The organism is Pseudoalteromonas sp. SM9913, from assembly GCF_000184065.1.
In the GTDB taxonomy this organism is placed as follows: Bacteria; Pseudomonadota; Gammaproteobacteria; order Enterobacterales; family Alteromonadaceae; genus Pseudoalteromonas; species Pseudoalteromonas tetraodonis.
In genome coordinates this window covers 115,343-173,013 of sequence record NC_014800.1, presented here as the reverse complement: position 1 = coordinate 173,013, position 57,671 = coordinate 115,343, and the positions used below count along the sequence as shown (strand labels likewise).

Below are 57,671 nucleotides of genomic sequence, written 5' to 3'. Positions count from 1 at the left end.
TGAGCACAGTCATTTAACGCCTTGGCAATCGTAGTGGCAGAAAGGGCATTTAAAGTCGCTAAAACATCTTCGTGGTTTAGTCTTTGTGTCGTTGAATGCATTTGTGCCGCCCGTAAATAAGCTAAATTAAACACCTCAGGTCCGGTTGTTTTAGGCAGTGGTAATTTAAAAAACGCGTTATCGGTAAGCGCAGCAAGAAGCTTTGTATTCACTTTACCAGCTTTGGCAAGTTTAGCTCCCTCATCATAATGGAGCCCTTTAAAATAATGCTGTACATAAGCATCCATAATAGTATTGCCAGGGCCAATGTCAGAGCTAAAGACCGCTCCAGTATCGCCGTTTTTAGGTAAAAATGTTAAATTAGCAATGCCCCCCATGTTGAGTAAAATACGATTTTCATTTGGGCTGGCAAAAAACAAATAATCTCCATACACAGCTAATGGTGCGCCTTCACCACCAGCAGCAATATGCTTTTGCCTAAAGTCACCTATCGTGGTAATGCCTGTAGTAACCGCTATTTGATCGCTGTCGCCAATTTGTAGCGTGCCATTTTTAAAATCGTGGTGGTTATGTTGGGATTGCGGGCAGTGATAAATAGTTTGCCCGTGACTGGCTATTACATCAATATCGGCTGGATTTACTTGCCACAGTGCTAAACACTGATTAACCATAGCACCATGGAGTTTACCTACCCACGGATGTAACAAAGTCAGCACTTCTAAATCGCATTCGCGCTTAGCAAACACCTGTTTTATTTTAGTTTTATACTCATCGTTGTACTCAACCGTGGTGAATTTTAATACCTCTATTTGGGTATGCAAACCCGCTCCGGTTATTTTACATAGCGCCACATCTAAACCATCTAAAGAGGTGCCACTCATTAGGCCAATAATTAAACGACTAGGCTTTTTAGCGCTATTATAAAGGGCGGCAATGTGTGGGTGCATAGTGACTCTGTGTAGGTACTTTTTATTATATTTTAAAAGAGTTTAAAGCAAAGTTATAGCTGTATACACTTTAATTTTAAAAAGATAGTTTCATTGTTTAAACGCCTAAAGCTTGCTAGGTTATTGGTTGATAATAATAAACTTATTTACCATATGATGATTTTACGTGAGTTCAAGCAACACGATACCTTTCAAATCGTAACCATTTTGAACAATCAACAAGTAGCTCGCTATTTGTCCTCTAAAATTCCATTTCCGTATACGCAGGCAGATGCGAATTGGTGGATAAACGAGGGAGCAAAATGTGGCATCATTAAAGCCATCGAAGTTGATGGCCTGTGTGTTGGTTGTATTGGTGTTATTCCTGGTGAATTTGAGTATAGCCGCAGTGGCGAAATTGGCTATTGGCTTAGTCAGCAATATTGGGGGCAAGGTATTATCACCCAAGCCATTGGGTTGATTATTAGGGTCTGTTGACCTTTCAAGGTTAAATTTGCAACAGTCTGTTTGGTATTTAGGCAAGGCAGAGCCTATGAGGTGTGGTTATTCCAAATAAATAGGCGATAACGCAGTATTAATGCTAAACAGGCGCTGCCCTTCGGGTTCTGCCTAGGGGCTATTTACTCTTTGTTGCTCGGTTTTGACTTAGCCCACTAGGTTACAAACCTCGCGCCGCGATTAAACCCCCCCTAGTTTGAACAAATTGTAATCCGCAAAGGTCAACAGACCCTAAAGAAGTGTTTAAAAGTACTAATTTAAACCGTATTTATGCGGCTGTATTTGCTGGTAATGCGGGCTCAATAAAGGCGCTGCTTAAAAGTGGCTTTAATACCGAGGCTATTTTAAAACAAGCAATTTATAAAAATGGTCACTATTTTGATAGCCATATATTTAGCATGCTAAAAACAGAGTAATTATTCTAATTAAATGTTTGCAAAGGTTGAATTAACCCCCTCTCGCCCAAAGCTCGTGTATCAAGGTACAAATTTTATCTGCCTATCCGCGCATTATTGTTGAGCCGTGTATTGTTTTAAAGCTTAAACATTCGGTAATAGGTGGTTTTTTCACTTTATTTTGGAGATTTTTATGTCTACAACTAGCCGTCAATTTACTTTAGCCTCGCGCCCACATGGCGCCCCTACCAATGACAACTTTGAATTTAAAAGCAAAGAGCTTCCATCGTTAAAAGAGGGCGAAGTACTGTTGCGTACAATTTACTTATCATTAGACCCCTACATGCGTGGCCGTATGAGCGATGCTAAATCGTATGCCGACCCTGTCGAAATTGGTGATGTAATGGTTGGTGCAACGGTGTGCCAAGTAGAAACATCTAAAAACGATAAATTTAGCGAAGGCGAATGGGTATTAGCGTACACAGGTTGGCAAACTTACGCCATCTCAAATGGCGAAGGCTTAATGTCATTAGGTAAAGAACCAACAAACCCTTCATACGCATTGGGTATTATGGGTATGCCTGGCTTTACCGCCTACATGGGTTTACTCGATATTGGCGCCCCTAAAGCAGGTGAAACCGTGGTCGTTGCAGCAGCAACGGGACCTGTTGGTGCAACGGTTGGCCAAATTGCTAAAATTAAAGGCTGTAAAGTGGTTGGAGTTGCCGGTGGCAGCGAAAAATGTGCTCATGCCGTTGAAAAGCTAGGCTTTGATGCCTGTATTGATCACAAAGCCGATGACTTTGCCGAACAATTAGAAAAAGCATGTGACCAAGGCATTGATGTTTATTATGAAAATGTGGGCGGAAAAGTGTTTGACGCCGTATTACCTTTGCTTAATACCTCAGCGCGCGTGCCTATCTGTGGTTTGGTATCGCAATATAATGCGACCAGTTTGCCTGAGGGCCCAGACCGAATGGGCATGTTAATGGGACAATTACTAACTAAGCGCATCAAAATGCAAGGCTTTATTATTTTTGATGATTATGGCCACCGCTATGACGAATTTGCACAAGACATGCAAAAATGGCTACAAGACGGAAAAATTCAATACCGCGAACATCTGGTAGAAGGCATTGAAAACACCATCAGTGCATTTAACGACATGATCAGTGGGAAGAACTTTGGTAAAACCGTAGTAAAGATTAACAGCCCACTATAATAACATTCAGGCTGTGTTGTAATTCAACACAGCTCAATAAGGAAGAAAATGATTAAACTACACCATTTAAATAAATCTCGCTCTAAACGTATTATTTGGTTACTAGAAGAGCTTGAGGTCGATTACGAAATTGTTGCTTACCAACGTAACACTGAGACTTTTTTAGCCCCTGATGAGCTTAAAAATGTGCATCCGCTGGGTAAATCGCCAGTTATAGAAGATGATGGCTTAGTGATTGCCGAGTCTGGCGCTATCACAGATTACCTGATCACTAAATATGGCAAAGGTAAATTTGCCCCAAAAGCAGGCACCCCTGATTACGTTGACTACCAGCAATGGCTACATTTTGCAGAAAGCTCAGCAATTTTACCGCTTTTACTCAAAATGTTTGTGCAAAAAGATGGTGCTAAAACCCAGTTTTTAGAGGGCTATGCTGATGCAGAAACCGCTAAAGTGATTAGCTATTTTAACAGTCGTCTTGAAGGCAAGCATTATTTAGTGGGCGAGACCCTAACCGGTGCCGATTTTATGATGTCGTTTATTGTTGAAATCGTTAAAAATGCAGGCCAGTTAGAGCACTTTAAAAACCTGGTTAAATACGATGAGCAATTACAATCTCATGAAAAATTTCATACCGCTAACGAGTTAGAAGCCAAGTACGACTAACTTACCTTTCGCTTTGATTGTGGTTTCACAGTCAAAGCGATACCCGCTTTTCTACTCAGGCCTATCCAGGTAGATTTGTTTAAAATCATTAAAATGTGCTTCAAAAAGTGCAACTAAGTTTGGATCAAAATGATTACCTGCACCTTTAATTATTTCCGCTTTTGCGTCATCCATACTCCAAGGCTCTTTATAACAACGGCGACAACATAACGCATCAAACACATCAGCAATCGCAGTAATTCGTCCCTCTAAACTGATTTCTTGCTGTTTTTTTGCGTGCGGATAACCGGCTCCATCCCAACGCTCGTGATGATCAATCGCAATGTTTGCAGCCATATTAATAACAGGATTAGTTGTCCCTTTGAGAATTTCCCAGCCCTTAGTGGTATGCTGTTTCATAATTTCCCACTCGTCAGCATCTAATTTTGCCGGCTTGTTTAAAATGAGATCTGGTACACCTACCTTTCCTACATCATGTAACTGCGCAGCTAGACTAATTTTATCGCAGTACGCTTGATTTTGATTATGCAGCTGCGCGAGTAATTTTGCATATAAGCCAACCCTAATTACGTGAGATCCCGTTTCCTTGGAGCGCGACTCCATGGCACCTCCCATTAGTGAAATAGCCAGCTGCTGGGTTTCTTCAATTGAGTTAGCTAATAATAAACTTTCAAATGTGAGAACAACATTGCCCAAAAACAAGTCAACAAGCTGTTGCGCTTCTTTTTTAACCGGTTGCAATGATTGAAATGCGAGTATTGAATCTAGACCTTTTTGTGAATGATGAAAATAAACATAATGATCTTCTGCAATAAAATTCTGCTTGGTTTGTTTCGCCCTTAAAAAGTACTCTTGATGCTTTTTCGGAATACTATCAATACCACTTCCCGTGAACAGATGTATACCTGAGACCTCCCCTTCAATCATTTGCAACTTTTCATCTAACTGACAAATACCAAATACTTTAGGCGCATCAATATATAAATTGGCCGAGCTCATATTCAGTACAAGTTTTAACTCTTCCATGACAACAGAGGTAAACTCTACCAAGTCACCAATTTGAGTAATGGTAGAGATAGCTTTTATTAGTCTTTTTAAATTATAGCGGTGAGTTTGTAGCATACAAATATCGCGGTAGGCTCGTAAAGAGGTATAAAAAATCAATTCAAGATCTTGGCTTTGCAGTTGGCTCTTCGCTTTATAGCCATCAATATCATAATCGCGAATAACACTGCGCTCAGGCGCAACCCCAGGCTGACCTGTTCGCAAAATAATTCGACTATAACCATTTTGTAAGTCTTGGCGAATAAATCGCGCAAGATCTAATCCTGCATGTTCTGTTTCCATTACGACATCTAGTAAAATTAATGCGTAACGTTCTGAGCTTTGTAGTTTCTCTTTCGCCTCAGATGCACTGTAAACACTGTGTAGTTCAACAGGGCGTTGCTCAAATTCAAAGCGCTTCATTGCAAGTTGAGTTACCTGATGCACCGAGTCATCGTCATCAACAATTAAGATTTTCCATGGCTTAGCATTGCTGTTGGCAACCGCTTTATCTGACACTACATCATCTTGTAACCACTCCATAAACACACCCTGCTATTAATTAATTCGGTGGCGTTACCGGAAATTGAATGAAAAAATAAACGCCTGTGGATTCTTTTTGCTTTACTGCAATTTGCCCTTTCAGGCGGTGAACTACGAGGTTATAAACAATATTCATCCCCAAGCCACTGCCGCCACCCGCTCTATTTGTGGTGTAAAACGGGTCAAACACTTTTTTCTGAACTTCATCTGTCATGCCTTGACCACTGTCTTGATAATGAATACAGACAGAGTCTGAGTACTCAATATGAACACTTATCTGCCCTTTTTTGCTACCATTTTGAAAACCGTGAATAATTGAATTCATTACTAAATTAGTGAAAATTTGCGCTAAGGCACCGGGATCAGAATACACTTCTGGCTCAGGCTCCGTTGCACTAATGGTAATATCAACCGGTGTTGCTTTAAGGGTATGATAGAGGCTTTTTAGCACCTCATTAAAATAACTACTTACATACAAATTACGTAATTCTTCGGTTGTTTGATCAACCGCTACACGTTTAAAACTGCTTATTAAATCAGCGGCACGTTGCATGTTTTTTAGCAAAATGTCACAGCTTAAATCAACTTCACTAATAAACTCACTAAACTGCGTTTTACTTAAGGTGCCAGAAGCCACTTTGTTTTTAGTTTCGATTAACATTTCTCGCAAATGAGATGTCGCTGTCACACAAACACCTAACGGTGTATTCACCTCATGTGCCACACCACTGACTAAACTTCCAAGTGAAGACATTTTCTCTGCTTCAACAAGTTCCTGCTGAGTGCGACGAAGCTCTATGGTTTGCTCAAGTAGAGCCTGCTCTGCCTCATGGCGTTTACTCGACATTAAATTAATAGAATCACTTAAACTGTCATAAGGGCTGCGCTTAGAAACTGTTTGAGAAAAATCCCCAGCTGCAATCGCAGAGCAAACCTGATCAATATCTTTACTGGCTTTAATTAAACGCTCAAAGCTTCTAAACATGGTGCCAAGCTCATCCTTTTGAGTCATATACTTTTGAACATGAATAGATAAATCTCCATTAGCTAGCTGTTCAACAGATTTAATCGCAATATTAATACGCTTGGTTGTTCGGTTAATAAAATACCAAAAGAGTAAAAACACCAGTAATACACTTGCAAAAGCCGCTGCCAATAATGGGCTAAATTGCGCTTGAATAGGCCCAATAATATCGGTTTCAGAGCGACGCACTATCACTGTCCAATGCCCAGTGGCAACCTTGGCTTTATCAAAATAGAATATTCCAGAATCAAAAGGATCGTTAGCAGATAATATTTCTCTTGCTTGCCCCTGTGATTTTAGCTGTTTGGCTATACTTGCATAATCTGTGTCTAAAATGGCTTTCGTTTTTAGTCCTGAATGATTTAATGTCGTGGCAATCACGTTGTCACGTTGGCTGAGTAACAAAACATCAATTTTTAGTTGCTGCTTTATGGTTTGTAAGAATTCCGTTATATCAGCAAGTGCTCTATCTACACTTGCCATACCGACAAATTCGCCATTAATAATAATTGGCGAACTTTGTTCAACCAGCATTCTTCCCTCGTAAACATAGGGCTCAGTGATCATCGTCTCGGTATTACCATCACGTAAAAACTGTTGACGTACTCCCTCATAATAAAGACTTGATTCCATATCGACCAAGGGCTCAAGTAACAAACGTTCAGAGTCATTAAAATCACGATGCCAATAAGGTAAAAAACGGCCAGTTTGGTCTACATAAACGCCCTCTTTTAACGGTGGAGCATTAATATAGGCTTGATCTTGATTATCGGCATTAGGCTCATAACCAAACGAAGCCCCCACAAATGAAGGGGTCATTTTAAGCACTGCACGAACAAAATTAATACTTGCCTCTCTATCACCAAACAACCCATTTTGCTGTGCTAAGGCCATAATCTCTGTAGTGCGTACCGCTAATTGCGTTTCTTCATTTACCTTCGCGGCAATCGTATCTGCCGTCTGGCTTAAATTTAGTTTTGCTTGTATAACAGCCTGATTAAGGCTAGTTGAATACCAATAACTCAAGATACTGGCAATAATGAGCATGACGGGCAATGCCAAATACAGCAGCATCTTTCCTTGCAAAGAGTGTATGAGTGGTAGTCGCATAATTTTAGGCTTAAACAAGCAAGCCAACATCCTGAGGATCTGAAGTATTAAGCTTAAAAATTAGACTATAAAAACTTTCTAGGCAAATCAATTGTGTAGAAATTAATGCAAAAGCGGGGTATTAAAATACCCGCTATATAACGGACAAGGTTGTTAAATAGAGTATCGCTTGGAAACAAAAGCGTTATTTATATAATTTATCAGACTCGCTGAGTTGTAGAGCAGACTGTAAAGTTCTTATTGTTTAATCGACCAACCGATAACCCACAGCGGGTTCAGTTAATATGTATTTTGGACTAGCAGGGTTAGCTTCTAGTTTTTGTCTGAGCTGCGCTACATGTACCCGCACATATTCAGGACGGTCTATGTACTGCGCTCCCCAAATATGGCTTAAAATTGCATTATGAGTGAGTACTTTATCTTTATTTTGAAACAGCAATAATAATATTGCGTACTCTTTTTTAGTCAGTTTTATCTCATTCCCCGAGGTGGTTACTATGTGCTTTTGTGGATCTATTTTTATATTCCCACAGGTAAACGCCACACTCGGCTGACTTTGGGTGCGCAATAACACCCGAATTCTGGCGAGTAACTCATTCGCGCTAAACGGTTTGGTAATATAGTCATTTGCTCCATTATCAAGCGCGGTTACCTTTTCAACTTCGCCATCTCGCGCTGACAGCACCAAAACAGGTAAGGCACTCCATTGTCGAAACTCAATCAGCCAGTCTTGACCGTCCATATCTAACAAGCCTAAGTCTAATAACACAAGATCATAACTTTGCTCACTTAAACGTGCAAAACCATCTAAGCCTTTATCACAAATACTTAGCTCGTAACCACTGGCTTGCAACAAGGTTTTTAAAAAGCTTTGTAAAGGGGGAGAGTCTTCCAATATTAAGATTTTAGTCATTGTCTTTTTCCCAGATCAATTTTGCGTACGCCATCTGTGTCTCGTTGTTAATTGTTAATGTAAATGTACCTTGGTGAAATTTAGCCACCACATCACAAATAATACTGCCCAGCCCAACGCCTTCATCGCTACTTGTTTGCGCTTTAGTGATCACGTTATTAGTGAGAAGTAACTGATAACATACCTTTTGCTGATTGCTACTTTGAGTAAATTCAACGCTCACCTTCCCATCACCATAACGCCATGCATTTTCGAGCATATTAGCTAGCGCAATTTCTAATAAAGTCACATCCCCTATGCATTTTGACTGAGCGTCTATATTGGTATCTATAACAAAATGGGTGAGTTGCTGCTGTCTGCGAGCTTTGGCTTCACTGAGTAATGCTTGTAAGTTTATTGTTTGCCAACATAGATTTTCACCCATTTTATTAACTCGGCTTAACTCCATGACTTTATCAAAGTGTTGATTAAGTATTTTACTTTGCTCATAAATATTACTCGCTTGCTCTTTTATCACGCTGTCGCTGAGGGTAATTTCATCATCTGCAAGCATGCTGGATGCGCCCATAATAGTTGCCAATGGTGTGCGTAAATCATGTGACAAACTACGTAAAAGTGCATTTTTAGCGCGTTCTAATTCCGCTTGCACCGAAATAGCAGCCGACTGCTGGCGTAATAACGTTTTTTCATGTACTTGATAAAGCAGCGAGATAGCGGTATCAGCAAAAGCTTTTTGCCCTTGCGTTAACCGTTTAGTAAAATTAAACCCGCCCCTGCTCGGGTTAGCCTCACTAAGTAATATAAATTCACTGTTGCCTCGCGGTGCTGCAGGCATAAATGTGCAAGATGCATTTAAATGCTTACCGATCCGCTGTACAAAGTACTTTTTTTGTTCGTCCAGCGTATCTAGGCTATTTAGGTCTTTGGCCAGTTCATACAAGGTGCGGCTATTACTTGCGTGTAATTGCACATCTCTGACTTTAGTACTGAGCTCCCCCGCCAATTGACTGATCACAAAACCAACAATTAGCATAACAATAAAAGTTACTAAATATTCTATGTTTTCAATATGAAAAGTAAAATTAGGGGCAACAAAAAACCAATCTGTACATGCGACACTTACTAAGGTGGTCAGTATCGCAAGGCGACGGTTACTACGTACAGCAACCCAAGTCACCCACAATAACTGAAGCATTACAATATCGGTAGTAGTAAACCAGTTACGTACAGGGAAAATGGCCATAACCACAATTAATGGCATTATTAACGCCAAAAAAAATGCTTTATACCACCTTGGTTTGGCCTCGACCTGATTCATTAATTATTCCTCTAACATTTGAGCACTTAGGTTACTGCCTTTTCGATATTGCCTCTATAAAGTTTTTATAAAGTTTTTTATCTCGTTCGTTAAATCTTTATAAAGCTTTGCAGTGCAGCGCTGACTTTAGTATTTGATCCCGTATATTCAACTCAACTTTAGTGATTGCGTGTTACCTGCAATAGGTATTTGATAAGGCGTATTGATGATAAATTGGAAAATCACCTTAAGACTACTCGCCTTTCCTATTATTTGGATGGGAGTGGTGCAACTAGCATTCGCAGCGCTTTCATTATTTATTTTTAAAGATCGCGTTATTAGTGCGTTTCTTATTTCTGGCGCAACGATGATCTCAGTCGCTTTAGTGCTACTTATCAATTTACGTAAAACAGATTATACCGGCGCAACATTCAGAGATGCACTCATTTACGCCACAGTAACGTGGATTATAGCCGGTGTGTTAGGCGCTATTCCCATTTTGGTTATCACTGGCGTTAACTTTAGCGATGCAGTATTTGAGTCAATTAGCGCCTTAACTACTACTGGTGCAACCGTGCTATCAGGGCTCGATAACATGCCTGCTAGCTTTTTATTGTATCGACAATTTTTACAATGGATGGGCGGTTTAGGCATAGTAATTTTTGTAGTGGCTATTTTACCTATGCTGAATATTGGTGGCATGAAATTATTAAAAGCAGAAACCCCAGGCCCCATTAAAGACGAAAAATTAACTCCGCGCGTTGCCAGTACCGCGCATTATTTATGGGGTGTTTATTTTGCAATCACGGTACTTTGTATTTTAGCCTATTATGCTGGTGGAATGAGTTTATACGATGCGATTGCACATGCCTTTACCACAGTTTCAACTGGGGGGTTTTCAACGCATGATGCCAGTATGTGGTATTACCGCAGCCATTTACTGCTGTGGATAGCTAATGTCTTTATGCTTGCAGGTGCGATTAACTTTGCCTTGCACTTCAAAGTGGCGCACAAAAGAGCCATTACTAGTTATTATCACGATGAAGAAACACGTTATTTTATTTATATCGTCGTGTTTTTATCAGTTCTTTTAACCACTATGTTGCTGCTTAAAGACAGCTACTCAAATGTACTTGAAGCATTTAGTTTCTCCACATTCCATATTATTTCTTTTATTACCAGCACCGGTTATGGCGCAGCAGGCTTTACTGACTGGCCAGCTGAGGCTGGGTTTTTACTGGTAATTGCTGGCTATCTTGGTGGTTGCGCAGGTTCAACCGCTGGCGGAAATAAAATAATTCGTAACATTATTGTTGGCAGAATGATTAATAACAATATTAAACAGCTACTTCATCCAAGAGCGATATTTACACTTAAATATCAAGGTTCGCCCGTTAAAGAAGATGTACGCCATGCAATTATGGCATTTATGACCTTTGCTGTTGGTACAAGCTTACTGTTTACAATGTTACTTATGGCAACGGGTCTTGATTTTTGGAGTGCATTTACTGCGGTAGCTGCTTGCGTCAATGTACTTGGCCCTGGGTTTGGTGAAGTTGGCGCTAACTTTCAACCCGTTTCAGATACCGGTATTTGGATACTCTCGGTCGCTATGATCGTGGGCCGGTTAGAATATTTTACTGTTTTTGCACTTTTTACTCATAGCTTTTGGAAAAAATAACGAGGAATAATATGGCACATTTTACAGTGATTGGTTTAGGTCGCTTCGGCATTGCAGCAAGTCTTGAGTTAATTCATTTAGGACACACAGTGACTGGCGTAGATAGTAACCCAAAACTCGCCGAAAAGTATGTTGAGCATTTATCTGAAACCATCGTTTGCGACTCCACCGATGAAGCCGCACTTAAAGAGCTTGATTTAGCGAGTAGTCAGGCTGTTTTAGTGGCGATTGGGGAAGATATGCAATCGAGCATTCTGTGCACGCTTGCATTAAAAAACTTAGCTGTTGAGCAAATATGGGTAAAAGCGAGTACTAAAGCCCATCACACTATTATCTCTAAATTAGGTGTAACACGCATTATTCACCCTGAGGAAGAAATGGGGGTGCGCGTTGCACAAGCGCTTAATTACCCGATAGTGAACGACTATATTTCATTAGGCAATGGCTTATACGTTGTTGAAGTAAGTATAAAAGCTCACCTACATAAAACAAAACTAGGGCATCTACTCAGAGAAATAAAAGGCACTGTAGACCCTCTATTGGTAAAGCGCGCCAAGCAAACGTTTGTCAAACTTGATGACGACTTTGAGTTACATACCCACGACACCTTACTGCTATCAGGTAGCCGAGTCGAATTAAACTATCTAGCTCCAAGGCTCTTATAATCATGGTTTTATGGCACCCTCTCAAAACGCCTATTGAGCGCAAAGTCAGTGGGCATAAAAAAATCAATGCGGCTCCGCCTCTTATTTTATGTTGCAGTTTTTTAATATTAATAACGCTAGGAGCATTAGCATTAAAACTGCCTTTCGCAACCTATGAGCCTATTTCATGGATACAAAGTGCGTTTACGGCAACCTCTGCGGTGACTGTAACTGGACTGGTTGTAGTGGATACCGGTTCAGTGTTTACCCCTTTTGGACAAGGCGTTATTGCGTTATTAATTCAACTGGGTGGTCTGGGGTTAATGACCTTTGCGGTTGTAACTTTAATGGCACTGGGTAATAAAGTTGGCTTTATTCAAAAAACAGTCACCAAAGCTGCTTTTAATCAAACAGATACATCTACGTTGGTCAATACCGCTAAGTCTGTTTTACTGTTTGCACTAATCGTAGAATCTATAGGCGTTGTTATTTTAACGCTGTATTGGCTACCTGAAATGGGTTTACAGAAAAGCTTTTTTCATGCTCTTTTTTATACCATTAGCGCTTTCAACAATGCAGGGTTTGCATTGAGTCCTAACAGCTTAATGCAGTATGTTGAAGACCCCGTTGTGAATTTAACTATTACCGGTTTGTTTATTATTGGTGGGCTTGGCTTTACCGTATTAATGGATTTATATAAATCAAAGCGTTGGGCAAAGCTCAGTCCCTACAGTAAATTAATGTTGATCAGCACAGTTATTATTAACGTTATTGCATTATTGCTTATTTACGCGATTGAATACGATAATCCAAAAACACTGCAACCACTGTCTGAAGTAGGTAAATGGTTAGCTGCTTGGTTTCAAGCTGTCACACCCCGTACTGCGGGATTCAATACCATTGCTATTGAAGAATTAAAAAATGCCAGCACCGCTTTAACTATGATGCTTATGTTTATTGGTGGCGGCTCTTTAAGTACCGCAAGTGGCATTAAAGTCGTTACGTTTATCGTTTTAATTTTAGCAACCTATAGCTACCTAAGACGTGACAAAGGCGTCACTGTGTTACGCCGAGAAATAGACAAAGAATCTGTGTATAAAGCATTAGCTTTAACCATTATTTCAGCAGGAGTCACTTGGTTAGCTATTTTTACCTTACTAGTCGTCGAAGATGCGCCTTTTTTAGATGTTGCTTTTGAAGCGGTATCTGCACTGGGGACGGTAGGGCTTTCACGTGGTTTAACATCCTCGCTATCACCACTGGGAGAGTTTATTATTATGTTTTTAATGTTCATGGGCAGAATAGGTCCGCTCACTATCGCCTATTTTTTAGCAAGTCCACGCACTAAAAAGCTAAGATACCCAAGCGCGCAACTCTCTATTGGCTAACAAACATTCACGCGGGTTAATCAGCCCGCGTTTTAAATACCCGCTAGCTCCCGCTCAGTAATACACTCACCCGATGCCATTTCAAATTCTCGACACGTTAATGGGCGATTTTCGTAAATAGTACACATGAGGGTATTTCTATCAAGTGCTTCGCACCAGCCATCGTCGCCGCGCTTCATGACCTCACTGCCCCATTTGTCGTAATCAATATATCGAAAAGGAACACCGGTATCAGTGACAATACGCACTTCTAATTGGCAGCAACACGCTTGGCAGTTAGCGCAAGTGACTGGTTGGGTATTGATATTTTCAACAGCAATGATTGAGTTTGGCATACAGACTTTTGATAAATGATATACAAGCTATAGGATACACGAGCGAGGCAAGGGTGACAGTAAAATAACGTCAGATATTAAACATCGTTATATTGTAATTAACTAATCACTAAAAAAGCGTGCTGATTAACCAGCACGCTTATTTAAGATTAAAAATTGAAAACCACTTTAACGTTATCCGATACAGCTGATGAAGAGACAAAGCCAATGGTGTCAGGGTTAGCTGCGACCATTTTGATTACTTCACTGTCATTTTCTAACTCTTTAGGTGGTGTGCCCTTTCCTGTAAAAATTAGTTTTGACCAATATGCTTTTAACTGAGAAGACGTTTTATTAAGTAATTTACTATTAAATTGCTCGGTTGCAGCACTACTTGGTTCTTGAGATATTGGAATGATCTTATTGCCATTGCTAAATGACTTTTCTTTTCCTGTATAAATTCGGCTGATAACAGACTCATCAAAGCTACTTTCATTTGAAGGATGCACGATAATAGCAAAATCTGCATAGGCGAAGTTCGTAAACAGGAATATTACACTTAATATTAATTTTTTCATTTTACCTCTCCTTAAAATACAACATCGACACCAAGCGTGATAGCTTTACTATCACCGGCCACAGCTAAATCAAACGAGTCATCTTTGACTCTATCGTATTGCACTTTAAATGCAGCTGACGGATGAAAGTCCCACCTCACACCAACAGCAAATGTATTATGCTGTTCTGTATCACCTTCACCTTCTTGTTCGAAGTCTGAAAACATGACATAAGGTGTAATAGAGTCAAAACGATAGCCCGCACTGATCATATAAGTGTCGAGATTACCATCTAAGTCTAAGCGGTTAAGCTCACTTAAAACGAAAAAATCACCAAAATCAAGATTTGCAGCTAAACCATAAAATTTACCATCTCTGCTATCTTTGCCGTCCCACAAAACCGGTTCACCCGCACGAAAACGCTTATTGGTGTATTGCATGTGGGTCACTCTTAGTTCGAGCCAGTCACGATTTAGTAACAGTACGCCGCCTAACATATCTTCCCAAATTTCTCTTGTTGGCTCTTGAAAGAAGAAGTCTGATAATAGCTTGTTATCGTCATCGTCCTCTTTACCGGTATAAATATTCGCAGACACTCCCCAGTCACCTATAGAACCTGAGTAGAGTAAATTAACGCCCTCGTAGTTAAATACTTGCCATGTATAGTTATCTGCAGGGGCTCGCATCCATACATATGCATAACCTACATCGAAAAAGTCTGAGTAGTAAAATAGTGGTAAACGCTTTTTACCTGCTTGAATAGTCCAATTATCATTAATATCGTAAGAAATATAAGCCCATTCAAAGTTTGCCTCAAAGTCGTTGACTCCTCTGGCAACTAGCTGACCTGTTACAGAAAGACCTTCACCCAAATCGCCTGATACCTGTAATCCAATCAAAGACTCTGGCGAAAAGGATAAATCTTCAGTGTATGCACTAACATTTGGATAGTCCGCAAGAAATGTTGGTTCAACGCCATATTGCGGGACACCTGTACCGCTCAGTACCTTACCTGCATTAATACTTGCAAAACCCGAAATATTAATTTCAGCATAACTACTTGCTGATATAAATGCTCCCAATAGTATAATTTTTTGCAGTTTCATTGATCACCTCATTATTATAATGGCTGTCATAGCCAAATTGAGTATAGTAAAGCAAGAAAAAGAAACAAAAAATTAACACTCTTTTATTTTTATACTGATTTCTAATATTATTTAGCCATCGACCTTGATAGCAATGTCCCTTTAATTTCGCTGTAGCGCTGTTGCTCGCACAGTGCAAAACCACTTAGTTGACGTACTTTATTACGCGCAAACAGTGGCACGCTCATTCCCGCTAAAAACCGGCATTGGGTTTCAATACCTACATTGTGTACACCTTTAGTTGCCATGTGCGCTAAAAACTCATCGACCTTTTGATAAATAAGCGCTGTATCAATCGTTGCAGGGGGAATTGAATATTCAAGCTTAACTGAATGCCCACGACACACCGAGCAATGTCCACACTGCTGTGGCGCATTCGCATCATCAAAGTAACGGGCTAAGTTATAGCTTAAGCAAGATTGCAGCTCAAAAAAGCGTACTAAAGCAGCAATCCGTTTTATTTCCGCTTGCTCTTTATCAGTAAAATAATCGTGTAACTGCTGGGCAAGTGCAGGATTATTAATCACCTCGCTATGCACTTTGTACACGTGAGTAATACGTTTGGTTTCAAGGGTGATAAGGTTTTTTTCAGCCAAATAGTCAAGCGCGGCTACCACACGTTTACGGTCAACCTGCGCGGCTTGCGTTAGGGAGTCAAAATTAAGTGTGCCCCATATTTTTTTAAAGTCGGTATGACTAAATATTTGTTTTAAAAAAGCTTGGCGCTGCTCATCAAACTGGCTAAGTAACTCATTTTTATCAACCAAAAATTTATACTTAAAATCGGCATAATAAGCATACTGCGGGGTTATTGCGCCTTGCATTTCAAGCTGTACCAGCAAGGTTTTAAGGGCAAGTTGGCGAATATTACTCTCGCTTGAAAGGCTATATTCTTGCATTTCCCATTGCTGTTGAGCTTGGCGAATATCGTTAATAACATATTCAATACCGCTGAGCTCTGGAGTATCGCCGTAAATAAAGTTTTCTACTGTATTTAAGCCATCTAAATTAGCCAGGGTATAACAATTTGATGGGTTGCCGTCACGCCCTGCGCGGCCAATTTCTTGGCTGTAGTTTTCTATTGATTTAGGTAAATCGTAGTGAATTACAAAGCGTATGTCTGATTTATCAACCCCCATACCAAAGGCAATGGTAGCAACCACTACATTTATTTTGCCTGCCATAAAATCGTCTTGAATTTGCCCGCGTAGGGTGTCTTCAAGCCCTGCATGATACGCCACCGCGTGCAGGCCCTGCGCGCTTAACATATTGGCCACTTGCTCAGCACTTTGCTGCAGCGTGACATACACAATACCGGGGCCGGTTTGCGCACGGACAATTTTAGTAAGCTCATTGTTTTTATCCGCCGTTTTAACACTCAGCACATTTAAATCTAAATTAGCGCGATAAAACCCCGTTTGCACAATACATTGTGGCTCAATAGCAAAGCGCTCGGCCATATCGCGTTTTACTTTTTTAGTGGCGGTAGCGGTTAATAGTAGCACTAACGGAATATTTAGCTCTTCACGGTAACGAGGTAGTTTTAAGTAATCGGGTCTAAAGTTATGCCCCCATTCAGATATACAATGCGCTTCGTCAACAACCAACATAGAAAGCGCCACTTGGCTTATAAACTCCCTAAAGCGTTCGTTTTTAAAGCGCTCAACCGACACCATTAACACTTTAACTTTACCACTTCGTACGTCGTTCATTACAGTGCTACTTTGCATTTGGTCTTGGCTTGAGTCGAGGCTGGCGGCATAGATGCCTTTGCTATTTAAAAAGCTAATTTGATCTTTCATCAAGGCCAATAACGGCGATACCACCAGCGTTAAATGCGGTAAATGTAACGCGGTGAGTTGATAGCACAACGACTTACCCGATCCTGTAGGAAATATTGCCAATGATGATTGGCCATTTAGCAGCTGCTCTATGGTTTGTTGTTGCCCTGTTCTAAACTGATTAAAACCAAAATGTTGCTCAAGAGACTGAACTAGCGAGGTACTCATAAAAGCGTCCTTTTTATGTCGGTGCCCATAAATGCTGTAAATGCGCAGTAGATGAAATATTTGCATATCAGTATACATCAAATGACGTGATTTATTGCTGACATATCCTTTAATTAGGCGCACACTATAGCCCCATAAAAACGTGCTTTGCCAAAATAATTTTTTGATACCCAAGTCATTTTAAAAATCAACGTACAGAAATTGCTTCGGTATATTCTTTTTAAGGGCATAGTCATGGATATAACCATACCAAAAATCGTCATCATCGGCGGTGGCGCTGGTGGGCTGGAGCTAGCAACTCAATTAGGGCACAAACTAGGAAAGAAACAACACGCAAATATATTACTCATCGATAAAAATCGCACTCATATATGGAAACCGTTATTGCACGAGGTTGCAACTGGCTCTATTGATGCCGATTTAGATGGGGTTGTTTACTCCGCGCATGCTGCCAAACATCACTATAACTTTCAACTTGGTACCTTTTGCAACCTCGATAACAACAATAAAACCATCACCTTAAGCCCTCTATATGACGAGTTAGGGCATCAAATTTTACCTAAACGCACCGTTCACTATGATCATTTAGTTATTGCTATTGGCAGTGTGAGTAACGACTTTAATACGCCAGGCATTAAAGAGCATTGTTTTTACCTAGATTCAAATCAACAAGCAGAGCGCTTTCAACACGCGCTGCTGGATAACTTTACTCGCCTTCATCAAGACGATGACCCATTACACTCATTAAATATCGCCATTGTTGGCGGTGGAGCAACTGGGGTTGAGCTCTCGGCTGAGCTGTATCATGTTTCTGATTTACTAAAAATATACGGTTTAACCAATATGTCGGCTAAGCGTTTACATATTCATCTGATTGAAGCGGGCCCCAGGATTCTTCCGGCGCTGTCTGAGCGAATTGCCAGTTCGGCCAAGCGTGAGTTATTAAGATTAGGCGTCACCGTTCGGGAAAATACCCAAGTTAAACAAGCAACCGAACATGGCTTTATCACCAATGATGATGAGCAAATAAATGCGGATATTATGGTGTGGGCGGCGGGCGTAAAAGCACCTGACTTTATTAAAGAGCTGGGTATTTTTGAGCTGACTCGTAATAACCAAATAAAAGTAAACGAGTACTTACAAAGCAACCTTGACCCACAAATATATGTGCTCGGTGATTGCTGCGCGTTTACGCAAGATGATGGTACGCAAGTGCCGCCACGCGCACAATCGGCACATCAAATGGCACAATGCGTTGAAAAAAACTTAATCGCCACATTACGTGAGCAGCCCCTTAAAAAATTCGAGTATAACGACCATGGCTCACTGGTTAATTTATCGCGCTACAGCACAGTAGGCAGCTTAATGGGTAACCTAACCAGTAATAGCTTTTTTATTGAAGGTAAAATTGCCCGCTTTATGTATATTTCATTATATAGAATGCATCAGCGCGCTATTCATGGCAGTGCCAAAACCTTTGCTTTGTGGATCAGCGAAAAAGTGCTGCGTGTTGTGCGTCCTAAAATGAAGCTGCACTAGCCAAAATTAAAGACAGTGGTAATTTAAATTACCACTGTCTTTAATTTTTAATATTAGCTATATAAAGTACACAAAAATTTTAAGGAAACAGGCTATGTCGGATAAAACGCTTATTTTTAATTTTGATGGTACCGGCAGTGAACCCCGAGACGCAGATCAGTTTAGTACAGAGCATTTTAAAGAAGACGCCAGTATTTCTAATATTTTAAAACTACACTTATTGCTCGGTGGTAAACTTGATGATTCTCCCACCACCCCATTTTCCAAACAGTTAAGTTTTTATTACCAAGGCATAGGCACTAAAGGCAGTCGTTTAAAACGAATTTTAAATCAAGCACTCGCCCCACGTTCAGACGATGTAGCCAGCATTTTAAATCAAGCTATTAATGATTTTAAACAGCATTACCAAAGCGGCGATACCCTACTACTCACCGGCTTTAGCAGAGGCGCTGCATTAGCGCGGCGATTTGCAAAGTGCTTAGAGCCACTCATACATGAAAAGGTGTATTTATGTGTGTTTGATACAGTGGCCTCAATTGGCATGTCAAAAGTGAGTAAAGCCACTTGGGGTGCAGAGCATGTTATTTTTGAAAATCACACCATTGCCAGTAATGTCTTTGAGGCGCTGCACTGTGTAGCGCTTGATGAAAAACGTCGCGCGTTTGAACCGACGTTAATGAACCAGCAAGCTAACATTACCGAGCTGTGGTTTGCAGGAGCCCATTCCGATGTGGGAGGCGGCTACTATCGCGATGGACTTGCCGATATTTGCTTGCGTTATGCACTTGAGTGGCTCATTGCTCAGCCACTGTCAGTTTCATTGCTAACCAGTCATGACATCGATTACGAAAACCTTTTACCTGAGAGTAACTTGGTTGCCCAAGACGATGTGACTGTTATTCCCGATCCACTGGCGTTAAGTCATCAGCAAAATTACTTTTGGCTAAACCCATTTTTTAAACTTGTTGATAGGCAGTGCTGTGTATTAATTGACGATGAAATCAGCCACGTCGCCCCATTAATACATCACAGTGTTGCACAGCGAATTAATAAACTAACCAGCTATCGCCCCGAATCGTTAAAAAACTTACATTATAAAATGATTTACAGCGACGACAGCACGTTAAACTTTATGGGACTCAGTGCCCATATAATGCTAGCCAACCAAAATATGAGTTTACTTAGCATAAACCAAAGCCAAGATGTGATGGCATATGCCAGTGAAGCCTACAACGCCACCGGCTTAATGCTTGCCCAAGGTGCGACCTACCGTTTTACACCTTATCCTAATCAATATTGGTATGACGATGGTATAAAGTGCTCTCCTTCTGGGTGGCATCGCGATAACGTGCAACTCGGCGTTAAAGAAATCCCCATGGCATTACTTGAGCCATTTAGACGTTTAGCTACAGCGCAGTGGTTTAGCTTGATCGGCACGATTGGTCAAAGCGATGAACATGCCTTTGAAATTGCTGAAGGCGTTGAAATAACCATTAAAAAATCGGGAGAATTTTGCCCATTTGCTAATGATTTAAGTCGTTTTTATGGTGCGAATGCCGGTAGGATAAAACTTAAAGTAACGCGATTAAGCTGATAATCAGTGCACTTTATACTGCAAAGTGCACTGAGCTAGGGATAGCTGGTGGAGGTTATTGCTTTTTCATTTTATGGCCTTTCACGGCATAAAATAATATGAATAGATAACAAGGTAACAACACCGAGTAGCCTGTTTGTAACGAGGTAAAGCCACTCAGTAGCCCCCATAAAACGGGACCAAATGCACCTCCGGCAATCCCCATGATTAAAAGCGCAGAACCAGTACTAGTAAGTTTACCCAATCCTGATAATGCTAGTGGGAACACCGCAGGCCAAACAATCGCGTTTGCTAAGCCTAAAAAGGCAATCAGCAGTAAAACATCAGGCAAATTAGCGCCGCCTAAAGGCACCAATAACGCATTGGCAATAACAAACGACTGTGCATCGAGCAGTAAAATACATAATGTAATAACAATCCCTAATACAGACGATGCGGTTAAAGCGCTCTGCTGAGAAATAAATTTAGGGATAAGTAAAATACCTAAAATATAACCAAACACCATAAACATCATAGTGTATGAGGTCATTACCCCATATTTTTCGACTCCCAGCGATAGTGCAAAAGTACCTATGGTATCGCCTGCAATAACCTCAACCGCCACGTACAAGAATATCGCAATAGCGCCTAACACTAAGTTTGGATGAGAGAGTGTTTCACGAATTTCACCCTTATCGTTTATTGCGTCAACTTCATCATTAATAAGTTCAGGTAGCGGCGACTTTTTAACCGCAAAAGCTAATAAACCAATAAATATGGCCATGCCTAAGTAAGGTAAAATAAGGCCGTTGGCCATATCATCAACTTGCTCTTGGCTAAGCTCTGTGCCTACCGTACCGGTAAAGTTGCTTAAAATTAAGGCCGTAAATACCATCGGAGAAATAACCCCTGCGCCTTTATTTAAAATACCCATAATACTAATACGCACAGCAGCCGACTCTTCTGGCCCTAAACGCACTACGTACGGGTTAACCGCAGTTTGTAATAGAGTTTGACCTGCCCCCATCACTAACTGGGCTAATAAAAACAGAGGAAAAAACTGTGACATAGCGGCAGGAATAAACAGTAAACCCGCTAACATCATACACCCCATGCCAAGCGCCATCCCGTTCTTATAGCCAACTTTTTTAATTAACACGGCCGAGGGAAGCGCAGTAAAGGTGACGGCAATATAAAAGGAAAATAAAATTAACGACCCTTGAAACGGAGTTAACTGTAAAATTTGACTTAAATACGGCATTAATGAGCCATTTAGCCAAGTAGCAAAGCCCAGTATAAAAAATAATACCGCAACAATGGCCATTGGAACCACGCTACTATTTTTGGACGTATCCATAACATTGGTTGTCATGTTATTTTCCTTTATTTATATTTATTATGTTGTTAACAAACCTGAGCGCCGCCAATCCACGTGCTAATGACTTGTTGTTGTGTGTTTAATTGTACAAAATCTGCTGGACTGCCCGGTATTAATCGCCCGTGTGTGGCGGGCAACTGTAAATACTGAGCAGGATATAAACTTGCCATATTAAGCGCTTGCGCTAATGGCTGCTTTAAATGGGTTACTGTATTTCTTACTGCGGTTGCCATATCAAGCGCAGATCCTGCCAGTTCACCCGTGGTAGAGGTGAGCTTACCATTATCTAAGGTGACGGTACGGTCAAAAAAAGCAAATTCGGTGTCATTCGTACCCACTGGTGGCATCGCATCAGTGACTAAAAAAACACGACCCATTGGCTTTGCTTTTAACGCAAGCTGACATGCAGCGTAATCAACATGATGCCCATCAACAATTAGGCCGCAATAGGTGTCATCGTTTAATAATGCACAGCCTACAACACCTGGCTCACGCCCCTGTAATGGCGACATAGCATTATATAAATGCGTAAATCCGGTTGCGCCAGCATCAACCGCGCGCTGAGCTTGAGCAAAGCTTGCATTGGTATGACCTAAACAAACGTGTATGCCTACCTCACGCATTTTAGCGATATCACTTGGCAGAACATTTTCAGGTGCAACTGTTACCACCACTTTACCTAAATCTTGGCGAGATAATACCTGCCATTCTTGTTCAGAAATAGGGCGAATATAATCAGCACTATGAGCGCCTTTTTTTGCAACAGATAAGTGCGGGCCTTCAAAGTGAATGCCAATAATACCGGGAGTCTGCAAAGCAATAGCATCAGCAATGACATCGGCTGCTTGGTGCATCACTTCAACCGTGTCAGTAATTAAAGTCGGCAACATGGCAGTTGTGCCATACTTGGCATGTGCCAGCAGCATTTGTTTAACCCCAGCAACACTGCTAGTACGATTAAACAATACACCACCGCCACCATTCACTTGCAAGTCAATAAAGCCTGGCGCAACTAACCCCGTTAGGTGCTCATCTGCCTGTTGCACGTTATCATCTATTGCCGTAATAATACCCGCATCAATGCTCAACACTTTGTCGTTAACAAATTGCTCGCCATCAAAAAACTCTGCTACATGAATACGTTTTACTGACATTTATAATGTCCTTGTTACTTTTTTAAGCCCCTTAGGCTCATCAGGGTTAAAACCACGGCTTAACGCTACTTTTGCCACATCAAGATAAAAACGCTGCAATACTAAAAATGGCGCTAATCGAGGGTGTACGTTAATACCGTTTTGATTAAGGCTAATCACGTGTGCACCGCGTTTTTTAACCTCAGCAATTTGCTGCTGATGTGACTCTTTAGTTTCATCATCAACCGAGCAATCTAAAATCACTAACCCTTGCTCAACTAAGGTTACCGGACCATGTAAAAATTCTGCACTACTGAATGACTCAGCATGAATAGCACACACTTCTTTAAGCTTAAGTGCCATTTCTTTTGAGATAGAAAACCCTAAACCACGGGCTAATACCACCATGTTCTTAATGTTTGCAAACTCACTAGGCTGTAACTGAGTTGGCGAGTCTATCATTGCATCAAGCGCGCTAGGCAGCTCTTTAAGCCCTTGTAATAATGACTCATTTTGCGTCCAATTAGCAACAATATGTACCAATGCCGATAACGTGGCTAAGTAACTTTTTGTTGCCGCCACCGAAATTTCATCACCGGCTTTAAGGGGGACAAAATCATCTACTATGTCTTGCAATGGTGACGCTTCATCGTTAACCAGTGCAATACAATAAGCGCCCGCCTCTTTCGCCATTTTTGCTTGAGCGAGAATATCTGGGCTGCGTCCTGATTGAGAAATTACAATCACCACAGCGCCTTCAAGCTTTAATGTTTTACCATATACACTCGCCACTGATGGCGCTGCTGAACTGACCGGTACACCGGCTTCAATTTCAATTAAGTACTTACCAAAAACGCCAGCATGATCTGATGAACCGCGACCAATCATCATCACCACCTTAGGGGCCATATCGCGAAGCTTATGACCAATTTTTTCCACTAAAGGTTGGTTGGCAATAATTTGCTTTTCAATAACATTTGGCGTTTGCGCCGCTTCTTTTTCCATTAGGGTGTTAAACATCATAACTCCTGGCTGCTGTAATTAACGTGCTGTTGTTTAGCGTAAAGTACAGACCCCATTTCTGGTGACGATAATGGGGCTGATAAAATAGCTTGAATGTCTGGATCTAACCATGTTGTCATCACGGCTAATAAGCCACCGATAAACGAAAGCCTTGGTGGGTTTTTATCTAATAGTTGACGTGCAATATCGCTTAAGTACGCGCCACCTTCTTTTAAAATGGCAATCGCAATGGCATCGTTTGCTTGTGCTGATTGAAAAACACAACCTGCAAGTTGCGCAAAAAAGGCGGCGGGTTTATTCGCAATTACTTCAACAAGTTGCATTGCATCACGCACTTCTAAATACTTCATAATCAAATTAGTAAGCGCACCACTTGGGATTAACTTGTCTAGGCTTAACAACACCTGCTGACAAGCAGTAAAGCCTATCCATGCACCGCTGCCTTTATCGCCATGCGGGAAACCATGACCACCAATCATAAACGATTGACCATTAACGTATGAAAATCCACACGAGCCAGTACCTGCAATCATCACTGCGCCATCACTACCTTGATGAGCGCCCATACAAGCAATGAGTAAATCAGTCGTTAAATGCATAGTTTTAAATGGGTGTTGCCACTGGGTCATTTGATTATGCAAACTTGGTAAGTTAACTCCCGCCAGGCCAACCCCTGCGATTAATGCAGATAAAGGCGTCTCTTTGAGTCCTGCATCTTGCAAGGCTAAACGCGCTGATTGCTCAATGGAATGCGTTGCTTGGCTAAATCCATGTAACGGGTTACCAGGGCCTGCCACACCGGTGCCTACTATTTCATTACAGCTATTGACGATAATTGCTTTACATTTAGTGCCACCGCCATCGATCCCCACAAAGAGTTGATTGTTATTAATATTGTTGGTGATCATTTTTGCCTCTTAATTTGTTCGACCGTTTTGCAAAACACTGAAAATAAAACCGGACTGTCATACTGTATGAATCTTATACTAGCACAAATGACAGCGTTGTCATTATTTTTATTTACAAATAAATAACTTCTTTCATCTTCAATAATTTAAAGGAAAACGCACTTTATCGGTGCGTTACTTTGAGCTTTCTGCTTACACGACTTGCTGATGGAGTCTTAGAGCGAATCCATACATCTTGTGTTACTTTGACGGGTTGTTTATAGGTTTGCCATTGGCCGCTTCCTTGTTTGTATTCAATTACCAAACCAGGGTAGGCAATATTGGCGTACAACATGCCGTTCTCAATTTTTGCGCCCGCATTTGCAAGACGATAATGCACATCAGCCATTTCTAGCTTAGGAAATTCTTTTAATCCCATTGTGGCTGCAAAAGTCTGCCATTGCTGATCGCGCTGCTGTTTTAATGCTGAGCTAAAGCGATTTGTTTGTTGGCTATAAACAAAGCCATTGTGATCATACGGAACCGCCCAATCTGCCTTATGCCATGCTCTTTGTGCCAACGATAATAACCGTGGGAAGAGCTTATATTCGGCCATATTATTGGTGCGCGTATTTTCACTCCATAACTGCCCTTGAATACCAATAAAGCGTTTATCTTTTGCCAAAGGCGCTGATACTACCTTGCCTTGCTCATCATGCTTTAACGTGTCATCAGCTACATAAGGCTTATCTTCTCTATCGAGCCAAAATTCAGCATGAATAGGTAAATTATCTGGCATAAACTGAAATATTTTTTCGGTATTTATATGCCTTGAAGCCCAGTAATAGCCGTGCTCTTGTGGGTCTGCTTCATACGGAAAGTCAAAATACAGCACATCTGGCGACGAGAGTACCACTTGCCAATTTCTATTAGCAAATTCATGGGCACGTTGATGGCCGTTCCACATTAATAAATCCCAGCTATTACCTTGTACAACCTCTGGCATATTCTCTGGATTAGTATGCGATAAACCATCGCTCCATGCAGCGGTTTCAATATTCATATCAGCCAACATATTCGCAATACGTTCAATAAAATAGCTGCCCAGCTGACTCGCTTCAGTAATTTCTAACTTATTTTGTTTAATAAAATCAGCACAAGCTGGTGAGTCAACCCACGCTCCGGCGGTTTCATCGGCGCCTATGTGATAACGGGTTAACGGATGCTGTGCATCACTGTGTATGCCTTTTACCTGTTCCATTACTTCACGAATAAACGCATACGATGAGTCTAAACACACATTAATGGTATTGTCGTTATAGTGCTGTACCGACGAATACACGGTTGTATCAAGCGGATCATAAAGTAAAAACTGCTCGGCTTTTTGTTTATCGCCTTGTTTTATGTATTTATTATAACGCGCTTGCATGGCTTTAATTGCAGCGCGAGAATGCCCTGGCATATCAAGTGATGGGATCACTTGAATATGACGCGCACTCGCCGCTTTAAGTATTTCTTGATAATCAGCCACCGAATAATAGCCGTTTGCTGCACTTGAAGTATCAAGCCCTGCGCCCAACTGTGGCATTAAACATTGTTGCTCGCTTTGATCAAAACAACGCTTCGCCCCTATATCCGTAAGTTCAGGAAGTGATGGGATTTCTATACGCCAACCTTCATCATCACTTAAATGTAAATGCAGCTTATTAAGTTTATAAGCCGCCATTTGATCAAGCAGCTTTAAAATAAAGCCTTTGTCGCGAAAGTTCCGTGCTACATCCACCAACACACCTCTAAACTGATAATGCGGTGCATCAATTACTTCTCCCACAGGTAACATATTACTGTTAACCTGATACAAACTCGCTAAGCTTTGCAAAGCATAAAAAATGCCCGCTTCATCAGCGGCATTAATCACAATTTCATCAGCTTTAATCGCTAACTTATAGCTGCCTTCAAATTCATCATTTTTAGTTACTGTATTAAGTGTGACCTTAATGGCCGCTGCATCATCGCTTATATTAATACCTAGTAGTGCTAACCTTTGTGTTGCGGCAGATAAGTGTGTTTTATCTATTCCTGAGTAGTTAATATTAAGCCCTTGGCTTATATCTAGCGTTTGAGTTTGGCTAAATTCGCTAAAACGTGGGGACGGAATAATTTGTTGAGCAATCACATTGCTCACTTGATTTTGCGACGTTAAATAAGCAGAAAAGTCATATTTTTCATTGCGCTCAAACAAGCGCTCAGCGCTAAGCCACTGCGTTTTATCATTCGCGGTACGTTTAAACTGACGTTCATAATCGGTGTAAGGCATAACATGTGGCAACACCTCTAACCCTGTCTCTGGGTCAATTTTAGGTTTTGTGCTTTCAATCACTTTAGCGGTGTCATTATTATTAACAACTATATAATTAGGAATTGCGTCGCTTTGCGATAATGACCAAAAGTGCGCATAAAAAGTAATCGTTTTAGTCTCACCCGCTTTAAAGCCAGTAAACCCGTCTTTAAGCTCAATGACATGAATATCGCCATTAACACGTTTAATAGTAAATTCATCGCTAACCGCCGTTTGAATAGGTGTAATTTGACTAAAGTAAATTTTCCATTGGTCAAAGTTAATCGCCGAGTTGGCGGTTAAATGTAAATACGCTTTAAAACAGTGACCGTTTTCTATATCTGGATCGCACTGTGCTGATGGACGGTTATCAACCTGCTGATATTTTATTTGTAAGGTTTTAGCAAGTAACTCTACGGCGCTATCGTTTGCAGGGCTTAGCTGAACCGATACCGTATTTTGTTCATCAACATTGCCCTGACACGCACTCAAACCCAGTGCTAAGCAGCATGCTGTCAGTAATGATTTAATCTTCATTCGCTACTTTCCCTCTATTGTTATTAACTTAGTCACTCAAGTATCTCTTTCAGATACTTAAATTAATCCCGCTTTTAAATCAATCACTATTCACATCTAGCAATTGCCACCTTAGCGCACACAATCCGCTACCCTAGGGTTTAAATAATAATTAACAGCGCGCACCAATTTATGACAACGCTGTCATTAAGTTGTTAATGTATCCTTTTTTTTCTTTTATAGCTACACAGAAGGGCAAAAAAGATACAAAAAATTTACATGTATGTGCTTAATATTCTTTTAAACTATTGTATTTAAATTAAATTTAAATATGACTAAATTATTACCTAAAACTTTATCTACCATTCTCACAAGAAAGGCGTATAAATTAACTGTTAATATTCAATGATGTCTTTATAATTTAGCCGTCAAATAATAAAAACCGAGCACTGTTAACTGCTTTTGCTGTAGTTGTTAACCGATAAAGATAAATTAGTACCCAAAATGATATGTAAAGGTCTATTAAGCCTATGAGAACAACAATAAACGACGTGGCAAAAGATGCCGGGGTATCAATAAAAACGGTATCACGAGTAATAAATAACGAAACCTCGGTGCGTGACAACACCCGTGAGAAAGTCATGGCGTCGGTTAAAAAGTTGAACTTTCAGCCTAACCTTGCTGCAAGAAGTCTCGCAGGAACAAAAGCTTACAGCATTGCTTACATTTACGACAATCCAAATGCCTACTATATTATAGATATGCAAAACGGCATTTTAGATACGTGTAAAAAGCAAGGGTTTGAACTACTTATCCACCCATGCGATGCCAAAGAAGCACATATTATTGACGAAATAACCAGCATGATAAAACGCACCCGAATTGCCGGTATTTTACTCACGCCGCCATTTTCAGAGATGCCACATTTTGTTGAAAAGCTGACACAGCTTGACCTAAAAGTTGTGCGTATTTTATCGGGGCACGACGCCCCCGATACATTAACGCCCTGTATTATGATTGACGATAACCTCGCCTCTAAATCAATTACCGAACACCTTATAAATAATGGCCACACACGCATCGGCTTTTTAGCTGGGGGCAGCGAACATAACTCCACCAAAGAGCGCTTAGAGGGCTACAAAGCGGCTTTAAAACAATACGACATTACTATAGACCCTAGCTTAATTATTGATGGCGAATACTCATTTGAATCCGGGGTTGAGGGTGCTAAAACACTCATTAATCAACAAAACAGGCCAACCGCTATCGTCTCATGTAACGATGAAATAGCCGCCGGTGCGTTATTTGCAGCCAGATTAATGAACATTGATATACCCAGCGAGCTTTCTATTACAGGGTTTGAGGATAGCCCATTCTCACGCCAAACATGGCCAAAGCTCACTACAGCGCATCAGCCAAATAATAAAATTGCTGAAGATGCAGCCAGCTTACTGATAGCGCAAATTCGTAATGGCAATGACCGCGATATTATTAAACTATACACACCAGAACTGGTTGTCAGAGATTCAACAGCCCCTCCCATAGCTTTATAATTAATTAGCTGGCACGCGCTGCAAGTCCCCCTTCAGCGCTTAAAGCATTAAAAGCGGCTTGATTTTTGAACGTATAGCCTGTACCACTGAGTTTATTAACAATAAAACGGCACATGTTGTAAATTTTACACTTAGGGCCTGTTGATCTTTCAAGGTTATATAACTCAGTTAACCTTTCCAATACCAATTCGCTTAATTAACTGAGCTATTTTGAGGGAGGAAAATCGTGTCGATAGCAAGGCAAAAAATTTCGTTATTTAGTTGTTCTAAATGAGACGTTTTTAACGTCTGTGAGCGTCTGGTTTGCCCCCTCAAAATGATTAAGTATTATTGCAAATTGGTATAAATATACAGGAGTAAAATATGGCCAAGTCAGCCCAATTGTATAGAATGGCAACCGATGAACATATTTGCCCATTTGGTTTAAAATCTAAAGATTTACTTGAACGTCAAGGCTTTGAAGTAAACGATCACTTACTCACCTCAAGAGCGCAAACCGATGCGTTTAAACAGCAACACGACGTAGAAACAACACCACAAACGTTTATAGATGATAAGCGCATCGGTGGCTACGATGAGCTTAGAAGTTTCTTTAATAAATCGCCTGCCGGTCAGCAAGGTACAACCTATACCCCTGTGATAGCGATTTTTGCGGTTACCTTGTTGCTCAGTTTAGCTTTTTCGTTAAGTGGTGCAGGGCTAAGCATGTATACACTTGAGCTTTTCGTGGCATTAACCATGGCGGTACTGGCCATTCAAAAGCTGCAAGATTTAAACAGTTTTTCAAATTCCTTTATCACTTACGACTTACTTGCCATGAAAGTGATTCCTTACGCTTATGTATATCCATTTTTAGAAGCCTTTGTTGGCGTGGCCATGATTGCAGCACTTCCGGTTTACTTGGTTGCACCTATCTCTTTGTTGATTGGTAGTGTCGGCGCAATATCCGTGATTAAAGCCGTGTATATAGACAAACGCGAACTTAAATGTGCCTGTGTTGGCGGCGATAGCAATGTACCGCTTGGCTTTATTTCACTAACCGAAAACCTATTTATGATAGCAGCCGGTATCTGGATGCTAGTTAAATAATAAAAAGGCGCGATAGGTTTAAAACCTACCGCGCCCTTCATGTTTTGATAGCGAGCTAAGAGCTACGGGAAGAGCATTCCTGTTTTTATATTTTCACATTAACCCTCACTCACTTTTCTTTGTGCAAACATGTTTTAAGTGATTTATTTACAAAGAGGTTATGAGACGCTGCGCTGAAAGAGGAAATATAAAGCCATATATAAAGCGGTAACAGCGATTTTATATCGCGTCAGAATTAAAATTATTAAGTATAATTAGATGCATACAATCAAAAGTCCGTATTTTTTGTCTGCTCATTTTCTCCTCATTCTCTTCTCTTTGTGCAAACATCTTCTAACTGATTTATTCACAAAGAGGTTATGAGGCGCTGCGCTTTAGAGGAAGTAAAAAGCCAAACATAGGCCGATAGCAGCGATTTTACATCGCCCCAGGATTAAAATTATGAAGCATAGCTCTATGCTCGAAGCCCGAAGCCCGAAGCCCGAAGCCCGCCTTATTTCAGCAAACACTTAGCTAACTCGCAACAAAATCCCTATTTGATCGGTGCTATTTAAGCCGCGATTAAATAGGACTCTTGTCCTGCATGTTTGTTACTGCGTTTAAACGAGCCTTTGCCTTTTTTGGCTTTAACCACTTGCGGTTTAAATACTTTAGAGGTTACCAGTGCTGCCAATGCGTTGTGTTTTATCACACCGCGCCCAGTGTCTACTGCGGATTTGTTAACCGCTTTTGCTTTGCTTTTTTTCGCCATTTATTTTTTCCTATTAATAAAATGAGTATAACGAGGGATATATATCCCACTGTGTTATTGATGGCGATTGTATGCTTAATTTTCAAACATGCAATCATTTTTAATGCTGTTTTAAATATATTTTAGCCATAAAAAAAGCGCCGTTTATAACGGCGCCTATTTAGCTTATAAAATTAAAAACTAAAGCTTACTTTTGCGTAGTAAGTACGACCATCAAAGCCATAGGGTACGGCACGTAACGGGTATTTAAATGCCCCATTTGAAATAGCGTTTAATACTTCATCATCGCCTAACTCATCCGGTGTTTCATCAAATACATTGTCTGCACCTACCGATAGAGCAAACATATCGTTAATTTGATAACTTACATTTAAATCCACTAATACGGCTGATTCTACCGTACTGGTTGCTTTAAATGAGCCATCTGTTGCAAGTTCAATATGGTCATTACCAAAGTACTTCACATCGGTTTCGCCAAAGTAATTAAAGCGGATCATTGAGCTATACGCGTCACGCTCATAATCAAACGTAAGCGTTGCACGTTCGCCCGGCTGCCCATCAGTTAAAAAACTACTTTGGATATCATCAAGTGCTACATTTTCAGGAATACCCGGTGCTGCATTAACACTGTCAATTTTAGTTTCGTTTAAATTACCGGCAAACGTAGCAGAGAAATTACCCTCATATAAATCAGTGCGATAGGACGCAATAATGTCAACACCCTGCGTTGTCGAATTCACTGAGTTTGAAAAGTAATTCGCTTGTACTGCCCCCGTTGCCTGTAGCGCGGCAACTGCATCAGGACTAAATGCCACATCATCAGCCGATAACAAGCTGCCCAGTGTAATACGGTCTTCAATTTCTACACGGTAAAAATCCACCGTTAACGATAAATCACTCGTCACATCATAAACAAAGCCTGCACTGTAGTTCGTTGATGTTTCAAGCTTTAAGTTATCAACGCCTAATGCAGCTGGAAATGCTGAGCCCGTTGTTGCTGTAAACGACTGGCTTAACGTGCCGTCAGAACCTAAGTTAGTGGTAAACGCAGTGTAACCGCTTTGCTGTAATGATGGCGCTCTAAAACCCGTTGATAACGCACCACGTACCGCAAAATCATCGTTAAATTCATAACGCGTGGCTACTTTACCAATTATGTCGTCACCCGCATTAGAGAAATCTTCGTAACGAAGTGCACCGCTAACATTCCACGCATCGGTAACCATAGTTTCTGCGTCAATATAAACGGCGTAGCTATCGCGATCACTTTTATTTGATGCTTCAGGGCGAAGGCCGTTGTAGGCTTGAAAACCACATTGTGCAAATTGATTCGGATCGTTCACTGATGGGTATGAAGTATCTGTGTTAGCAGTGCCACACGCGTATGAGGCTTCTTCACCGGGTACAATTTCATAGTTTTCTTTACGGTATTCAGCACCAATTGACACGTACACAGGCTCACTGCGGCCAATATCAACAATCCCGTTCACATCCGCGTTGAATGTTGTTTGGTCAAACCTAAAGCCACCCGAATACCCCTCAATTGGCCCTGCATTAGCAGCAATATCGGCATCACTTGCACCTGGGTTATTAAATAAGTACTCAGCAGCATAAGAGGCATTTAATGTATTGCGTGAGGTAAAGTCGTATTGGTTTTCACCATATACCGCCGATACATCGTAATTCCAATCAGAGTTAATATCACCTCTAAAACCGATTGAAACAGAGATATCCTGTGCTTCATTGTCTATTTGCGGTAAAAATCCATCGCTATAGACTTGAATCACGTTTTTAGATGCTTCGTTAAAGTTACGATAAAAGCCGTTACCTAGTGCAGTACGCTCAGAATAACCACCAAATGAGTAAAGCTCGCCCTCACTCATTGGCAATGCCATATTGTAAAATACCGAAGTAAATTCACTCTCTGCATTACCTTGTCCCCAACGAACTTCGTCCGATAAAGTACCTGGTGCGACATTAAGTGAACCACCGGTATCTCGCTCGGCACGATTGGTTTTATCTGCATCGCGATACTCAAGCGATAAATTAATAAATCCACCTTCGTTGCCTAGTTCAAAACCACGATTTAAACCTGCAGAAATTGTTTCCCCATCGCCTTCTGCCGTTTCACCGTATTGCACATAACCTGTGGTTAAATCTGTTGAGTTATTAAGTGATAAATTGATAACCCCCGCAATCGCATCTGAGCCGTACTGCGCCGCCGCACCATCACGTAAAACCTCAACCCCTTTTAAGGCAATAAGCGGGATCGCATTCATATCAGTCCCCGCAGAGCCACCGCCCACGGTACTAGTTAAACCAAAAATAGATTGATTATGGCGGCGCTTACCGTTGACTAAAACCAGCGTTTGATCTGGCTGTAAACCGCGTAATGTTGCTGGGCGAAATAAATCGGAACCGTCAGAAACTTGTGTACGAGAAAAGTTAAACGATGGCGCTGTCGCTTGTAAGCTTTGCCCAAGCTCGGTAAAGCCGCCTTTGTTTAAATCATCCGCGTCAATTAAATCAATAGGTGATGACGACTCTGTTGCTGTTCGGTTAGAAACTCGCGACCCTAACACAGATATTTGTTCGATATTTTTTTCAGCTTTAGCAGGCGCTTCTTGTGCATTAACCATACTTGGCGCACTGAAAGCAAAAGCAACCGCTACAGCCAAGGTGTTTAAACGATATGTTGACATAATGATGACCCTGTTTTGTGTATTCTTATAATGTGTGTGGGGTATATTCCTGTATCCCATTGCCAACATCCTAGCAACATACACAAACAAAAAGAAACAAAAAATTTGATAAAATTAGCATAAGAATGCAAATAACTTTAAAAACAGGAAAATAACACCTATAAAAGCTCAAAATTGATACGACTCTATAAAAGTGGACACTTATTTAAGGAATAAGTGTTATGAAAATCAAAACTAGGCGTAGTCATTCAATTGAATTTAAAACAAAAGCAGTTGAACAATCGTTAGACTCTCCAGATACTGGTTAATGTAATAGCTCATCGGCTGGGCATTAACCCTGTCTTATTATCTAAATGGAGACGAAAAATGACGTCAAAAAGTACATCTAACCCAATTAAAAACCAAGGCCCTGATAAGTCATATAAAGATTTGGAGCGCCAAGTGCGTAAGCTTGAAAAGCAATTGGAAGATGCGCAGTTGGAGAACGATGTGTTAAAAAAGGCGAAGGCCTACTTGGACAGCCGAAAAGAATAAGATTTGAGTATATTCACCAAGCTGCGACAGCTAAGAAAACGATAAAAAAATTATGCACATGGTTGTCAGTATCAAAAGCTGGATATTATAAATGGCTAAAGCAATCATTAAGTCAACGTGCGTCAGAAAACGACTCATTGCTTGAGTTTTTGAAAAAAGTAAGTAGTGATGAGCACTGTATTCCGGGCTACAGAAAGTTGTGGAAAGCCGCTATAGATAATGGGTATGAGTGTAGTAAAGGCCGTGTGCAGCGATTACTGCAGAGTATGGGTTACCGCTCAGCCGCGGGTAAACGCCGATATACCGGTAGCGGAAAAAAGCAGGGGCATATCACTGCAGAAAACTTATTGGGTCGTGAGTTTAGTGTTGATGAACCCAATACGGTATGGGTGTCAGACATAACGCAAGTTCGTTGCAGAGAGGGTTGGCAGTATTTATGTGTAATTTTAGATTTATACTCACGCAAAGTCGTTGGTTGGGCAACAAGTCGAGTTAACAGCGCAGACTTGGTGATTAGAGCGTTAAAAAAAACATGGGATGCACGTAAACCTGATGGAAGTCGCTTATTATTTCACTCAGACCAAGGCAGCCAGTATCGTGCAAAAGAAACAATATCGTGGTTGAACAACCGACAGGTAACAATTAGCATGTCGAGAAAAGGGAATTGCTGGGATAATGCCTGCTCAGAAAGCTTTTTTGCCCAGTATAAAAAAGAATGGATGAACAATTTAAATGAACTGAGTCGTAGTGAAATGACAGTACAAAGTCGCTTTTATATCGAAAACTACTACAACTCAGTAAGAATGCATGGCACGCTAGGAAATGTGAGTCCCATGCAATACGAGTTAATGAATTAAAAACCCGTGTCTACTTTATCGGGGTCGTATCAAAATACAACCAAAGTAGCAATTTAATATCACACCGCCCAAAGTTAATACAATGTTAATATTGAGGTTTTATTCATAATTAGTGAAAATAACGGTTTTGTATATTTTTCACTCTGAAATGAGCAAAAAACACACCCCAAATGAGGTTTTATGCGGTTTTTATAAGACTAAAGTAGATACTAAAGGTAAGAAAGGGTACTCAGAAAAAACTATACATAGGTAGTTATGTAGTACTGTCCATTTTTAAACAATATTTTATACAGGCCTATTTAAGAGGTATAACTATGCCAATCAAATTCACTAATTAGATGGCAAAGTATAGGGTCTACACCTTTTGAGTCACAGTATGCGCGTAACTGCATGGGGGAGTGTTTATCAAAAAGAATTTGCCTAACAATAAATAACGTATGATTAAGCGGAATTAACTCATTATCATCAGTGGCGGCTAAATCATGGCAACTCATTAATAAGCTACACATTTTCGTGTCGTATCCCCATAACTTTAAAACATAGGCCGAAATAAAGTTAGAACTAGCATATTCTTCACTCACGGCTTTTTCATGCTCAAAAGACGCTTCACTTTCCCCTTGAGACAGCAAAATAATTTTGCCAACAAAACTCAATAACGCCACTGAAAATAATAGTTCTTGATCATGTAAGTTAAAACCTGCCTGCTTAGCAAAACGCTTAACACAACTAGCGTAATTCGCCGCTATATCCAATTGTTTCTCATGGATAGCCGAAGGAATAGACGATTCAAAATTTTTGGCAACTAATAAAGAAGTGGTGATAGCCATTAATATCGTTGTTCCGAGCCTCGACACAGCTTCATCAATTGACGATGTTGGCCTTACAAACCCAAGATAAGATGAGTTTGCAAGTTGCAACAATTTAGCAGTTATTATTGGCTCTTGAGAAACAACATGGGCAATATCATGCAAATCAAATTCATCGCTTTGTACTAACTCCCTGAGTTCTTTCAAAATAAGAGGATAAACAGGAAAGCTGATCATAGCCCCTAACTGCCTGCGCACATTAAAAGCAAAGGGTAACGACTTTAACGCCGCCACATTGTTAAAAAGTGCGGTTATGTCTGCCTCATTAAACGGTTTAGCAAGGTAAGCATGCACAACATTAGGTTGTCGCATCATGGTACTCAGTGTCATATCACCAGTAAGTAATGCTCTGACTGGGTAGGGGTTTTGTGAAGAGCATTGCTCTAAAACATCCAATCCATTCATTTGCGGCATTAAATAATCACTTAATACTAAATCTAAGTCTTGCTTAGTGTTTAGCAGCTGCCAAAATTCATCAATATCAGAGGTTGTCATTATATCAACCTCTGGAAAGGCTCGATGAATAGTTCTTTGTAATACTTTTAATAAAAAAGCATCGTCATCTAGTATGACTACCGCTATTGAACTCATTGCGCACCTTGAGAATTGAAATGGCTTAAGTAATTACAAAAATCATCCTGCTCTAAAGGCTCACTATAGTAATAGCCTTGTATGTAGTCACACCCTAACTTTTTAATTAATTCACATTGATAGGCTGTTTCTACCCCCTCAGCAACAACTTTAAGATTTAGATCATGTGACATACGCGTAATATTACGAATCATACTTTGCATCGCTAAAGACGACTCTATATCAGCAATAAGGGCTCTATCTAGTTTAACACCATCTACTGGCAGCTTAGAAAGGTAGCCAAGTGATGAGTAACCCACACCAAAGTCATCAATCAATAACTTAAATCCCAACGTTCTTAACCTTATTAACTGTTGTTCGCAAATAGCAAAATCTTCTATTAAATAGGTTTCTGTTAACTCAAAAACCAACTGTGATGACTCTAAATTATTGCGACTTAAACACTCGAGCATAAAGTCAATCCAATCGGGATCATCTTTTAATTGTCTAGCAGATAAGTTAATTGCCAATACACGCACGCCTGTATTATTCTCTGTCCAATATTTTAACGTTTTACAACTTTGAGAAATAACCCAGCGTCCTATTGATATAATTTGGCCATCACATTCAGCAATCGGGATAAAATGAGCTGGCGGTACCCAGCCATGTTTACTCGGCTCATACCAGCGAATAAGCGTCTCAGCAATCAATATTTGCCCTGTTTTAGTGTCAACTTTTGGCTGAAAACGCAACGATAGTTCATCATTACTTACCGCTGTTAATAATAAACGGCTTAACTCAAAGTTCTTTTTATAATCGGCTACCAGCTGAGGATCAAACCGAGAACAAATACGCTGTTGTTCACTTACTTGGTAATTCATCGTCAACTGCATTTGATTAACGAGTTCTTTTCCTTCCAAACTATCCTCAGGAAACAACCCATACACGCCATAAAGCTGCACATGGGCATCGTTATATTTACTAGGGAGTAGTTTTTTCAGATCATTCATCGCCTTATTTAAATCGGTTAAAATTTCACTATCAGATTTAATTTCAGGAACAAATAATACAAACCGATCGGCGCTCTTATGAAGAACTTTCACCGGTTGCTTTGATACGCCTTTTAGCACCTCCAAAACCAATTTTATAAGGTGGCTGCCATCTTCTGCGCCTAACAGATCATTGATTAATTGAAACTGCGCAATACCTATATAAACGAGGGCATAACATTCTTTATTCGCTTCACACAGGGCTAAATGATGATAAAAATCAGACTCGTTAGTCACCACTGATGGTGTTCTGGTAAGTTGAAAAATATTACTCATACTATTTGAGTTAATTGATAACTTTAAAAGCTGGCAAAAACCGTCATGTAAACAACGCTCAATCATAACTTCTTCGCTTTTAGCTAGATCAGAAGTGCAAGTATAATTAATAAAAAGTGTACTGCTTTGCTTATCAACAAACGACTGACTTACCGCTTTGTTTTGAGCTGTATCTAAATTGGCGAGGTGTTTGTTTTCGTATAAATGAATATCTGAAATGATTTCAGCGGCAGGTGCATTAAAACGATTAATAATGCCGTCATTGTCTATTTCTATTAATGCCGACATACTGCCCATTAATAACTGATCTCTTACTCTTTTAGCTCGGCGCTGTTCATATTTTACTTTCGCCTCGCTAATGTTTTCAAGTAGCTCACTATCAACCCATGGCTTTTCTAAAAAACGAAATACCAATCCCTGATTTAATAACTCAACCACAGACTTAAAATCAGCATACCCGCTGAGCACTAAATTTACGCAATCGGGCCAATTAATTTTAACTTGGCGTAATAAATCAGCTCCGTTCATTTCTGGCATTCTAAAGTCAGTAATGATTATCTCAACTTGATTAGCCGCTAATATTTCAAGTGCCTCAAAACCACTGGATGCCGTCATTACATCATAACCTGAACGAACAAGTACTCGTTTTAAAGATTTCAATACATTAAGTTCATCGTCTACCAATAAAATTCGCAAAGCCACTATTTACACCCCAAGAAGAGTTCTATTTTTACCAAATAAAATATTTACACTGTTTATCAATGTATCGTTACTAAATGGCTTACAAATATACCCATCAGCACCGGCATTAACTGCATCGATTAGTTGAGTTTCAGGCATCCCTGAAATCACTAACACCTTAATATCTTTAAACTCTTCACAAGAGCGAATAAAACGAATTACCTCTATACCACTAAGCCCTGGCATAGATAAATCCACAGTGATCAGCTCTGGCTTTCGTTGATGCATTAACGTACCCGCCTCAAACCCGCCTGCGGCTTCTACGACATCAAAACCGCTTCGTTTTAAAACACGCTTAATTACAGAACGGACATTAGCCTCATCATCAATAATTAAGACCTGTGGCTTGTGCGACAAACTTTGTGGAACTGGCATTTTATGTCTGACTAAAAAATCAATAAAGTCAATTACCTGCACTCTATAATTACCACGACCAGTCAGCTTATGCCCTTTCAGGTCACCCGCGTTAATCCAACGGCTTACCGTGCGTTGATGAACATCGCAGTAACGAGCAATCTCACTTGGCTTTAATGTTTTTAGCATGTTAATAATATTCAGCTTGATTTTAAATTTACATTAACATAAATTTAATAACAAGACGACAAATAAGACACTCAAGACATAAGTGACATTTACTAATCGTAAATTCAGTAACACACCTTATTCAAGAATAGTCTAGAATAAATCCTAAGCGATTATTAATAATTAAAACATCCACGGTTGTGGCTATTGTTATCACCAAGGGGCATCTATGTTCGCCATTGATACTTTTCACACTCACGGCAGCGATATAGATAAATTTATCCAACCTGTTAGTCAGTTTACGAACAACAGCCCAGATTTACTGCTTGGGTTTGCTACAACCGATACCATTAAATACCTTTTTAATAACCAGCCACGCTCTTTAAAAAACACTCACAATTGTTTAATCATCTCTTCGTGTCTTGGGTCATCAACCGACCAAACCCTATCATTAAATGAGCAAAGTATTAGTTTATTCTCGATTAAAGACTCAAATGGGCATTATGGTGTTGCAAGTTGTAATGCAACCGATAATCTAAGAGAAAATGCTGCTCAAACCGTACTTAAAGCCATTGCTAATGCAGGCCAAGCAGGCCTCGCCCCAAAAATGGTCTGGTGCTTTCAAGTCCCAGGTAATGAGGAGCTGGTTTTGCAGGGAATTCAAGATGCTATCGGGCAGCGTATACCTGTTTTTGGAGGAAGTTGCGCCGACAACGATATTTCAGCAAAATGGTGTTTTAGCGATACTGAAAATGTATACCAACAAGGTTTTATTATTGCGGTGTTATACCCCAGTGTAGAAACATTCGGCTTTTATAGTTCAGGCTACGATAAAACTGACCAGCAAGGTACAGTGACAGACGTGGATGGTCGTTTATTAAAAACAATTGATAACCAGCCCGCGTTTGATGTTTATAATCAGTGGCGAAAAAACATAGGTTTAAACGCCTTAACTTCAGGAAATATCCTTGCTCAATCAACAATGACCCCATTGGCAAGCGCCCTTTCTTTAAATGATGAAATCCCTCGATTACTGTTAAGTCATCCAGCGGTAGCTGAAAATGGCACGCTAGAATTATTTTCAAATTTAAGCGTTGGCGATACTATTTATTTAGCTTCGGGAAGCCCAGAGCAACTAATTAAACGAGGTGATGTGGTTGTCACCTCATTAACTAAATTGGCAGAACTCCATGCCATAAAAAATATTACCGGCGCTATTATTATTTTTTGCGGAGGCTGTATGCTGTCAATTAAAGACGCCATGCAAGAAGTAAAAGAGTCTATTGCAGCACAACTACCCAACACCCCATTTATTATGGGCTTTACTTTTGGGGAGCTCGGCACATTCAGCGATTCAACAAGTAAACATGGTAATTTAATGATTTCATGCGAAATCTTTGGTGGCCCTGAATGAGTAGCAATGAAATACTGTTAGAAAAGCTACACTTATTACAAGTTCATAATTTAGCACTTGAAGAAAACCGTGCCTTTAATAGCCTGATCTTAAATGGCTTAGATGCCATTTTAAAGAACGACAAAACTGAAACCTTACTCACTGAGTTTTTTGATATTTTGCAGCAAGCCATTGCTTTTTCTGCGGCTATTTTAATTAAAATAAACCCCAGCAATGAAACCACGACGTTAATTACAGCATCGCACCCACAAAGTGATGAAATAATTACCCAACTCAAAGCACTAAATAAACCCAATAGAGACATTAAAAATGTATTTAACTTACACCAACTTCCTGATTGGCAAGTAACTGATCCTTTTTGGCATTCGCAGCATGCAATGCTCACCACCCCAGTAAGTACCAGTACAGAAAGCTACCAGCTCTATATTTTTTCAGAAACAATTGGCGCATTTAATCAGCACGATATTACTTTAATGCAACGCTTTGTCAGCTTTGCAGGGAATACAATTTCACAATTTGAAAAACGAAATTTACTTGTTAAACAAAAAGAAATGGAAGAAAAACAAAGTAACATTGAACAAGTGTTAATCAACTCTGAAAAAATGGCTTCGTTAGGGCAAATGGCGGCAGGCGTTGCACACGAAATAAACAACCCTTTAAGCTACATTGTCAGTAATATCCAAAATTTGGCTTACAACCTTGAGCAATTTAGTCATTTAATTAACGCACTCAAAGCTGAAAAAGCCATAGCGCAGCAACCATTAGCAGATACGCTGCAACATTATCAATTTGATGAATTAGAAACAGACTCAAGCGATATCATTGCTGAAATGACTGAAGGGGCTGATCGTGTTAAGGAGATTGTTCAAGGATTAAGGCAATTTGCTCATCCGGATCAAACCCAAATTGGCGATATTGATATAACCGAGCTCATTGATAATACATTACGTGTTGCTTGGAATGAAATTAAATACAACGCCAACGTTGAAAAACACTACGACACAGAACCCGTTATCATCACAGGACGTTCGACCCAGCTCTCTCAGGTATTTTTAAATTTATTTTTTAACGCCGCTCAAGCCATTTGCGACAAAGTCGGTGTCATCAGTATTACCACTAAAGCCGATAAAAAAAATGCCTATATAACTATTGCCGATAATGGCAGTGGAATTGATGAGGACAAATTAAATAAAATTTTTGACCCTTTCTATACTACAAAACCAATAGGCCAAGGCACAGGGTTAGGGCTAGCTATAAGTAAAGCAATTATAGAGCAACATAGTGGCCAAATTCGAGTTGAAAGCCAGTTAAACCAAGGCACTGCTTTTTATATTACGTTACCTAAAAAGCCCACATTAACTGACGACGTACTGACCATATTACATGCCAACAAACAAATTGAGTAAGCTATGTCACACTCTCGATTTTGCTTAGATTCGATTTTATTTAAATAAGTACTCATCTAAATTACAGAGAATTACAGTAAAAATAGATGCAAACTACAACACAGCGTTACCTTATTTAATCCTAACAACAATGATTTGCGTATTGTTCAAATAGTATACTTGGAAACGGCTTAAATAAATCAGTTGTTTACAACCAAAGCTTAGACTAAATTTAGCTATAAAACTCACTTTCTTATTGGTAAAAAAATGACGGACATTGATGTATTAGAGCAATTAAATGAACAGCCGCCGAGCATTTTATGCCTGGATGATGAGGCTAATGTACTCAAATCTTTAGTACGACTTTTACGCCAGTATAAATTTGATGTGAGTGTTTCAACCAGTGGCCATGATGCACTTGAAAAAATGCAAAAAAAACAGTTTGATGTCGTAATTAGCGACATGCGTATGCCACTAATGAGCGGTGCTGAGTTTTTAGCTAAAGCAAGAAAAGTTGCCCCCGATAGCCAGCGTATTTTGTTAACTGGTTTTTCTGATTTAGAGTCAACAATTAGTGCGGTTAATGAAGGAGGCATTCACGCCTACGTGCAAAAGCCTTGGCAAAACGATCACTTAATTAGCGTTATCCAATCAGGCGTCGAAAAGTTTAGACTCAAAAAGCAAAATGAGATTTTACAGCGCCATGTAAATCAGCAAAATGAACAATTAAAAGAGCTGAATACTAACCTAGAGCAACTCGTCGAAAAGCGGACAAAACAAATTAGAAGCGTATTAAAAAAACTTGAAGTCGCTAATGAAAGTGAAAAACGAGAGCACCAATCTACTGTTGAACTGCTTTATAATTTTATCAATGCGAATCCTTATCTCGATGGTAAAAGAGCAGAAAATATAGCCGGTACATGTACTCAAATAGCGCGTTACCTTAACGTATCGCAAAAAAGCATTGAACTTGCGCCTATTGCGGGGTATTTGGCTCAAATTGGTTTACTTGCTATGGACCCTGAGCTTTACAACAAACCCATTAACGAGCTTAATGAAGTTCAAAGAAAAACGTTTTACACCCACCCAAGTATTTCACAATTAATGCTCATGCCTGCGACTCATTTAAGCGATGTGTCTGATGCAATTTACCACCAATTCGAACGCTACAATGGCCAAGGTATTCCCAAAGGACTTGCTAAAAACGATATTCCCATTGGAGCTATGGTGCTCAGTGTTGCTCGTGACTATTGGGAGGGTTACGAGCAAAGTGAGCCGTTACTTACAACAAAACAACGCCATCAATTTGCGCTCAATAGTATTAAATCAAACAGTGGCAGCTTATACCACCCGCGTATTGTTGATGCACTTGAAGCCAGCCACGCTAAACTCATTGCCTCTGACAGCTCTATTGGTTCAATAAAGGTGATGAGCGCACAAGAACTCGAAGAAAATATGATATTGGCAAACTCACTGCACAGCCATACAGGTATTATGCTTTTGCCTAAAGGACATATTTTCAATACGAAATCGATTGTTAAGCTACAACAACTCGAAGCTAAAAAGCCGACCCCATTTAGAATTATGGTTAAAATGGCTAAATGATTGATCTAAAATACTCTTTTATTCGTTATACTAAGCCTAAATAGATACCTCTAAATCCATTGCTTGAAGGAGCACAACGTGTCGCGATTTTCTGCCGTTACCGACAATCCCCACGACGGGCGTTTTAACCAAAAAACGGGAATACTTCTGACCAACTTAGGTAGCCCCGATGCCCCAACAGCAAGTGCATTGCGTATTTACTTACGTGAGTTTTTGTCAGACCCTCGTATCGTAGAAATACCGCGTATTGTGTGGATGCTTATTCTGCATGGCATCATTTTGCGTATACGCCCAAAGCGCTCAGCTAAATTGTATAAAAGCATATGGACTGAAAATGGCTCACCACTGACCCACATTACACGTCAACAAAGCATTAAATTAAATGCCTTATTAAAACAGCACGGCTATACCAACACCGAAGTGGTTATGGCGATGCGCTATGGTAACCCATCAATCGAAGCGGGCCTTGAAGAGCTCAGAGATAAAGGCTTAACCCGCATTATTGTGTTACCACTTTACCCACAATATTCAAGTCCAACCACAGGCTCAACATTTGATGCCGTGGCAAATGTATTAAAAAAATGGCGCTGGGTGCCAGAGCTACACTTTGTAAATGGGTATCACAAAAACCCAACCTACCTAGAGTCGCTTGCTAACAGCATTAGCGAAGATTTAGAAAAACACGGCATGCCACAAAAAATGGTGTTTTCATATCATGGTATGCCTAAACAGTTTTTAGATAATGGCGACCCCTATCACTGCCTATGCCAACAAACCACCCGTTTAGTGGTAGAAAAGCTAGGCCTAGATAAAAACAAAGTGATCACCACCTTCCAAAGCCGTTTTGGTAAAGCTGAATGGTTAAAACCTTACACAGATGCAACTCTTGAGAGCTTACCTGGCGAAGGAATTAAAGATGTGGCTATTATCAGCCCAGCCTTTAGCGCCGACTGCCTAGAAACACTTGAAGAATTAGAAGGTGAAAACCGAGAGATTTTTGAAGAAGCCGGCGGCGAAAAATACCGTTATATAGCAGCGCTTAACGACCGTGACGATCACATAGACGCCATGTTTGATGTGTTAAAACCAATGCTATAAAAACGGGAAGAGCAGCGGTTAGGTTTTAGCTGTCAGCGATCAGCAAGAGATTAGCCAAGTGCGGTGATCGACTGTAGGCGTGAGTTTACCTCGCGCGCACAGTACCAAACCCGTTGCTCGACACCCGATCCCCGCACCTAACACCTAAAATCTGCTCTTAGCTCTTACGTGTCACCATTAACGTGAGTGCTCCTGCTATTATCCCCCAGCATGCAGAGCCGACTGACCATAATGTTAAATCAGAAGCCGTAACTAAAAAGGTAATAATGGCCGCCTCAGTATATTCGGGGCTGTGCAAAGACTGCTGCAAACTATTAGCGATGGTCCCAAACAGTGCAATACCCGCTAACGCCAATACCAGTGCTTGCGGCAGGCTTGCTACAATCGCCACTAGCATTGCAGCACACAGCGCCATAATAATGTAAAACATCCCACCAGCAATGCTCGCCCAGTAGCGTTTATCGGGGTTTTTATCGGCCTCTTCGCTCATACAAATAGCAGCCGTAATGGCCGCTAAATTAATTGAATAAGTGCCAAATGGCGCGGTTACTAAATTTATTAACCCGGTCACAGTTAATGACGATGATATTGGCGCTTTATAGTTATGCGCTTTTAAAATTGCAAACCCAGGTAAGTTTTGTGAAGTCATAGTTACTATATACAAAGGAATACTAATACTTATAAATGCCTGCAAACTAAAGCTTGGTGCAATATAAGCAAAGCTGCTTGCCTGCCACTGCACGGTGCTGGTATCGATATTTCCCATATACCAGGCTAAAAATATACCCGCTAACAATACACTTAGCATTGCAAACCGAGCAAAAAAGCGCTTGCCAATAAAGTACACCACCACCATTAAACCAATCACCAATGGCAAGTCGTTCATAAAGTTAAACACATCAATACCAAATGTGACTAATACCCCCGCTAACATAGCACAGGCCAGTTCACTGGGAATACGGTTCATGATTTTTTCAAACCAACCGGTAATGCCAGACACCAATACCAATAAGGCTGATAGCATAAATGCGCCTATCGCTTCATGTAAGCTGTAGCCCTGGGCACTTGAGATCAGTAATGCTGCACCGGTAGTCGACCATGCAATTAAAATGGGCACCTTATAATAAAACGACAGCACAATAGACGTACCGCCCATTACTAGCCCCAGCATTAATATCCAGCTTGCCACAAGTTCAGGTGTACCACCTAAGGTGATCACCACTTGATAAATCAATGCAATAGAACTTGAAAAACCAATAATGACCGCAACAAGTCCTGCCATAATTCGACTAAGTAACTGATCAGTCCCTGCCATAATTCCCTCTTTTAATAGGTGTTTAACGATACAACATACTTTGCCTATTTATACTTTGCAATTAGCCCTTTGAATAATGAAAAATGATCACGTTACTAAAAAATTTTATTGGTCAGTTTTGCTTGTCAAAATCGGTGTGATTTAAAAAACACACACGTACCCAAAAACATGCCACAGGGTGCGCCATTACTACAAAAAAGCCATCCTATTAAACCAAAAAAGCATACCTAAAAAAGGTAAAGCAAATACTTACAATAAGTTATAAAAAAATCAATTACCACTTTATGATTACAATTTAAATTTGATCTAATTCTTTTTTTAAGATAAAACTTAACAATTAGTTCACCATTTAACCTAAAAGAGAAACAGATGAAACGTTACATTGTTTTAACTATCGCTATTCCTTTATCTGTATTTGCCTTGTATACGCTGCTTAATGATCAGAAAAAAACCGATGAGGTAGAAGCGCCCATTGCTATTGATATCGTTCCTGTTGATTCTGAGTTTGCAAAAAAAACACATAACCCATCGCCCATTGATATGAGTAAAGACCCTATTGCAGCAAAACCCGCTAACATTGAATCAAACGTACCTTCAAACTCATTTGACGCAATTAATAAACCTTCAGCAAAGGCTAAAGAAATACTTAAAGCGGCAAAAGTACTGCCAACCGATTTACAAAATGAAGCCTACATAGAATTTGATCTAGCGGCGCTAAAAACCCTCAAAACGGGTGATAATTTTGACCTTGCAATACCGCAAACCGCAGAAACCTACAGCGCTGAAATAACCAATGTAACCCATGCCAGTAACGGCGATAAAAGCATTGTTGGTCAGGTTATTGGGGCCAATGGCGCAATGCACACCACCATATTAACCGTTGGCAATGATGCGGTTTACGGTCAATTTACAGCCCCAAGTGGTAATTATGTTTTTGAAAGTAAAGGTCAATATGGCTGGATTGCAGCTAAGCGTGACCTATATAAAACACATATAGAGCATCAGGTTGGTGAACCTGCACCAAAAAATGCGGATGACACAGACCCATTTGCACCTCGTGCTGAAAACACGCCCTCTTTTTAAACAAACCTGTCAACGCAGGCAACAAGACCTAGCAGTAAACACTGCAATCGTAAAAAGTAAGGAAATACAACAATGAAAAAAGTAATTTCAACAGCCGCTATTGCAACGGCGCTATGTGCGGCCAGCACAGTGTCAGCAGAAACCATTGATATCGGTATTTTATATACCGATCAATCTGCAGCAGCTACCAGTAATATCAATACCAAAATTAATCAGCTTATTGCTTTTAGTAACCAGGTATACAGCCAAAATGGCGTTGACATTACGCTACGTTTAGCTGGGACTCAAAATTTAGGTGACTATGCAGTAACCCCTTCTGAAGATTGGTTAAATGCAGTCACAAATAGTAGTTACGTAGATGGTTTACGCAATGATTGGAAAGCCGACATGGTTGCCGTACTGGGTACAGGCCAAAGTGCAGGTAACGGTTTAATTTCATGTGGCTTAGCATGGGTTGGCCAAGGCACAAATGGTAATTTATACAGCTCAATGAGCAGCCGCATGTACTCAATCACCGCAATCGATTGTGGAGCCACAACCTTTGTTCATGAGCTTGGTCATAACCAAGGTTTAGCGCATTCACGTAAGCAAGGCGATACAGCCGGTGGTGTATACGTTGATGGTATGGGGCACGGTGTACAAAATGAATTTGCCAGTATTATGGCCTACCCATTTGTATTTGGCAGTGCAACGCAGTACGACTATTTCTCAAACCCTAACTGGAGCGTAAACGGTATTCCATTTGGGGTGACCAATCAGTCGTACGCCATTCGTACCGTTACCGACACAAAAACCAGTATCGCTAACTTTAAATAAGCTCAATGCTGAATAATAAATTTATTCTCAAAATTCAGCTTAAATAACAATGTAAACATGGGTTAATAACCCATGCTGACCAATTAAGTTTCCCTTGCGGAGCGCCTCGGCGCTCTTTTTTAATGATTAATCATTTTCTGTTTTATGGCAGGGAGTAAGGTTTCACCATCGCTATCCACTTTACTCATTAGCTTTAAACCCATCACCTTAGCAAGCACAGGGTAAATATCTAAATTATTCACTCGCTCAATGCTCACCCCTTTTTTAAACGCTGGCCCGGTAGCAATAAATGTTGCTGCCATATCATCGGTATAGGCATAGCCATGCGTTCCTAAGTAAGGCACTTTAGCACTATTGCTAAATACCGCAGGCGCTGTCGTTTGTACCACAATATCGCCCACACGAGTGCCTTTATTATAGTGATATCCTGCAAGCTGCTCCTCTGTTAGTACCGTGTAGCGTCCTTTTGCTGCATGTTGTAAACGGGCTTTATAAGCCTCAACATCTGCATTTTTAGCATCGCTTTTAGTATAAATAAGTAATCGAGGACCGGTATTAACAACCATAAAATTATCATCTTTAGGTAAGCTGCTCACAACAATGCTCTGCTCAGGCTCAACTTGTGCCATACCATGATCAGACACAATCACCAGATTTACCTCTTGCTCTAACTTACTCAAGCGGGTTTTTAATTGCCCCATCAGCGCATCTAGCTGTTTAACGGCATCACGCGTTTGCACCGCATCAGGGCCATATTCATGCCCCATGCTATCCACTAACGAAAAATAACTCGCCACAAAACGTGGGCGCTGTGCTTTAGGTAAGCTTAACCATTGAATGATTTGATCAATTCGGTCTTGGTAGTCACCTTGTTTAGAGTAGTGAAAGTAATAGTCAGGCGTCATACCATTAAAGCGCGCATCCGACTCAGGCCAAAAGTATACCGCCGATTTAAGCCCATGCATTTTAACTAAATTCCACAGTGGTGTGCCGCGTACCCAGGTACTGTCTTTTTGTCCTTTCCCCATGCTGTAGCATTCATTATTGCGCGCTTTGTCACAAAACTTATTATCTACAATGCCATGGTTAACTGGCAGTAAACCGGTGATCACCGAAATATGATTTGGAAACGTTTTAGTAGGATAAACAGGCTGCATTTTTTGCGCTCTTACGCCTTGCTCACCCATTGCTTTTAAATTAGGCGCACCGTGCTTTTCAATGTAATCCCAACGTAAGCCATCAATAGAGATCATAACAACCGTTTGCTCTTTAGCAGCAAACGCACTATTCACACCCAATAAAAGGCAAAAACACATTACCTTAGTGATCCACAACTTCATTTTAAATACCTAGATGTATGTTAATTTTATAAAAAATAATACTAAAGCAAGTTGTTACTTTATGATACATGCTGATAAATTAAAGCAAACTATTAAAAATAAATAATCGTGCGTTTAATAAGTGCTTAATTCACATAAAAAAGGATTACCATGATCAACTTCAGTAGCAAAGTAACCCCTGCACGTATGCAGCGCACCACTGCCAATTTACAAATGGCGCTTGAGAGCGATCGTGGCCGAATTATTAATAGTGCAGCCATTCGTCGGCTGCAACAAAAAACCCAAGTATTTCCGCTGGAGCGCAACGCGGCTGTGCGTTCGCGCCTAACTCACTCATTAGAAGTTCAGCAAGTTGGCCGCTTTATTGTGCAGCGCATCTTTGCCAATTTAAATTACCAGCAACAAAAAGAATATGGTTTATCGGGTTTAGAGCGCCCACTAGAAACCCTAGTAGAAATGGCCTGCCTAATGCACGATATAGGTAACCCGCCGTTTGGTCACTTTGGCGAAGCGGCTATTAATAATTGGTTTAATGCTAATTTAGCCAGCATTACGCCTGAGCGTTGCCAAACCACAAACAGCAGCATTGGCGTTATTTTTAAACATTTAGCCCAAGATATTTGTAGCTTTGAAGGCAACGCTCAAGGCATACGCATTATTCACTCTTTGCTGAGCCTAAATTTAACCTATAGCCAAACTGCCGCTATTTTAAAGTACACCTGTCCAGCTAGTTTAGCGAAGCAAGATATTCCTCAAAATAAAAACTACATTATGAAAAAAGTGGGGTATTACTACAGTGAAAAAAGCTTTGTTGAAGCACTGCAAACTGAGCTGAAAATGGAGCCCTATTGCCGTCACCCTGCCAGTTATATTATGGAAGCCGCTGACGATATTTCTTATTGCCTTGCCGACATAGAAGACGCCGTAGAAAAAGACATTATCACCACACAGTTATTATGCGAGCAACTAAAAAAGCAGTATCAAAAAGCATTAATTAACCTCGCTCTCAACGACACTCAACACCAAAGCTTTGTGGACGACGCCATAAACTACGCCATAGAACGGGCACAAGCACAGCCCTTTAATTTTAATAGTGAGTTTTTTATTTATTTACGCGTGTCATTACTGCACCCGCTAGTAAACCATGCCGCAAAACGCTTTATTGAAAACATAGAGCCAATTTATCATGGCGACTTTAACCATGCATTATTAGAAGATCGTAGCTACCTGCATGCAGCAACCCAAGCGCTCAAACAAGTCGCGCTTGAGCATGTATTTTCGCACAAAGAAGTCGAAAAACTCGAACTGCAAGGCTACCGTATTATTAATGGCCTACTCGATTGTTATAAACCTTTGCTGCTTTTGAGTAGCGATGACTTTAAACGTGCATTGCATGGCGACAACCGCTTATTAATAGAATCGAGACTCGTTAAAAAGCTCTCTAAAAAGCATTTAAGTAGCTATCAGCATGCTATAAATGCGATGCAAGAAGAGCCCGATCATTTTGCCGCCTATGAATTTTATTATCGCTGTCGGTTAATTCAAGACTACATTAGCGGTATGACCGACCAATTTGCTTACGACGAGTACCGAAGCTTAATGGTAATTGACTAGGGTCTGTTGACCTTTCAAGGTTAAATTTGCAGCAGTCTGTTTGGTATTTAGGCAAGGCAGAGCCTATGTGGTGTGGTTTTTCCCCATAAATAGGCGATAACGCAGCATCAATGCCAAACAGGCGCTGCCCTTCGGGTTCTGCCTAGGAGCGATTTACTCTTTGTTGCTCGGTTTTTACTTAGTCCACTAGGTTACAAACCTCGCGCCGCGATTAAACCGCCCCTAGTTTGAACAAATTGTAATCCGCAAAGGTCAACAGACCCTAATTAACGCTAGGCGCTTCTAGATAATTTTTCACTTTACGCTTAAGATTAGGGCATTGATGCTTAACCACTTTTGAGTTTTATGAAACCGTTACTGAGTTGCTTACTTTTTTGTTTTGCTTTGTTTTATAGTGCCAGCAGTGCCGCTTATAACGAAGCTATGTGTATTCTTATAAAACAAGAAATGCAGCAACACAGCAATAATAAAGCCAGCCGTAAATACCGTAATGCTGCGCGAGACTTTGAAAAAAACTGCAGTGATCCGCAAGCGGCACGCACTTTGCCAGTACCAAAGCCTAAACCGCAGCCGGTTATTGAACAATCGACCCCGGAGGTTGTAAAACCACAACAAACAGAACCCACTTTACAGCCAACGTTGCCAGACGCTGCAACTGAGCAAAGTGCAACTGGACCTCAAAATAATGTAATCGAAAAAAGCGCCACTCAAACTATAGAGCAAGCTAAAAACAATGCCCCAGTAGCATCAACCACAACAGCACCTAATGAGTCACAAGTCAATGTAACAGCAGCGGCTGAACAAAGCGGCGCTTCTGAAAAAAATGCACAGCCCAGCAAAATACCGGCCAGTGAATTATCAAACACTGAGGAAAATACGCAACCAGAGGTAAAAAAAGCCACCGTTGAGCCTGCACAAACCGCCGTACCTATCACTATAAAAGCCAGCGAGCAAACAGCCGTTATTGCCTCTTCAATGCCCAAAGGGGCTAATATAATCTCGCTAGTATTACCAAGTGTGGCACTATTGTTAATTGTGGTAATTACGGTTGTGGTATTAATGCGCCTGCGCAATATTAAGCAAAATAAACAAGTGGCTGATACTGGCATACCATTGCAAATGCCCGCAAGTCACGACAATGATCAAACTCACAGTGTTGTTACTGAGCCGATGGTGACTGGCTCTGATCTGCAAAACCCAGCCGTCGAAAGCAAGGGTAAAGAGCCTGATTCTAGTCGAGTTAATACCGTGAAAATAAAGCCGGAGCCTAACACGGCAGAGTTTGAAGCAGCTGCTAAAGCAACCTTAGAGCGGATAAAAAATGCAACAGAGTTTGCCGAGCCACAAGTAAGAGATTTTGACCCCGAAGCCAAACAAACCAAAATTCAGCGTAATCCTATAAATCAGCCAATCAAAAAGGTACAACAAGAAGCGCCTATAAAGCCTTCACACAGCGCACCTGAACCCATTGTACCCCATCAGCCACAAGCTGATTTCCATCCTGCAAAAACGCAGCGTTCATCATTAAGCTCAACCACTGAACACGACTTTAAAGAGCCAGAAGTACGCACTTTCGATCCCGACGCGCCACTACCAACTAAAAAAATAAAAGTAATGCCTGAGCAAGTAAAGGTTGTCCCTGAAGAGCCAAGTAAGCCCGATAACTCACCACAAAGCAGCAATCCATTTGCTAATTTATCGCTTGATGAAAGCTGGGATCCAAATTCACCACAAAAACCAAAAATAGAAGAAAAAAAACGCGCACCTAAATCACAAGCACTCATCGATGCAGAAGAACGCGCAAAAAACATGCAAACAAAAGAATAACGCGGTAACATAAAAATACTTAAAATAAGTCTGTAAAGCGACGGTATAGCCCTTAAGCCTACATTCAGTTAACGCCTTTAAAATAGCCTGTTTTTTAAGCAACGCTCAAAGCCGCTTTATATCCCAAAAGGGTATATTTAATAGAAGGAGAGACTTATACACATGCATGTTATGTTATCAGCTAAATTAAGATACCGTATTTATATCGCATCTTTTTTGCTGATGGCTTTTACCAGTCATTACACGCACGCAATTGAAGCAATACAACCCTCAAGCAAAGCGCCTAATCACCATGCTACTTTAAATATAAGTACAGGCGAATGGCCGCCTTTTTTAAGTGAATCGCTGCCTCACAAAGGCGTGGTTGCGCATTTAATTACCGATATATTTGCACAAGCTAACATTAAAGTTAACTTTACCTTTTTACCGTGGCCGCGTGCTTACCACGACACCATTAATGATAAATACGCAGCCACTGCCGTATGGATGTTTGAACAACAACGTACTGAGGATTATTTTTACAGTGAGCCAGTGTTAAACGAGCGTTTTGTATTTTTTTATCATAAACAACGCCCTTTTGATTGGCAAAATCTAAACGATTTAAAAGGCTTATTACTCGGTGGTGGGCTTGCCTACAGCTACGGCAAAGACTTTGATAAAGCAGCCGATGAAGGCTTATTCGATATGTCGCGAGTAAGTACCACAGAGCAAAACTTTAAACGCTTAGCTATGGGCAGAATCGACGCCTTTGCCGAAGAGCAAAGCGTAGGCTATTTCACATTAGCGAGTAAATTACCTGACCTATTCAGCGCTATTAATCACCACCCCAAAGCTTTGTTGGTAAACCAAAGCTTTATGATGTTCCCTAAAAATAACCCACGCAGTGAACAGCGGCTTGAAATATTTAACCAGCAATTACTTAAATTTAAACAAAACGGCCGTTATCAAGCCTACTTTGATGCGTTAGATAATGGCGCTTATCAACCCACAAATAGCGCCCTGGCCGACTAACCTGTAGGCAGGGCTTTATGCAGCGCGTTTTATGTTTGGAACGCGGGTTTCGGGCTACGAGCTAGGTTTTAGGTTTTAGGTTTTGGGTTTTGGGTTTTGGGTTTTAGGTAATAGCAAAAGCTCGCTGCTCGTCACTCGAAGCCCGCAGCCTTCTCATTCCCGCTTTAAGGTTCATATAAGCGCCAATTAATAAATGACTACTTAATCAGTCATTAATCAACTAATGACTACTTTATTAGCCTTTAACTTATAGAAGGTATCACGCTTTCTAAGCGTTTTATGTCAATATCACTGATATTAGCAAAACGTTTAAAGTGCGTTGGCCACTGGCGAGTATAACTCTCAACCTCTGTAATTATTTTTGTCGCTTGAGCCTTGTTGAGGCCGAAGCGTTTGGCTTGCGACAGTAAATTATCGATACTAGCATATCGGCCATCATCACCAAGCCCTATGCCATGCTGCTTTGAGTTATTAATAGGGGTAATATCATAAGCGGGGCTCATACGCCACGTTTGCCCTGCAAAGTGATACAAAAATGCATGATTTCGGCTGTGATCATCGGTATTACCAATAAATACGTTAAATACCATTCGCTTGTAGAGCTCTGTAGCATCAGCAGCGAACTCACCTGTGTGGTGGCGAATAAATTCAGCCAGTTCACCGTAGCTATAGTATGTTGCTAAGTCGCTTATCGCGACTTTTGGTTTTTGTAATAAGCTATTGGCGCTTAAAAAGTGATGAGTTGGTAAGTCATCGCTTACATCAAAACGTTCAACTAACAGAACATCGCCATTTTCTGTTTCATGAATACGGGTATTTGCAGTGCGAATCCCCAATTCATTAGCCATACACATAGCGCCATGCTCAGCCCTAGCTAAATTAAACAAATCGTCTTGACGATTAAACTTTGCCAAATAAAGTTTTTGGTCAATTTTCACAGAGGTTTTAGGTCTTGCTCCCCCCATACTTTGGCCAAATTCAAAGGCTTTTTTTGCTTCCTGTGAAATCGTTTTATTGGCGAGCAAATCGTCCTTTGCTTGATCCAATAAGGCTAAATCGGCTAAAGTATTTTTATTCGCTTTATGTTTTGATGCGCTGCGCGACAAACTAAATACCAAGGCGCCAACACCATACCCAGACCCTGCGAGTAAAAATTCTAGCTCATTTTTTGGTTTGGTATTATGCAGCGACAGTATAAGCTTACGCCCCCACGAATCAGCTCCCGCATCACTTAACACCCCAAACACACCTTTATTGGCAGAATAACTAACGATGCCAGGCTGTAATGGTAAATGCAGCGGATCGAGCGCAAACGCATCAGAGCGCGCAAGGTAACTTTTACCATAATTAAACTCACCTCGGCCTGTTTGTGTATTTAACTTAAAAAAGCCACAAATTACCGGGCTGTCTTCTAAACCGTCAATAAATACATAGGCTTCAGAAGTCATCGTTAATCACCTGAGTCTTATTGCTTTTACGCTGTCTTGCATTATAACCGCCCACATCTGCGGCAAGCTCGTTAATTTCATCCAACAATGAGCCTTGCAATTGAAGTACAACAAGAGCTTCAAACAATATATCGCTTTTTACTACCTCCCCTTGCTCAAGCTTTTGTACCGTGGAGCGAGATACACCAATCATCTTAGCGAACGTGCTCTGGGTATAAAGTAAAGTACGATGCTGGCGAATTAAATCACCCAATCGACGCGCCAGTTTTAATGCTTGTTCAGATCTCATAAATGACTACCTAATCGGTCATTAATATACTAATGATTAGTTTAGCGGTATTTAATATGATTGCAATATTATTTAAATAGATACGAAATGAGTTTCGAGTTTCGAGTTTCGAGCTTCGAGCTTCGAGCTTCGAGCTTCGAGCTTCGAGCTTCGAGCTTCGAGCTTCGAGCTTCGAGCTTCGAGGTTCGAGGTTCGAGCTTAAAGCGCCTAGTCCCTTTTGCATTACCTCTTCAGCGCAGCGCCTCATAACCTCTTTGCGAATAAATCACTTAAAACTATATTTGCACAAAGAGAAGACAACGGGTTTCGAGCAGCGAGCGACGGGCAGAAAATACAACCTAGCGCTTTTTATCAACGTAGACGTGCAGCTTGCTGACGCGAAAAGCGCAGCTTTTAAATTGCTTTACTTTCATGCAGTGAACGCTGAACTACTTGATAACAAATAGCACGTTGCTGCTCTTGATTTAAATTTACTTGTCGCATCGAAAGAATCGTTTTCACTAATTGTTTATGTGAAACAATCGGAAAGAGTGGGCGCTGTTTTAATTCGACAAACCAACCAGGAAAGCACAAAACAGGGAAAACCTGCGTGTTAAAACCCGTTGCCTCTTGTAGCCATTTGTTCACCCAATTAGCCTGCTTTTGGGCTTGTTCTAGCGGCTTACTTTCAAACCAAGAGGGAAATGCTAGATGATTATTCTCAAATTTAACTTTGTAGTTTGTGTCGTCTTTTATTCGCTTGTGTCTGCCTTTAGTTTCAATAGCAAAAATGCCATTTGCCCCAACAACTAAGTGATCAATGTTAAAACCATCAGCTTGTATATCATGAAATACTTGATATCCATGTGACTGTAATTCTATAAGTTCAGAGGCAACAGCAAGTTCAGCATCACGGCCGAGCTTTAGTTTTATTAAATAATTAGATTTAACCCACAGCTTTCTTGCTACATAAGCTAAACCTAAAATAATCAAAACAATTAGGAAGTAATTAAAATTACCGCTAGCAAACATTTCAGCAATCCCTTTAATTGCAAAAGGCATTATAACAATGAGTGCAGCTAAAAATATTAGGCCAATAACATCAACAATCTTGTCATTCACTTGCTCTTGAAGAGTTTGCGCGGCAACACGTTTTAATTTATGACGCTCGATAGGAAGTTTAGCACTGCGTTGATGTGACCAAATGCGAAAAAATAAAACGCCAAGTAATGAGTAAACACTACCAACAATAACTAAAAGACTTAAACCTTGGTTTAATAAATCATCCATGACGAGTTCCTATAATAACAACTTGTACTTTATACATTAAAAACAGTTACATGTCTCATTATTCAAACTCACACTACAAAGATCACCGAAACACCTGTAGGCGCCCAGCTTGCTCACGCGAAAAGCGAAGCTTTTAGAGTAATTTATACATGTCGCGTTGGCGACGGCAACCAAGGGGCAGATACCGCCGACCGCCCCTTGGAACCCCACGGCGCCCCGAGGATCACACTATTTCCTCAATTCAATTTAATCATATGAACGTAAACGCGATGAAACACGTCCGTGTGTAAGCATCACTTAACGCGCATCCATGCGCTGCTATTACTCATCATTAATTTAATTTCGGGTGTGATCACGGGGAAATTGTCTTGGCAGCGGTCTTTAATTCAATAATGAGTTAATGCTTGTTTACATTGCATTTTTTAGTAAACTGAGTGCTCGCAAACAGGGAGCGATTTAATGCAACAGATTGGTATTTACGAGCAGTTAATTACACAAGTAATTAAGCAAAACTTAAATCGTGACCAATTTTATGTGGGCGAACGCCAACTAGAATCGGCTGAGGCGGCTACGTGGCTTTCGCGTTTTTTAGGCAGGCTGGTTGAACATGCCATTGATGCAATCCCCAATTCAAGCGAGCGTTTGCACGAGCAAATTAACCTAGCAAACAGCCTTGTGCTTTGGCTTAAAGATCATATTCGCGATGACGAGCTGATCAATGAAAACCTTATCGACAGCCAAGGCAGAATACTTACCGCACTGTTTAATACCCAAAACCCCATTGCCGCCAATCTTAAAGATTACTCTCACGATATTTTTCCGCTAACAGGGCTTACACAAAGTGAATTGTTTAGCGGCGCCAA

General features: G+C 40.6%; 44 protein-coding genes and 2 pseudogenes (2 of these 46 running past the window's edge). 22 read left to right on the top strand and 24 right to left on the bottom strand.

Going from position 1 to position 57,671, the window contains the following annotated elements; translation table 11 throughout:
* On the bottom strand, positions 1–947 hold the 5' portion of the coding sequence (locus PSM_RS16020; protein WP_013462912.1) for an anhydro-N-acetylmuramic acid kinase. The gene continues 259 nt to the left of window position 1, outside the view; only the first 947 of its 1,206 coding nucleotides appear in the window; its start codon is at positions 945–947; its stop codon lies beyond the left edge, outside the window.
* A gap of 153 nt (positions 948–1,100) precedes the next feature.
* Here PSM_RS16020 and PSM_RS16015 point away from each other — a divergent pair.
* The 4 genes and pseudogenes from PSM_RS16015 to PSM_RS16000 all read left to right on the top strand — a co-directional run.
* Positions 1,101–1,409, top strand: a pseudogene (locus PSM_RS16015) (GNAT family N-acetyltransferase); the annotation flags it as partial.
* Positions 1,410–1,684: 275 nt separating this feature from the next.
* Positions 1,685–1,861, top strand: a complete 177-nt coding sequence (locus PSM_RS16010; protein WP_013462910.1) for a GNAT family N-acetyltransferase — start codon at positions 1,685–1,687, stop codon at positions 1,859–1,861.
* Positions 1,862–2,033: 172 nt separating this feature from the next.
* Positions 2,034–3,062, top strand: coding sequence for an NADP-dependent oxidoreductase (locus tag PSM_RS16005; RefSeq protein WP_013462909.1), 1,029 nt, complete (start codon positions 2,034–2,036; stop codon positions 3,060–3,062).
* 48 nt (positions 3,063–3,110) lie between these two features.
* Positions 3,111–3,728 (top strand): glutathione S-transferase family protein, encoded by a 618-nt coding sequence (locus PSM_RS16000; protein WP_013462908.1) that lies wholly within the window; start codon positions 3,111–3,113, stop codon positions 3,726–3,728.
* A 51-nt stretch (positions 3,729–3,779) separates the two neighbouring features.
* On the opposite strand, the gene PSM_RS15995 is transcribed toward PSM_RS16000, so the two are convergent.
* From PSM_RS15995 to PSM_RS15980, 4 genes are all read right to left on the bottom strand, one after another.
* Positions 3,780–5,315: an HD domain-containing phosphohydrolase gene (locus PSM_RS15995; protein WP_013462907.1), complete on the bottom strand. Its 1,536-nt coding sequence runs from the start codon at positions 5,313–5,315 to the stop codon at positions 3,780–3,782.
* Positions 5,316–5,334: 19 nt separating this feature from the next.
* Positions 5,335–7,449 carry an ATP-binding protein gene (locus PSM_RS15990; RefSeq protein ID WP_236613547.1) on the bottom strand — a complete coding sequence of 705 codons (2,115 nt, stop codon included), beginning with the start codon at positions 7,447–7,449 and terminating at the stop codon, positions 5,335–5,337.
* A 244-nt stretch (positions 7,450–7,693) separates the two neighbouring features.
* The gene (locus PSM_RS15985) at positions 7,694–8,362 is read right to left on the bottom strand and encodes a response regulator (protein WP_024602614.1); all 669 of its coding nucleotides are present in this window, start codon (positions 8,360–8,362) and stop codon (positions 7,694–7,696) included.
* Positions 8,355–9,680, bottom strand: a complete 1,326-nt coding sequence (locus PSM_RS15980; protein ID WP_041695982.1) for a DUF4118 domain-containing protein — start codon at positions 9,678–9,680, stop codon at positions 8,355–8,357. The genes PSM_RS15985 and PSM_RS15980 overlap by 8 nt, the downstream gene beginning before the upstream one ends.
* Before the next feature lie 205 nt (positions 9,681–9,885).
* On the opposite strand from PSM_RS15980, the gene PSM_RS15975 reads away from it, so the two are divergent.
* Genes PSM_RS15975 through PSM_RS15965 form a run of 3 tightly spaced genes read left to right on the top strand, consistent with a single transcriptional unit; the run spans position 9,886 to position 13,372 of the window.
* On the top strand, positions 9,886–11,340 hold the full coding sequence (locus PSM_RS15975) for a TrkH family potassium uptake protein (protein ID WP_013462902.1): 1,455 nt from the start codon (positions 9,886–9,888) through the stop codon (positions 11,338–11,340).
* 11 nt (positions 11,341–11,351) lie between these two features.
* Positions 11,352–12,005 (top strand): potassium channel family protein, encoded by a 654-nt coding sequence (locus PSM_RS15970; protein WP_013462901.1) that lies wholly within the window; start codon positions 11,352–11,354, stop codon positions 12,003–12,005.
* Between the two features lie 2 nt (positions 12,006–12,007).
* A complete protein-coding gene (locus tag PSM_RS15965) occupies positions 12,008–13,372 on the top strand; it encodes a TrkH family potassium uptake protein (RefSeq protein WP_013462900.1) in 1,365 nt (454 codons plus the stop codon).
* A gap of 32 nt (positions 13,373–13,404) precedes the next feature.
* On the opposite strand, the gene PSM_RS15960 is transcribed toward PSM_RS15965, so the two are convergent.
* From PSM_RS15960 to PSM_RS15945, 4 genes are all read right to left on the bottom strand, one after another.
* Positions 13,405–13,707, bottom strand: coding sequence for a YkgJ family cysteine cluster protein (locus tag PSM_RS15960; protein WP_013462899.1), 303 nt, complete (start codon positions 13,705–13,707; stop codon positions 13,405–13,407).
* A 149-nt stretch (positions 13,708–13,856) separates the two neighbouring features.
* Positions 13,857–14,264, bottom strand: a complete 408-nt coding sequence (locus tag PSM_RS15955) for a substrate-binding domain-containing protein (RefSeq protein WP_013462898.1) — start codon at positions 14,262–14,264, stop codon at positions 13,857–13,859.
* Between the two features lie 11 nt (positions 14,265–14,275).
* On the bottom strand, positions 14,276–15,349 hold the full coding sequence (locus tag PSM_RS15950; protein WP_013462897.1) for a porin: 1,074 nt from the start codon (positions 15,347–15,349) through the stop codon (positions 14,276–14,278).
* A gap of 107 nt (positions 15,350–15,456) precedes the next feature.
* A complete protein-coding gene (locus PSM_RS15945; protein WP_013462896.1) occupies positions 15,457–17,397 on the bottom strand; it encodes a RecQ family ATP-dependent DNA helicase in 1,941 nt (646 codons plus the stop codon).
* Between the two features lie 234 nt (positions 17,398–17,631).
* Here PSM_RS15945 and PSM_RS15940 point away from each other — a divergent pair, with 234 nt between their 5' ends.
* Together PSM_RS15940 and PSM_RS15935 are read left to right on the top strand one after the other, a co-directional pair.
* The gene (locus PSM_RS15940; protein WP_013462895.1) at positions 17,632–18,936 is read left to right on the top strand and encodes an NAD(P)/FAD-dependent oxidoreductase; all 1,305 of its coding nucleotides are present in this window, start codon (positions 17,632–17,634) and stop codon (positions 18,934–18,936) included.
* 94 nt (positions 18,937–19,030) lie between these two features.
* Entirely contained in the window at positions 19,031–20,530 is a 1,500-nt protein-coding gene (locus PSM_RS15935) for a phospholipase effector Tle1 domain-containing protein (RefSeq protein WP_013462894.1), read from the top strand.
* A gap of 55 nt (positions 20,531–20,585) precedes the next feature.
* Here the strand turns inward: PSM_RS15935 and nagP are convergent, their stop codons facing one another.
* The 5 genes from nagP to PSM_RS15910 all read right to left on the bottom strand — a co-directional run bounded on the left by nagP (position 20,586) and on the right by PSM_RS15910 (position 27,805).
* A complete protein-coding gene (gene nagP / locus PSM_RS15930) occupies positions 20,586–21,881 on the bottom strand; it encodes an N-acetylglucosamine MFS transporter NagP (RefSeq protein ID WP_013462893.1) in 1,296 nt (431 codons plus the stop codon).
* A gap of 32 nt (positions 21,882–21,913) precedes the next feature.
* The gene (gene nagA, locus PSM_RS15925; RefSeq protein ID WP_013462892.1) at positions 21,914–23,041 is read right to left on the bottom strand and encodes an N-acetylglucosamine-6-phosphate deacetylase; all 1,128 of its coding nucleotides are present in this window, start codon (positions 23,039–23,041) and stop codon (positions 21,914–21,916) included.
* Positions 23,042–24,040, bottom strand: coding sequence for a glucosamine-6-phosphate deaminase NagB-II (gene nagB-II, locus PSM_RS15920; RefSeq protein WP_013462891.1), 999 nt, complete (start codon positions 24,038–24,040; stop codon positions 23,042–23,044).
* Positions 24,040–24,951, bottom strand: coding sequence for an N-acetylglucosamine kinase (gene nagK, locus PSM_RS15915; protein WP_013462890.1), 912 nt, complete (start codon positions 24,949–24,951; stop codon positions 24,040–24,042). Before nagK ends, nagB-II begins: the two co-directional genes overlap by 1 nt.
* A gap of 163 nt (positions 24,952–25,114) precedes the next feature.
* A complete protein-coding gene (locus PSM_RS15910; protein ID WP_013462889.1) occupies positions 25,115–27,805 on the bottom strand; it encodes a family 20 glycosylhydrolase in 2,691 nt (896 codons plus the stop codon).
* 509 nt (positions 27,806–28,314) lie between these two features.
* Between PSM_RS15910 and PSM_RS15905 the strand changes: the two genes are divergently transcribed.
* Positions 28,315–29,337: a LacI family DNA-binding transcriptional regulator gene (locus PSM_RS15905; RefSeq protein ID WP_013462888.1), complete on the top strand. Its 1,023-nt coding sequence runs from the start codon at positions 28,315–28,317 to the stop codon at positions 29,335–29,337.
* A 363-nt stretch (positions 29,338–29,700) separates the two neighbouring features.
* Positions 29,701–30,426: a MauE/DoxX family redox-associated membrane protein gene (locus tag PSM_RS15895; RefSeq protein WP_013462886.1), complete on the top strand. Its 726-nt coding sequence runs from the start codon at positions 29,701–29,703 to the stop codon at positions 30,424–30,426.
* 550 nt (positions 30,427–30,976) lie between these two features.
* Here PSM_RS15895 and arfA read toward each other — a convergent pair.
* Complete coding sequence (gene arfA / locus PSM_RS15890; RefSeq protein WP_013462885.1) at positions 30,977–31,177, bottom strand: alternative ribosome rescue factor ArfA; 201 nt, start codon at positions 31,175–31,177, stop codon at positions 30,977–30,979.
* A gap of 173 nt (positions 31,178–31,350) precedes the next feature.
* A complete protein-coding gene (locus tag PSM_RS15885; RefSeq protein ID WP_013462884.1) occupies positions 31,351–33,879 on the bottom strand; it encodes a TonB-dependent receptor plug domain-containing protein in 2,529 nt (842 codons plus the stop codon).
* Between the two features lie 221 nt (positions 33,880–34,100).
* Between PSM_RS15885 and PSM_RS15875 the strand changes: the two are divergent.
* Positions 34,101–35,270, top strand: a pseudogene (locus PSM_RS15875) (IS3 family transposase).
* Positions 35,271–35,569: 299 nt separating this feature from the next.
* Here the strand turns inward: PSM_RS15875 and PSM_RS15870 are convergent.
* The 3 genes from PSM_RS15870 to PSM_RS15860 are packed head-to-tail and all read right to left on the bottom strand — an operon-like array spanning position 35,570 to position 39,330.
* Entirely contained in the window at positions 35,570–36,727 is a 1,158-nt protein-coding gene (locus PSM_RS15870; RefSeq protein ID WP_013462881.1) for an HDOD domain-containing protein, read from the bottom strand.
* On the bottom strand, positions 36,724–38,733 hold the full coding sequence (locus PSM_RS15865) for an EAL domain-containing response regulator (RefSeq protein ID WP_013462880.1): 2,010 nt from the start codon (positions 38,731–38,733) through the stop codon (positions 36,724–36,726). The genes PSM_RS15870 and PSM_RS15865 overlap by 4 nt, the downstream gene beginning before the upstream one ends.
* 3 nt (positions 38,734–38,736) lie before the next feature.
* Positions 38,737–39,330, bottom strand: a complete 594-nt coding sequence (locus tag PSM_RS15860) for a response regulator (RefSeq protein ID WP_269077464.1) — start codon at positions 39,328–39,330, stop codon at positions 38,737–38,739.
* A gap of 193 nt (positions 39,331–39,523) precedes the next feature.
* On the opposite strand from PSM_RS15860, the gene PSM_RS15855 reads away from it, so the two are divergent.
* The 4 genes from PSM_RS15855 (at position 39,524) to hemH (ending at position 44,796) form a co-directional block, all read left to right on the top strand.
* A complete protein-coding gene (locus PSM_RS15855; protein WP_013462879.1) occupies positions 39,524–40,708 on the top strand; it encodes an FIST signal transduction protein in 1,185 nt (394 codons plus the stop codon).
* Positions 40,705–42,114 (top strand): sensor histidine kinase, encoded by a 1,410-nt coding sequence (locus tag PSM_RS15850; protein ID WP_013462878.1) that lies wholly within the window; start codon positions 40,705–40,707, stop codon positions 42,112–42,114. The genes PSM_RS15855 and PSM_RS15850 overlap by 4 nt, the downstream gene beginning before the upstream one ends.
* A 246-nt stretch (positions 42,115–42,360) precedes the next feature.
* Positions 42,361–43,698, top strand: coding sequence for an HD domain-containing phosphohydrolase (locus PSM_RS15845; RefSeq protein ID WP_013462877.1), 1,338 nt, complete (start codon positions 42,361–42,363; stop codon positions 43,696–43,698).
* 78 nt (positions 43,699–43,776) lie between these two features.
* The gene (gene hemH / locus PSM_RS15840; protein WP_013462876.1) at positions 43,777–44,796 is read left to right on the top strand and encodes a ferrochelatase; all 1,020 of its coding nucleotides are present in this window, start codon (positions 43,777–43,779) and stop codon (positions 44,794–44,796) included.
* A gap of 157 nt (positions 44,797–44,953) precedes the next feature.
* Here hemH and PSM_RS15835 read toward each other — a convergent pair whose 3' ends face one another.
* Positions 44,954–46,111 carry a benzoate/H(+) symporter BenE family transporter gene (locus PSM_RS15835; protein ID WP_013462875.1) on the bottom strand — a complete coding sequence of 386 codons (1,158 nt, stop codon included), beginning with the start codon at positions 46,109–46,111 and terminating at the stop codon, positions 44,954–44,956.
* A gap of 369 nt (positions 46,112–46,480) precedes the next feature.
* On the opposite strand from PSM_RS15835, the gene PSM_RS15830 reads away from it, so the two are divergent.
* Positions 46,481–47,194, top strand: a complete 714-nt coding sequence (locus tag PSM_RS15830; protein WP_013462874.1) for a hypothetical protein — start codon at positions 46,481–46,483, stop codon at positions 47,192–47,194.
* 72 nt (positions 47,195–47,266) lie between these two features.
* Positions 47,267–48,010, top strand: coding sequence for a zinc-dependent metalloprotease family protein (locus tag PSM_RS15825; RefSeq protein WP_013462873.1), 744 nt, complete (start codon positions 47,267–47,269; stop codon positions 48,008–48,010).
* A gap of 119 nt (positions 48,011–48,129) precedes the next feature.
* On the opposite strand, the gene PSM_RS15820 is transcribed toward PSM_RS15825, so the two are convergent.
* Complete coding sequence (locus tag PSM_RS15820; RefSeq protein ID WP_013462872.1) at positions 48,130–49,350, bottom strand: alkaline phosphatase family protein; 1,221 nt, start codon at positions 49,348–49,350, stop codon at positions 48,130–48,132.
* 150 nt (positions 49,351–49,500) lie between these two features.
* Here PSM_RS15820 and dgt point away from each other — a divergent pair, with 150 nt between their 5' ends.
* From dgt to PSM_RS15805, 3 genes are all read left to right on the top strand, one after another.
* Positions 49,501–50,964: a dGTPase gene (gene dgt / locus PSM_RS15815; protein WP_013462871.1), complete on the top strand. Its 1,464-nt coding sequence runs from the start codon at positions 49,501–49,503 to the stop codon at positions 50,962–50,964.
* Between the two features lie 345 nt (positions 50,965–51,309).
* The gene (locus PSM_RS15810; RefSeq protein WP_013462870.1) at positions 51,310–52,791 is read left to right on the top strand and encodes a hypothetical protein; all 1,482 of its coding nucleotides are present in this window, start codon (positions 51,310–51,312) and stop codon (positions 52,789–52,791) included.
* 162 nt (positions 52,792–52,953) lie between these two features.
* Positions 52,954–53,802, top strand: coding sequence for a substrate-binding periplasmic protein (locus PSM_RS15805; RefSeq protein ID WP_013462869.1), 849 nt, complete (start codon positions 52,954–52,956; stop codon positions 53,800–53,802).
* Positions 53,803–54,044: 242 nt separating this feature from the next.
* On the opposite strand, the gene PSM_RS15800 is transcribed toward PSM_RS15805, so the two are convergent.
* From PSM_RS15800 to PSM_RS15790, 3 genes are all read right to left on the bottom strand, one after another.
* Positions 54,045–55,250, bottom strand: coding sequence for a type II toxin-antitoxin system HipA family toxin (locus PSM_RS15800; protein WP_013462868.1), 1,206 nt, complete (start codon positions 55,248–55,250; stop codon positions 54,045–54,047).
* Entirely contained in the window at positions 55,240–55,539 is a 300-nt protein-coding gene (locus tag PSM_RS15795; protein ID WP_004589614.1) for a helix-turn-helix domain-containing protein, read from the bottom strand. Before PSM_RS15795 ends, PSM_RS15800 begins: the two co-directional genes overlap by 11 nt.
* 393 nt (positions 55,540–55,932) lie before the next feature.
* Positions 55,933–56,808 (bottom strand): nuclease-related domain-containing protein, encoded by an 876-nt coding sequence (locus PSM_RS15790; protein WP_013462867.1) that lies wholly within the window; start codon positions 56,806–56,808, stop codon positions 55,933–55,935.
* 459 nt (positions 56,809–57,267) lie between these two features.
* Between PSM_RS15790 and PSM_RS15785 the strand changes: the two genes are divergently transcribed.
* Positions 57,268–57,671: the 5' end (the start) of a DUF3427 domain-containing protein gene (locus tag PSM_RS15785; protein WP_013462866.1), read on the top strand. It continues 2,749 nt past the right edge of the window; 404 of the gene's 3,153 nt are visible here — the first part of the coding sequence; the start codon lies at positions 57,268–57,270; the stop codon falls past the right edge of the window.

Excerpts from the sequence above, each read along its gene's own strand:
- PSM_RS16005 (WP_013462909.1), top strand. The coding sequence starts at position 2,034 with ATGTCTACAACTAGCCGTCAATTTACTTTAGCCTCGCGCCCACATGGC.
- PSM_RS16000 (WP_013462908.1), top strand. The coding sequence starts at position 3,111 with ATGATTAAACTACACCATTTAAATAAATCTCGCTCTAAACGTATTATT.
- PSM_RS15995 (WP_013462907.1), bottom strand. The coding sequence starts at position 5,315 with ATGGAGTGGTTACAAGATGATGTAGTGTCAGATAAAGCGGTTGCCAAC.
- PSM_RS15990 (WP_236613547.1), bottom strand. The coding sequence starts at position 7,449 with ATGCGACTACCACTCATACACTCTTTGCAAGGAAAGATGCTGCTGTAT.
- PSM_RS15985 (WP_024602614.1), bottom strand. The coding sequence starts at position 8,362 with ATGACTAAAATCTTAATATTGGAAGACTCTCCCCCTTTACAAAGCTTT.
- PSM_RS15980 (WP_041695982.1), bottom strand. The coding sequence starts at position 9,680 with ATGAATCAGGTCGAGGCCAAACCAAGGTGGTATAAAGCATTTTTTTTG.
- PSM_RS15975 (WP_013462902.1), top strand. The coding sequence starts at position 9,886 with ATGATAAATTGGAAAATCACCTTAAGACTACTCGCCTTTCCTATTATT.
- PSM_RS15970 (WP_013462901.1), top strand. The coding sequence starts at position 11,352 with ATGGCACATTTTACAGTGATTGGTTTAGGTCGCTTCGGCATTGCAGCA.
- PSM_RS15965 (WP_013462900.1), top strand. The coding sequence starts at position 12,008 with ATGGTTTTATGGCACCCTCTCAAAACGCCTATTGAGCGCAAAGTCAGT.
- PSM_RS15960 (WP_013462899.1), bottom strand. The coding sequence starts at position 13,707 with ATGCCAAACTCAATCATTGCTGTTGAAAATATCAATACCCAACCAGTC.
- PSM_RS15955 (WP_013462898.1), bottom strand. The coding sequence starts at position 14,264 with ATGAAAAAATTAATATTAAGTGTAATATTCCTGTTTACGAACTTCGCC.
- PSM_RS15950 (WP_013462897.1), bottom strand. The coding sequence starts at position 15,349 with ATGAAACTGCAAAAAATTATACTATTGGGAGCATTTATATCAGCAAGT.
- PSM_RS15945 (WP_013462896.1), bottom strand. The coding sequence starts at position 17,397 with ATGAGTACCTCGCTAGTTCAGTCTCTTGAGCAACATTTTGGTTTTAAT.
- PSM_RS15940 (WP_013462895.1), top strand. The coding sequence starts at position 17,632 with ATGGATATAACCATACCAAAAATCGTCATCATCGGCGGTGGCGCTGGT.
- PSM_RS15935 (WP_013462894.1), top strand. The coding sequence starts at position 19,031 with ATGTCGGATAAAACGCTTATTTTTAATTTTGATGGTACCGGCAGTGAA.
- nagP (WP_013462893.1), bottom strand. The coding sequence starts at position 21,881 with ATGACAACCAATGTTATGGATACGTCCAAAAATAGTAGCGTGGTTCCA.
- nagA (WP_013462892.1), bottom strand. The coding sequence starts at position 23,041 with ATGTCAGTAAAACGTATTCATGTAGCAGAGTTTTTTGATGGCGAGCAA.
- nagB-II (WP_013462891.1), bottom strand. The coding sequence starts at position 24,040 with ATGTTTAACACCCTAATGGAAAAAGAAGCGGCGCAAACGCCAAATGTT.
- nagK (WP_013462890.1), bottom strand. The coding sequence starts at position 24,951 with ATGATCACCAACAATATTAATAACAATCAACTCTTTGTGGGGATCGAT.
- PSM_RS15910 (WP_013462889.1), bottom strand. The coding sequence starts at position 27,805 with ATGAAGATTAAATCATTACTGACAGCATGCTGCTTAGCACTGGGTTTG.
- PSM_RS15905 (WP_013462888.1), top strand. The coding sequence starts at position 28,315 with ATGAGAACAACAATAAACGACGTGGCAAAAGATGCCGGGGTATCAATA.
- PSM_RS15895 (WP_013462886.1), top strand. The coding sequence starts at position 29,701 with ATGGCCAAGTCAGCCCAATTGTATAGAATGGCAACCGATGAACATATT.
- arfA (WP_013462885.1), bottom strand. The coding sequence starts at position 31,177 with ATGGCGAAAAAAAGCAAAGCAAAAGCGGTTAACAAATCCGCAGTAGAC.
- PSM_RS15885 (WP_013462884.1), bottom strand. The coding sequence starts at position 33,879 with ATGTCAACATATCGTTTAAACACCTTGGCTGTAGCGGTTGCTTTTGCT.
- PSM_RS15870 (WP_013462881.1), bottom strand. The coding sequence starts at position 36,727 with ATGAGTTCAATAGCGGTAGTCATACTAGATGACGATGCTTTTTTATTA.
- PSM_RS15855 (WP_013462879.1), top strand. The coding sequence starts at position 39,524 with ATGTTCGCCATTGATACTTTTCACACTCACGGCAGCGATATAGATAAA.
- PSM_RS15850 (WP_013462878.1), top strand. The coding sequence starts at position 40,705 with ATGAGTAGCAATGAAATACTGTTAGAAAAGCTACACTTATTACAAGTT.
- PSM_RS15845 (WP_013462877.1), top strand. The coding sequence starts at position 42,361 with ATGACGGACATTGATGTATTAGAGCAATTAAATGAACAGCCGCCGAGC.
- PSM_RS15835 (WP_013462875.1), bottom strand. The coding sequence starts at position 46,111 with ATGGCAGGGACTGATCAGTTACTTAGTCGAATTATGGCAGGACTTGTT.
- PSM_RS15830 (WP_013462874.1), top strand. The coding sequence starts at position 46,481 with ATGAAACGTTACATTGTTTTAACTATCGCTATTCCTTTATCTGTATTT.
- PSM_RS15825 (WP_013462873.1), top strand. The coding sequence starts at position 47,267 with ATGAAAAAAGTAATTTCAACAGCCGCTATTGCAACGGCGCTATGTGCG.
- PSM_RS15820 (WP_013462872.1), bottom strand. The coding sequence starts at position 49,350 with ATGAAGTTGTGGATCACTAAGGTAATGTGTTTTTGCCTTTTATTGGGT.
- dgt (WP_013462871.1), top strand. The coding sequence starts at position 49,501 with ATGATCAACTTCAGTAGCAAAGTAACCCCTGCACGTATGCAGCGCACC.
- PSM_RS15810 (WP_013462870.1), top strand. The coding sequence starts at position 51,310 with ATGAAACCGTTACTGAGTTGCTTACTTTTTTGTTTTGCTTTGTTTTAT.
- PSM_RS15805 (WP_013462869.1), top strand. The coding sequence starts at position 52,954 with ATGCATGTTATGTTATCAGCTAAATTAAGATACCGTATTTATATCGCA.
- PSM_RS15800 (WP_013462868.1), bottom strand. The coding sequence starts at position 55,250 with ATGACTTCTGAAGCCTATGTATTTATTGACGGTTTAGAAGACAGCCCG.
- PSM_RS15795 (WP_004589614.1), bottom strand. The coding sequence starts at position 55,539 with ATGAGATCTGAACAAGCATTAAAACTGGCGCGTCGATTGGGTGATTTA.
- PSM_RS15790 (WP_013462867.1), bottom strand. The coding sequence starts at position 56,808 with ATGGATGATTTATTAAACCAAGGTTTAAGTCTTTTAGTTATTGTTGGT.